This is a genomic window from Runella zeae DSM 19591 (genome assembly GCF_000423565.1).
GTDB classification, from domain to species: domain Bacteria; phylum Bacteroidota; class Bacteroidia; order Cytophagales; family Spirosomataceae; genus Runella; species Runella zeae.
The window spans coordinates 66,145-123,815 of the sequence record NZ_KE384045.1; the positions used below are offsets into that span (position 1 = coordinate 66,145).

Here is a 57,671-nt window from a genome sequence, read left to right on the forward strand (position 1 = left end):
GTCCAAATGAAGCAGACAGCGTAATAGGTATTGAGACATCTAAACTGTGTACAAGAATCTTTTAAACTAAATATTGTCCAAATGAAGCAGTGAGACACGCAGGCGGGGGTCTAAACCCCGCCTGCGATAGAGACCGCGTAATAGGTATTGAGACATGTCTTTAAGGTATTGCTTGAAGCCCTCTGGGTTAGTTCAAATGAAGCAGCGAGACACGCAGGCGGGGGTCAAAACCCCGCCTGCGTTAGGTGGGCCAATCTGTAAAAGGATCTCGAAAGTCGGATTGCGGATACTTTTTCTTGAGGATGTCTATGTGCTCTTGCCAAAACATTTGCACTTCTTGTTTATAATTGTAGCCAACGGTTCGGGTATTGCTGAAGGCAGGGTGTTTGAAAAACGTCAGTTCAAATATAGCACAAAAGCTGATAGAAGAACATCAGTTGATATACTTCCGTCAGCCCTCATTTTGGGAATACTACGTTAGCAACTGGTTTATTACTTTCACGTTAATCAAAGTCCTGATTTGTGGCAGTTTTTCAGTTATGACCTAAGTTTTGACAACAAAAATCATTTTGAGAAATGGTTTTTTATTTGAGTTGACCACTCTTCTATTGTTTCTGCATGTGTTTTATCGGCTTTGTCAAAAAAGAAATGCTGGTTAATTTCAAGCCCACAGTAGGTGAAAATTCCTTTGTCGGATGTTAAAGAGAGTGCCTTGTCCATTCCAATATTTTCATATTCCGATTTTGATTTGCCTTGCGTATTGATGATTGTGGTTTGTTTGTCGGTAAGCAGACCTTTCTGGATGCCTTGGTCATAACGGTAAGCAAATCCGTAGCTAAAAACTCGGTCAATATATCCTTTCATCATTGCCGGCATTCCTGTCCACCAAATGGGGTAAATGAAAGTAAGATGGTCTGCCCACGAAATGTAATCTTGCTCTTGTTTAACATCTTCTGCAACTTTCCCGATTCGTTGTCCTTGCATATCTTGGAGCGAAAGAATCGGATTGAAATTGAGTTGATACAAATCTCTAATTTCGATTTCTTGGTTTTTACTTTGCAGAATTTTCTCCACCGTCTGCATAAAGTGATGGTTTAAACTTCCCTCATTGGGATGGGCATAAATTATTAAATGTTTCATTGTCCTATTTTGTTTAATTTGATAGGACAAAAGTAGAATGGCAAAGTCTGCTAAAATTGTAAGAAAACGAAATGGGGTTTATTCAGCCTTTGCCATACAAATATCTTGTTGAAACTTCAGATACTTTGTCGGGCTAATGTGGAGGTAATGTTTGAAGTCGTGAATGAGTTGGCTTTGGTCATAATAACCACATTGGTTGACAATGCCAAACCAATCAATTTTGGTGGATGTTGAAGCAATGTCTTGAATGAGTGCGATGGCTTTCAAAAATCGTTGATAACGGTTGGCTTCCTTGGAAGTGTAGCCTAAAAGTTTCTTATGATTGAGTTGGATGTTTCTTTCCGTTTGGTTTTGTTGACTTGCAACCGATTTAATGGGGTTCAGATTTTCATCATCAAAGTTTGCTAGCCTTTCAGCAATGATACTTCTATCCCTTAAATAAGGTTGGCAAAAATCAAGAATAAAATTTACTCGATGGTGTATGTCTTCTATTTTATTGAGGGTTGTCCACAAAGCGGTAAAACAATTTTTATCTACTAAATTGTCAGGATTTATTGGGAAATGTTCGGCAATAGCCGCGTGACCAAAAAAACGGTAAAAACCATCGTCTTTAAAATTGGCAACTAAAATTTGAGCATTAGAGGGCAAAGAATAATCAAAAGCTTGCTTGACGGGGCCTAATACAAAGCATCTATCAATAGCTACTTCTGTGCTATTTTTAGAATTAAGAATGGCCTTTTCTCCAAAGTTAAAAATTAAGATTGTTTGATACGAAGGCAAAAATGTTTTGGAAATGATGGCGGAAGATTTATTATCAGCATAATAAAAATGAGAAAAAATATCTTCATAGTCTATCGGGACAGCTATTGTAAGACTTGTGTATTTATCCTCGTTTTTTGTCATTTTCTAAGTGGCAATATTTGTACAGTTGTGTGGATGAAGTTGCCGCACAACAGTGAAAATATTAATTGGTAAAACAATAAATTTCCTATTGAGAGGAATCATAAAAACTGTACCGAAATAAGCCATTGTTTAAATCGGTACAGTTGCATTTTGCACTCATAAAATCAATAAGCTATACCTATCGAATCAAGAATTTTGTGAGAATGCAATACAATTAACGAAGTTCAATATCTGTCGAAAGAAACCGCCCGTCAATAGCATACAATCCTGGAAACTTCACAATAGGCGTAAGTTCGCTACCATCGGGCCGACATCTGAATAATAGGTCATTTGCCCTAAATACGACGAAATTGACCTCAGCAAACGACCACACATCAATACTAAGGTTTGTCCTTCCTATATTAATTTCGTTGATTAAATAGTTTGAAATACGCTTGTAACTATTGGTGTTAAGATCATAAATATACGTCCCTTGGGTTGCGGTCGTGATTTCTTCGTTGGCGATTTTTGTTCCTGATTTAGCGTTGAAAATAATATGCGAATTGTCCGTCCATTTATACTGATTGTCGGTAAATGGAATAGGAATGACTTTTTCAGTCAAATTTTTAACATCCAACACTACCACGCCCGTTTCCTTGGTCCAATAGCTTCTATTGCCTCCAACCCATCCGGCATTGCCTAAGAGAAGCCGACTTGAGTCAGGCGAAAACTCTTTTAGGAGTCCATGAGAAGTATCGACAACGCCCGTAAAGCCATTGGGCATAAACAAAAAGCTTTTGGCGCTGGAGCTCATATATGGGGTAGGGATAGGTACCGATGGTTTTTTTGCTTCAAAATCTTTCACTGAAAATGCAGGCTGATCATTGTCAGTTAGCCCACCCTCCCCGTTATAGGTCGGAAATCCACACAATAACGCTTTTGTTTGGGTTCTGTTCAACCACATTGAATGAAATGACTTGGGACTGCTGGGAAGAAATAACTGTTTTTCCAACGACCACCAACCACTTTTGGAAGGATCATTTATATCAGTGGCATAAAACCAATCAGTGATATAAGTATTATTGTTAATCCAATCACCATCTATTTCTTTAAATTTTCCGGTAGTTAAATTAATCATCTTATCATCTTGGAAGGTTTGCTGTCCTACGATAGCGTTCTCTCCTTTCACAAACAAGATTTCTCCCGTCATGGCACCATTGAAGGTAAGTTGGGTCGGTGTTGAAAACTGCCCTTTTGTTATATCAAAATCAACCTTCCAGATATCATTATTAAAAATCAAATACCCTTTTGACCAATCCGTAGATAGTTTTACGGAGCTTCTGTCTAGGGCTGACCCTTTGCTAACCGTTGCCATTTCTATATCATACTTGAAAACACCCGTTGAATCGAATCCTAACAAATGATCTCGACTGCTGGGTATTCTATTAAACAACATTTTATGTTTTTTAGAATAATACGTTTCCCCTTTTCCGGGCCACCACGATACTTCTTTTCCCGTTCGTATGTCAAGAATGACACCATAGCCACTGAAATTACCTTCAGCGGGCGAGAGATAGTTTGTATTGGTAGACAAGGTATAATAAGGTTTAGTTTCGACGGCATCAGATGACCCTCTATGAACCAAGAGGTAGTATTTGTAGTCGCTAGGGAGCAATGCACCTTTCAATGTACTTTTGTTAGAAGTGGTAGTGGTTTTAACGGGTTTAGCGTTGGATTTGGTTTGTGAATAGGCAAAGTTTACAAAGGCAAGCAGTAAAAGCACTATAATGAGTCTTTCTTGTTTCATTGGTTGTAAAGATTAGTAATTGCCTAAATATCGGAATTAAAAGCTTTACATCATTTTGAAAACAAAATAACTTATCCAACCAATGATGAACTAGGTTGCAAGTTTCCCAAAAATTCAGACAATTATCATTTTCAAAAGTAGGCTTTGATTTATCTACAATGACTCCTGATACCACTTCTTACACCAAGCTGTATAATTTTTTTATGCTTCATTACGAGGCCATTTTCATGAATAACGGATAATGAGACAAAGAAAAATGACTTCTACCACCGCATGTAAGTGTTGTGTGTTGTCTGTTAATATTGATGTTGAACGATGAGGCAAAGGTAGAGTGGGGCTAGACCTAAAATCGTTCACTTACGTTAAGAATTGAAGTTTTAAAACTTAAACCCAAAATCAAGTCCTGGTTGAATAAAGTAGTTAGGCCATTTTTGTTCTACTGCTTTAAAAGAGGCTGGAACATTCGTTCTGAGAGGCCAATAACTAATTCCGATAGCTGGTTCAAAAAAGAAGCGGTCTTTAAAAAACTTAAACTGGTAACCTAAATAAAAGTCTAGATATAAGGTGTACCCATTTCCAATCTTTTTGTTATTGTTATCCATGTATTTTTCAAAAGCATTCAACGCATAAACGGCGGTATAAACTCCTTTCCACCAAAACCGCTGGTACCCTATTGTAGGTGCAAGTATGCGTGCATGTCCAGGATAGGTATCTTCCGTACCATCAAATATTTTTCCCCAAGGCGTACCTAATGGCCAGTCGTAAACGGATCTTTTAAATCTAATGGAAACAACATCTTTTGGTGTTATCCGGTATCCAACATTTAATTGTACGTACTCAGGGTTGTGATTTTTAGTAAAATTGCCCAACAAATACAACGTGCTGCCAATGAACCATCGCTTATAAGTACTGTCTTGTTTTGCATTTTGTGCTTTTACCTCTAAACCGCTTACCAGCAGTAGGGCAAGTCCAATCCATAAAAATTTCTTTTGCATATCAATTAGTTGTTAAATGATAATGCAAAGGTAGATTGGCGAGATACCCTGACTCCTTCACTTAAGTTAAGAAAAGAAACCCTATCCCTTATCTTTTTCTACAATTCTTGCCCTTAGCCTGCTCAAGGATTGGGGTTTGATACCTAAGTAGCTCGCTAGTTGATGCTGTGGTACACGTTGGATAAGGTCTGGTCGATTTTGGAGTAAGTTGAGGTACCGTTGTTCGGGGGAAGAAGTCTTAAATGCGTCAAAATCAATTCGTTGTTTCGCTAACAGCTCTTCGGACAGTATTCTACACATAGTGTCAAACTTTGGGAATTTACGGTTTACCTCTGCTTCCATGTCAGAATTTGAAACGAGAAGGATACAATCTTCTACACAGCTTACATAATAATCGGACGGCGTTTTGCTGATGACACAGGGAGGGGTCAGCGCCTCCATTTCTGTGTAGAAAGCAGTAGTTTTTTCTTCACCGTCTAGTATATAATATGTTCGGATACAGCCTTTTAAGGGGAAGTAGCTCTCTTTCGATTTTTGCCCTTCACTGAGTAAAATTGTTCCTTTCTTTACCGAGTGAAATAAATCCAAATTAAGGAGTGCGTTCTTTTCCTCTTCTGTCAGCGTAATGTATTTGGAGATGAAGTCAAATAGGATGGTTTTCATTGTTCTTTGTAAGTACGGCTCGGCTGTTGGTGATACGTGTCGCTACTGTTACAATAGTAAGCCTAACTTGGATAAAATCCAATAATCAGGTAAAAAGCATAAAAAAAATGCTCCTTTTAGAGCCCAAAATGGCCTTGAAATAAGAGGATGTTGGGCTTTGTCAGTTTCATAAGAACGGCGTCTTAGTAGGCCAAGACAAAAAAGAAGCAGGTTTTAATGTAGTTGTATTGCCGGCGATAACTCCATGATACAAGAAAAAGGGGGAAGGAGCAATGCTCAACGCTACTTGAGGTCACTCATTTCCTTTATGGCTTGATTTTTATCCATCGCAAAAGCTTAGTGACGATAGTAAATTATTTTAATGACAGTCCCAATTGAAATACGCATTTTCAAATTTTCTATTTTTTAAGTCATCTATATTTATGAAAATGTTTGCAACTCCACAGTCGCCAAACATTATTTCATCGTCAGTGTCAATTTGTAAAAGCAACACATCTTGTTTTGATTCTTTGTTATATGCTCTTGGATCCGACTGAGTAAAATAGGCATAACCACCAATTTTATGCCCAATGACATAAAATAAATTATCCATTTGCTCTTGCTGCTCCTTTGGAAGTGTTTCTTGAAAATCGAAGTAGTCTAAGCCGTCAAAATCTATTTGAAACCGAAAGTCTTCGCATCCGCCAAATTCGGTTTCTTTATTAAATATCAATGTGTGTTCGCAGTAAATTGGACTTTCTTTATAAAGTTTATCTGTTAAAAAACTAAAGTCACTCAATGGCTCTTCGTTATCCAATTCGTGAAAAATTATTTTGTAATCTTTCTTCTCCATATTATACCAATTAGTTGGATGTACAAAAAATTGTAAGATACCACTTTGAGGGTAGTCGTCAAGTTTAGGGATTTCTGAAAAGTTGATTTGAGCCAACATTATCATAGGTGTTCCGTCTGAGCAGGTTGGGTAAGAGTGGCTTTGGGGAATATAAGGTTGTCCTAGAAATTTGCTTTGCCTAAGATTTAACTTCTGTCCATTTTTGTTTGGATGAGCAAAAATTCTAACTGTTTCAAGTCTATATTTTTCAATCTGAGCTCTAAATTTTTCTAAAAATTCTGGTATCATTTGTAGCTTCTGTTTTTATTGTCGAACGTTTTGGCGCTTGACAAAGTTGGAGATTTGAATGTATTTCAAAGTTACGAATTTAGTTGAAAAGGGTTATATTTGTGATACAATAAATCTGCTTACTCCCCGCCTGTTTTACTACCCTGAGAGCTGTGGGGGTAAACTATTTGTTAGTAATAGCGGTAAAAATTAAATTTATGGAGGGCTTTGAAAAAGTGAAAATAAATGAAAAACAAATTGTTGATTAAAGTTTTTTGTGGGGTTTTGTTATTTTATGTAGTAATCTATGTTGTTAAGTCTCTCTTAGAATATGGTCAGCCGAATTTTGATGAAGAATTGGTTAGTGACTTGACTCGTGAGAGAAGACTTTATAGTGAAATTGGGAGTTATCAGGGATATGAGTTTACTTATTCTCGAAGCGATACTAAAAAAGATTCGCTAGTCTTTGTACTAAAAATAAATGGTTTAGAAGGGAGTGTCAAATATGATGGATTAGCTGTTAAAAAGAATAATAAATGGATTTTAAAAAAAATAATAAAACAAAATAAGTAAGAGTAGATTTAAAAACTTCCTAAAGGCTTAAATTATATAATGCCTTTTCCTAAGACATGACTTGAGGAAAGTGCTTTTGTTGCCCAAATATTAGTAAAATGAAATGGTTTTATTCCCAAATGCAAAGAAAGATTAACGGATTGAAGTGTGAAGAATTGAAATACAGCTGATAAAACTTGGAAAATAGGGGGTAGGGGCATGAGAAATCAGATAAATTAGGAAATTAATTATGCTCGTTTGGTAAGTTTACAGATACTACTTTAAATGACCATCTAAATTAAATTCTTGAAATGACTAATCAAAATGGAAAGAAAGATAACAAGGTAATAATTAGTTTTTGGTTTTTTTGTCTGATTGCAATTGTAACTCCTATTTTAGCTAATATTTTTTACAAATTTGAATTCACGCGATGGCAGAAAATAATTGCTCTTTATTCGCTTTTTGGGTTTATACCAACGATGATAATTTTCATAATATTCAACCAGACTATGAACCCAAAAGCTTTTGAAAGAAAGATTATAAATATAGTTGGAGTGTTATTTGCTGTGAGTTGGGCAGGATACCTATTGTATTCATTACTATCGGGAGAGTTTGTTTAACTCCCTTTAAGATATGAAAGTTAAAATCATTGTGTTTTGACAACGTATCCATTACTAATGCCCCCTTGGAGTCGCGCCCGACTCGGCGATTGTGTAAGAAAGGTGAGTTGATCGGTACAGATCTTGGGCTTGGAATTTGGTTGTTTAACTTATTGTTTCTTCAATCTGTTTCATATACTATTGTCCAATAGGGTTCAAAAATAATGTCTTTAAAGTTGAAACTATGTAAATTTTTACCTCTGTAAATCCCGTTGCTAAAGGTGTCTTGTATCCAATTACGAAATGTCCAGTTTTGGTCATTGTCTTTTTTTTCTTATATCTACCTCAGCGGTTAGGTTAGAGGGCTGATAGGTAAAACTAATACGCATAGAAAATGGAGTGTTTTTTTTCTACAAAAATCGCCAGAAAAGGCTAATTTCTGGCGACTTTTGTAGAAAATATTGGAAAAAGTAGTCCTAAAAACTCCAAGTAAAACTCAATTTAGCATTGAAAGGCGTGCTCGGGGTGAAGTGGATTTCTTCTACGGGAGAGGTTTCATTTTGCAGGCGACTTTCGGTTGCAAATTGGGTTTCTTTCCAACGAGTATTAAAAATGTTTTGAATGGAGAGGCTAGTCATAAAACGGTTTTTAGTATAACTGAGCAAACCATCACATACAAAGTATCCTTTGGCTATAATGCTGTAGTCTTCGTTGGCAGGACGGTCTCCTACATAGCGATAACGTAAACTTCCGCTAAAACCAGTTTCATTTTTCCAAGTTAAGCCCCCAATACTCGTGAAATGGACAGCCAAGGGGAGGTAGTTTTGTCCTTCGGCTTCTCCAACGGCACGAGGCTTGGCCCAGTTAGCATCCACATCCACAAAAAGCCGTTTCCCCACTTGATAACGTAGCGACACATCCACTCCTTTGCGTACAGACTTGCCTGAAGGCTCTACTACTCCCGCATCGCCTACATATACAAACTCCTGATCTAACCACAAATACCAATAAGCGGCGTTGAAGAGCAAACGCGGAATCGGTTTCCAGACTGTTCCGGCATCCAAGCCATAAGCCGCTGGCAATATTTCCAAACCGCTACGTTCGACCACCGCACGGGTATCGTTGGAGTGAAAGCCCTTACCAGCATTGAGGTAAAATTGTAAGGAGGAATTGTGAGTATAGTACAGATTCAACTTCGGTGACACAATCGATGCTTGGGACTTAGAAACGGTATTGTTCTGTAATTGGTCAGTGTATTGATTGCGAAAATAATCAAACCGTACTCCCACCGTGGCCGAAAGACGCGGACTGAGCTGGAGAGTCTCGTCTACATACACACCTACATTGGCTTCATTGACATTCCCAAGTTTGAAGGCTTCGAGTAGGAGCGAGCGATCTTTGGTATGAGAAAGTTCTGAATCGGAGGTGAGGTCGAGGCGATAATTGATACCCGCATTGAAAGTGGCTGACTTGGTGCCTAAACTATGGGTGATAGCGTAGTTGCTATTATAACCCCATAAGTTTCGGGCTTCACGTTGCCGAATTTGGTCGCCATTGAGAGGGTCTTCCAGAAAAAATGTAAAGTTGGAATAAAGGGTAAAATTATAATTAGAATAAAAAAGCTGGTTTTTCCATACGTGGTTTCGCTTGGTCAGGGTCACGAGTTCGGCATTGAAATTCGTGCGGCTAGTTTCCCCTCCTTCATTGGGGTCAATCGCCCCAAAGAAGCCGATAGTACCGTCGGCCACGGCGCGGTCGGGGATTTGGCCTGAAGCATCCCAGCGGCTCCAAAAAGTAGAGGCCGTTAGGGTCAAGTTGGTATTTTTGGAAAGGTGACTATGGAATTTGCCGAGCAAGTTGACCCGATTAAAATGCTGAGGGGCTTCAAAATAAGAATCAGAGTAGTTGTATTCGCCGGCTATGTAAGCATTATTGGTGGCGGTTTTGAGCAAGTTGGCTCCTGCTACTAAACGATAAGTGTTGAATTGTCCCACTTCTGCTTTGACGAAGTTTTGATCAAGTACGGTTTTGGTACGAAAATCAGCCCAACCTGCCGTAGCAAAATTGCCTTTGTCGGCATCATAAAGTCCTTTCTTAAAATCTACTTTTTCAATCAATTCGGGAATGATAAAATGCGCATCGGCATATCCCTGACCGTGGGCATGAGAAACCATGTTGATAGGCATCCCATCGACGGTAAGCCGAATGTCAGTACCGTGGTCAATATCAAAACCTCGCAAAAAGATTTGTTCGGCCTTTCCGCCGCCTGCGTGCTGACCAATCACTAGCCCAGGTATGATTCGTAGCACTTCTTGAGAATTGTTGATAGGGCGGGTTTTGATATCAAGGCTCGAAATCACCTGTTGATGTTGGGGGTTTACGGCAGAGACTTTCACCTCGCTGAGTTGGAGTGAAGTTTGGTCAAGGGCAAAATCAACATTAATGGTTTCATCTTCTTTAACAACGACGATTTGGCTTTGTGCCTTGTATCCCACAAAAGATACTTCTACTCGGTAAGTGTTGGGCAATAAATGCTGAATACTAAAGTAACCAGCAGCATCCGCGACGGCGCCTTTGTTGTGGTCGGCTATAAGGATGTGTGCCCCTACAATGGGCTGTTTGGTGGTTTTATCGACAACTCTCCCTACTACACTGCCAAGGTGAGCAAAAGCGGCATACATACTCAAATAAAGAAGAAGAAGTGTGGAAATAGATTTTTTCATGTGTTTGTGAATGAATAAAAGGAGTACTAAAATTTGTGCACAAAAGTACTACTTGTATGTTTGTTCGAAAGTAAATTGAATTTAGAAAATATTTTCTAAAAATTTAAAAATAAAATTTTCCGCGATAAGTTGACTCGCTGAAAATCTTACTTTGCTTGCTATTAGATGCTTAGATTCTTTCCAAATCTTAGGAGATTTGCGTGAGCTTTGTAGTGAGTATTAAAAAAAATGAGCAGTTTTGTTTCGTTTTTAGCATCATTAACCTAGGATACCTTTGAATTTCACCGACGAGATAATAGACGCATTGTCTATCGATTGCCTTATTTTCGGATTTAAGGACGCCCAGCTTTCCATTCTTTTAGTCAAACACGGAATCGGGCCCACGCTAGGCCAATGGGCCTTGCCAGGCAGTTGGATAAGGTACAACGAAAGTATCGACGAAGCTGCTGGGCGAATATTGTCGTCGCAGACTTCCGTGGAGAATATTTATCTAGAGCAGTTCAAAACCTTCGGCGAAGTGCGCAGATTTCCACCTCGACGCGTCATCACGATTGCCTATTATGCCTTGGTCAATATTGAAAAGTTTGAACTTCACCCTGGCCCTACCGAAGCCGATGTGTCGTGGTTCAATATCCAAGATATACCTACGATGCCTTTTGACCACAACAAAATTTTTCAAGATTGCCTTGATTTTCTAAAGCACAAAATCCAACATGAGCCGATTGGGTTTAATCTACTTCCGTCAAAATTTACGCTCTTGCAATTGTTAGAGCTGTATGAAGCGATTTTGGGGCAAAAACTCGATAAATCGAATTTTCGAAAGAAGTTTTTGAAAATGAATCTATTAGTGGATACAAACGAACGTCAACAGGATGTATCGCACCGTGCGGCTACTTTGTATAGGTTTGATGAAAACGTGTACAATAAACTGTTGGCGAAAGGGTTTACATTTGAGGTATAGTATCGCCCTTTCGCCCAAAGTCCGCCTTATAAGTAAGGTTCAATGGTCTGGATTTTGCCATCAGCATCGTATTCCAACTCCGTCATTTTGATGCTGCGTAGATGTGTAACGCCTTCCGAGAGGCTTGAATCGTGGTAAAAAAGAAACCATTTCCCATCTACTTCACAAATCGAATGATGCGTAGTCCAACCTATCACGGGTTGAAGAATGGGTCCCTGATACGTAAAAGGGCCATAAGGCGAATCGCCAATAGCATAACAAATGTAGTGCGTATCGCCTGTCGAATACGAAAAATAATACTTGCCATTGTAGCGATGCAACCAAGGAGCTTCAAAAAAACGCCGTTCGTTGTCGCCTGCCAACAACAAATTTCCTTTTTCATCCAAAATCTGTACATCTCGTGGACTTTCGGCAAGTGCTAGCATATCATCGGTCAACTTGGCTACTTTAGGGCAAAGAGCGGTTTCATTGGCAAGAGGCTCTTCATTTTCATGGTGATAGATGTTGTCGCGGTACTTTTGTAATTGGCCGCCCCAAATGCCTCCAAAGTATAAATAATAACTTCCGTCGGTGTCTTCAAACACTGCGGGGTCGATGCTATAGCTGCCTTTGATGGGGGATTCTTCTGCCACAAAAGGCCCGGTGGGAGAGTTGGCAATCGCCACACCAATCTGAAAAATTCCTTCGTGGTTTTTGGCTGGAAAATAAAGATAGTATTTACCTTCTTTGTGGGCGGCATCAGGTGCCCACATTTGTCGCTCAGCCCAAGGAACATCGTTTTTGTGGAGCGCCACACCGTGGTCAATTACTTCGCTGTCAGGCGATTCCATAGAAAAGACGTGATAGTCTTCCATCCCAAAATGATCTCCGTCATCATTAAACGGAACTCCTGCGTCAATATCGTGGGAAGGATAAATATAAATTTTTCCGTCAAAAACGTGGGCCGAAGGATCGGCGGTAAACAAATGTGTAACCAGTGGTTGAGAAATAGCTCGTTTGTTAAGCTCCTCAAAATCAATGTGTGACGTGCTTTCTTCTGGCATTTTTTTATTTTTTATTAATTGCTGTAATCAACTTTTGTCGGATGTGAGAAACTTCTATCACTTCGCCTAAACTTCTGTCACTTCACCTAAACTTGTGTCACTTCGCCTAAACTTCTGTCACTTCACCTAAACTTCTGTCACTTCGCCTAAACTTTTGTCACTTCACCTAAACTTCTGTCACTTCACCTAAACTTCTGTCACTTCACCTAAACTTTTGTCACTTCGACGAAGGAGAAGTCTAAAACCTACCGCTGACGTTTTTCTTTCAAATCGGTCTCAATACGTACTTCCATTGTTTTGTTTATTTCATACCAAAACAATAAAGCAGTACCTACCAAGAAAATCAATCCCGGATAAATACTGACGGCCATTTGAATGCCATTGACGGCCTCTAAGGTTTGTTGAGTTTGCTCCGCTATATACCCGTATTTAGACAATATCCCTGCTCCTAAAGCTCCGCCGATACTTAAACCTGCTTTTAACCCAAAGATCATAGCTGAAAATATAATAGCCGTAGCGCGACGGTTATTTTTCCATTCTGAATAATCGGCCACGTCGGCTATCATGGCCCAAAGCAACGGAATCGTTACACCATAAGTAAAGCCGTGGAGAATTTGGGTGAAAAATACCAAACCAATGCTGGTATTGGCATAAAAATTAAACATCAGCAAGCACAGCGCCGAAAGTGCCAAGAAAATTCCAAAAATGTTACGCTTCCCAAAACGGTCGGCTAGGGGTTTTGAAAACATGATTCCCACAATCATAAAAATAATCCCACCCGCATTAAAAACACTGTTGGCGGAGGTAGGGGCATCTTCAGGCCATTCAAATTTGCCTAGCCCTAAGCTTGTAATCGTGGTGTTTAAGCCCTGAATAAAATCATTGAAACCAATGGATTCTAGATAAGCCGCTTGGGCAGCAGGGTCGAGATAGTATTTGAAATAATAAATGTACATGCCGCCTTTGAGGGCTAAGGTGACAAACACCAAGATAGTTACGACCAGCATAATGACCCAAGGTCTGTTTTTAACAAGGTCTGTTAAATCTTGTTTGATGGAGTTTTTTTCTTCAACGGGGGGCACTATACGCTCTTTAGTAGTGAAAAAAGTAATCCAAAAACAAATCACCCCTACAATGGCAAAAAATAGCATTACCTTTTCAAACCCCACGGCCTTGTTGCCATGACCAAGCGACAACGCCAGAGGCAAAAGCAATGATTGAATGATAAATTGGGCAACCATCACAGCCACAAAACGATACGATGAGAGGCTATTACGTTCTTTCATGTCGCCCGTAATAACCCCGCTCAACGCCGAATAGGGCAAGTTGTTGGCCGAATACACAATGACGAGCAGCAGATAGGTGGTGAGGGCATACACAACTTTGCCTGTTTCCCCAAAATCTGGAGTAGAAAAAGCCAACAATGAAATCACGCCAAAAGGAACAGACGTCCAGATAATCCATGGCCGAAATTTTCCCCAGCGTGTATTGGTTCGGTCGGCGATGAGTCCCATCAAGACATTGAAAAATGCCCCTAACAAGCCCCCCACAAAAATAATGACACTTGCCGTACCAGCAGGGATTTTGTAAACGTCGGTGTAGAAATACGCTAAAAAGGTCATTAATGTCTGAAAAATCAGGTTGGCAGCTAAATCGCCTAAGCTATACCCAATTTTTTCGAGAACTGAGAGTCTCTGATTGCTGGAATTCATGAGAGTGGTTGATTTAATATGGATTAAAATAGTAGGGCTTCATGTCGAAGCCCTACAAAATTATCATAGGTTAATTTCAAATTTTATCTACTTGAATGTTGGTTAAACCCCTTTAACCCCAAAGTACACCCAATTAGGTAGATTTGAATAGGAAAGCAAACTTATGGTAATGTTTACTATAATACTAATGGTATTTTTTACAATATCGGTAAATGTTTTTTGTTTTTCAGGTTAAGTGTTTGTTTTTCAGTGTATTAGGTGTTTGCTTATTTTGAAGATTCTCCGTCAAATTTTTGTATTATGTTCAAAATCAATCTTTATAAAAAAATAAATTTCAACTTATTGTAAAAAATACCATAAGATATTGAAACTTTATTACTTTTGTTAGACTATTCACAAAAAATCTTTGTTTGATTATATTACTCGGTTTTACTATGGCTTTTCCAGTTCAAGACCATGTACTATGGAAATCATATCGAGAGGGCGATAAGCAAGCGCTTGGGATGATTGTTGAGCGACATTATCGCACACTACGCCGCTATGGTCTAAAATTTATGATTGATGAAGCAACGGTGGAGGATTGTATCCAAGATTTGTTTTTGCAGCTTTGGCAAAATCGCCTTCAAATCAACGATACTTTTTCGGTAAAACATTATTTATTAAAATCTTTGAGAAGCCATATCATTCAATATCTACGAGCCGAAAAACACTTTAGTCACCAAGAGACGGATTGGGACACTGCCTTGCCCGAAGAAGTAGACGCCGAAACGTTACTCATTCAGGAAGAAGTGGCATTGTTTCAAGTAAATGAACTAAAAAGACAACTTGATACTCTTCCCGCTCGTGAGCGAGAAGCCTTATATTTGAAATATTACGAAAACTTATCGGTATGTGAAATTGCTGAAATGATGAATGTAAATCGTCAATCAGTTTCTAATTTTTTACAAAAAGCCCTCAGCAAGCTGCGTAATCGTTGGCTAGTAGCACCTCTCTTTATGATAATTTGTACTTTTTTTTAAAAAAATTAGCTTTCACTAGGGTATCTAGGGTACGTATCTTCATACTATCAATAAAAATAGTAGAAAAGTACCAATGAGCCTTTCACCAAACCCTTTTTCTGTGGCTGAACTTCTTGAGGATGAAGCTTTCCAACGTTGGATGAAGGAAAGACAGCCCGACGATCGCCTCTTTTGGAAAGAGTGGCTCCAGGTTTATCCCGAAAAAAGAGAAATATACGAACAAGCCGTTGCTACATTTTTGGCGATTGAAGGCAAAGAAGATACTCTCTCGGCCCAAGATATTTCTCTAAAAAAAGAACAAATACTAGAACTGATTTCTGAAGAATCTTCCTCTTTTATAAAACCGCTTTTGAGCTGGACTTGGCTCCGTGGGGTGGCGGCTGTTATCATCATGAGTGTAGTGACGTGGTATTATTTTCGGGATTCAGATACTTCACAAATAGCCCCTTTGACGACCCGCACCGAAGAAAAAGCCCTCAAGAAAGAGGAATGGAGGCAGGTAAGTAATACAACCCAACAGCCTATGGTGGTTTTACTGCCTGACAACTCATCGGTGGTGTTGTCAGAAGGAAGCAGTTTACGGTTCCAGACAGCCGTAAATACCGCTAAACGGGAAGTGTTTTTGAAAGGAGAAGGTTTTTTTGAAGTAAGTAAAGACCCCCAGAAACCTTTTTTTGTTTATACCAATAGTCTCACTACCAAAGTATTGGGTACAAGTTTTCAAGTACGTTCGTTTGAGGGAGAGACAGTGGCTTCGGTAAAAGTAAAGTCAGGTAAAGTGGCGGTGATGCCTATAGCTTCGCCCAATAAGCCCACTTTACTTACTCAACACCAACAGTTAAGTATTGAAATCAAAACGAACAAAATAACCCAAGAAGAATCGCCAATAGTGCCAGAGAATCCTTCCGACGTTGTCAATCAGGAGTTTACGTATGAATATGCCCATGTATCTGACATTTTAGAGCAGCTGCAAGAATCTTATAATATGCCTATTCAATATGAGCGAGAAAAACTCTCCACTTGCACGTTTACAGGGCAATTAAACGACTTACCATTTCTTGAAAAAATCCGATTAATCTGCCTGACCATCGAATCTACTTACCAAATAATCGATAACAAAGTCGTCATCCAAAGTAAAGGATGTAATTAACCATTTTTTGTTTAAATCTTAACCAAACTAATAATAATGAAGTCTTAAAATCTATCTCTTTCCTTTTTCAAAAAAGAAAAGCGATAGTGCTACCAACACTATCGCTTGTACTACTTTGAAATGTGTAGGTATGACACATTTCGCCTAAAAGGCAGTAAACTGTTTTTGTCATTTCTTCCAAAAAACAACAAAACAAACAAATGTATGTATTACGATTTATTTAATCACAATGTTTGGATCAGGATTATGAAAATATCAAGCCTGCAATTCTTACTTGTGCTCCTATTTTTTAAAATAAGCTTCGCCCATGATGGCAAAGCGCAGGAGATTTTGAAGCGTCGAATTAGTTTTTCGGCTCAGAACCAAGATGCAGAAGTGGTTATCAAGAGAATTGAAAAATTGGCCAATGTACAATTTTTATTCAGTAGAGAAATTGTACAATCGAAGCGCAAAGTTACCTATCAAGCCAATAATGAAGAACTTTTTGGCGTATTGGAGCACATTTTGACCCCGCTCAATTTGACCTACGAAGTAGTAGGGCAACAAATTTTAATCAAACGGCAGCCTGCGCCCACCCCTTTTCTCCCCCAAAATTCGCCCCAAGAAGCAAGTCTCACTGAAATAAAGCAAATAGACATTGCGGGCCGTGTAACAAGCGATGATGGCCAAGGCTTACCAGGGGTAAATATTCAAGTAAAAGGCACCGTAAAAGGTACAAGTACAGATGCAAACGGTGACTATAAACTTACTCTTCCTGACGCTAATGGGGTTGTTCTTGTTTTTTCGTACGTAGGATATGTCACCAAAGAAGTGACAGTGGGTGCTCAAAAAATCATCAATGTTCGTCTGGAAGCCGACAACAAGACCCTCAATGAAGTAGTAGTGGTAGGCTACGGGACGCAACGCAAACGCGACATGACGGGCGCGGTAGTATCGGTCAATGAAGCTACGCTCAAAGAAGTACCTGCCCCCAACCTTTTGAACCAGCTCAAAGGACGGGCAGCGGGGGTATCTATTGTCAGCAATGGCTCTACACCCGGTAGCCAAGGAACTATTCGTATCCGTGGAAACCGCTCTATTACTACTGGAAACGGCGATGGCCTTGATGGGCCGCTTGTGGTAGTGGATGGTATCCCGTTTGGAGGGCTCAACGATATAAACCCCGACGATATTACTAGCCTCGAAATCTTAAAAGATGCCTCTGCTACCGCTATTTTTGGTTCGAGAGGAGCGGGTGGGGTGATTTTGATTACTACCAAAAGAGGAAAAACTGGCAAGCCTGTATTGACTTATGATGGGTATCATGGGGTGACTAGTATCATGGGTAAATACAATGTCATGAATGGTGAGCAATATGCCAAATTTAAAGACCTTTCAGCAGCATTGAATACCCAAGGAGCAGGTACAACGGCTTATCCACTCACGGAGGAAGAAAAGGCAAATCTTGCCGCAGGAGTCTCGACCGATTGGCAGGATTTATTGTATAAACCAGGCTTTAATACAAGTCATCAACTTGGCTTACAAGGTGGGGTAGAAAATACGCAATATGGCTTGGGAATAGGGTATTTTAACGAAACAGGTATTATGCCAAACCAGGATTTTCAACGTATGAATATCCGCGCTACCATCGACCAAAAAATCGGCAAACGAGTAAAAATAGGACTAAATACTATCAATACCCTTACGTACAGAAACGACCCAGCGGGTGGGGGAGTGCCGACAGAGTTGGTTCGTTTGTCTCCTTTGATCAAACCGTATAATGATGATGGTACAGTCAACTTGAACCCCAAAAAAGGTACGATTGAAGCGCAAGCTGTAAGTCCGTTGACATTGATTTCGCGCGGAAATGATATTCTTTCTAACGAACGCTCCATCCGTACCTTTAATAGTTTGTATGCCGAAGTAAATATTCTAGACGGACTCAAATACCGTTTCAATGCAGGCTTGAATTTTAGCCAAGTACATTTTAATGGATATGGGCCTCCAAACACTTTCGTGAACTCGGGCGTTGACCAAAGTGTATCTAACGCTGACATCAGAAATACGGAGTATTGGGACGTAAACATGCAGCATTTGCTGTATTATGATAAGGTTTTTGCTCAAAAGCATAAAATTGGGTTGACTGCTCTTTATGAAATCACCAAAAATCATAACATAGGTAGTAGCTTTAACGTAAAAGGCGTACCCGCTGATTATATCAAAACCTCCAACTTCTCTTTGGCTTCTGGTCAACCTACTGGTAGTGGTAGCTTTGGAGAAACGGGACTTTTGTCGTACATGGCGCGGGTAAATTATACTTTCAATGATAAATATAATTTGACGGCTACTTTCCGTCGCGATGGTTCTTCGACATTATCACCCGGAAATCAGTACTTCAATTACCCAGCTATTGGTTTGAGTTGGAATATTATTGATGAGCCATTTATGAAAGAAGTACCTGTTTTCTCTAATTTAAAATTGAGAGGTGGTTGGGGAATTTCGGGCAACCGCAACGTAGGAGCTTATGCTACGCTAGGTGCTCTTTCCACAGGGTATTACAACTTCGGTACTACCACGGCAGGACAGGTACTGGCCTATACCGTTACGAGTCTTCCAGCGAGTGATTTGGGCTGGCAATCCACTTCTCAATCCGACATTGGTTTAGAAATTGGGTTGTTTAACAATCGCATTACAGGTTCATTTGATGTTTATTACCAAAAAACAAAAGACATTTTGCTTTCGGTAAATTTGCCTCAAAGTAACGGTGCGGGTTCTACCTTAAAAAACTTAGGACGAACAGAAGGAAGAGGATTTGAGTCATCGTTGACTTTCGACATTTTCAGAAATAAAGGTGGTTTTAATTGGAGTGCTGACGTAACCTATTTCTTCAACCGTGAGAAAATTACCCAGCTCACTACTCCTACTGAGCTAGACAATAAAGGTAATTTTTGGTTCGTAGGGCATCCACTCACCGTTATTTATGATTACAACAAAATCGGTATTTGGCAGCAAGCAGATGTGGATAACGGCGCGTTGAAAAAACAAACATCGCCAGTGCAGATTCCGGGCGAAATACGAGTAGAAGACGTGGACAATAATGGCGTGATTGATGCCAATGACCGTAAAATCATCGGTAATTTTCAACCAAAATGGGAAGGGGGGCTTACCAACAGATTTACTTACAAAGGCTTTGACCTGTCTATCGTTACCTTCGCACGTATGGGGATGAAAGTTGTAGTTCCTTATTTGTCAGGTACATCAGGTGGGGGTTCGGGCTTTGGTTTCTTAAACCAAGGACGCTCCAACCAACTAGTAATGGATTATTGGACGCCTGACAATCCAACCAATGCCTTCCCAAGACCAGATGCAGGTGGTGGGGTAAGAAACTTTACTTCGACTACTTCGTACCAAGACGGCTCGTTTATTAAGATGAGAAGTATCAATTTAGGTTATACTGTCAATGGAAAATTACTCTCCAAATTGGGCGTTTCTTCGGCGCGTATTTACCTCAATGCTACCAATCCTTTTATTATTTATTCACCATTAGTGAAAGACAAATTGGCAGTTGACCCCGAAGGAAACGGCTATGGTAATACCATTCAAGGAGGTAATTTTAATCGTTTTGTGACCGTAAACCTCAACAACCCTCCAGTGCGTCAATATACCTTAGGTTTGAATCTTAAATTTTAATTCAAGATGAAAAAGATACATAGTTTACTCATTGTCTTTACTTTACTTTTCTGCCTAAGCTGCGGAAAAATACTGGAAGAGCATCCTCAATCACAAATTGTTCCTTCTTTTTTCAATAGCGCTTCGGGGGTATTGGGCGGTATTGCGGGTGTATATAACGAAATCCGTGGCCAGTGGGGTACCGAAGGGTTCTCCTCGGAAATGCAGGCTGGTACCGACGAATTTATCCAAGGTGCAAGTAGTGGCGGTGGTCCAGTACATACCTTCAACGGCCTCAATAGTACCAATTTCGGTTCGGCTTGGGCGGCGGCTTTTACTTCTATCAATACCATCAATGGAGTATTAAAATTTGGGCAAAACATTGATTTGCCCGAAGCCACCAAAAAACAATATTTAGCACAAGCTAAGTTTTTGAGAGCTTTTTGGTACTTCTATTTGGTACAAACCTGGGGAGACGTGCCTTTGCATACGGAGTTTATTACGTTGCCCTCGCAAAGTGCCAAAAGAGACCCTGCGGCTGAGGTTTATAAATTGATTATTCAAGATTTTACGGATGCCGCTGCCGATTTACCTGACAAGCCAACGGCTCCTTTTTTGGGTAAAGCTGCTACCAAGCCTGCCGCTTTGTTTTTCTTAGCAAAAGCCTATTTGACGCGCGGTTGGTTGACAAACTCCCAAGCCGATTTTGCCGAAGCGGCTAAAATTTCAAGTGAAATTATTGCCAATAAAGGAACGTATGGCTTAGACTTGTGGCAAGACTTTGGGGATGCGTTTGTACCTGCCAATGACTACGGTAAAGAAACGCTGTTTGTAAGTGACCACTCAAACGATGCCAAATATGGCTACTATCGATTGGGGCAGGGCGAAAGTGGTGGTTTTGCCAATAATCTTACTCCTTGGTTTACCAACTGGAACTATCCTAATAACAGTGGAATAAACTCTTTTGTAAATGCTTCTGGGGTTTTGGTCAACTCTGGAACGTCGGGGATGATTCGTGATTCCTATTATGGCCGTCCGTATCAGCGTCTTCGTCCCAACAGTGTCAAACAAACTTCTGGGGTAAATGCCGGTAAAAATTATTTTCTTGATCAAGCTTTTGTAAAGAGAGATATTGATTCTCGCTTTATGAATACCTTTTATACGGTGTATATCTCTAATACAGCTGTAACCAATACGGCTAATGCCGCCAACAATAAACGCGGTATCGGCTATACCATGCAAGTAGGTGTGGATACTGCCGTATTGATAACGGACTATGAAGTTGTAGGTGCTCCTCAATTTAATGGAACACGGCCTTTCAAAGGAATCATTGCTCCTCCAAGCTTGTGGAAAGCAGATTTGTACCCTGCTATCAAGAAACACATGGATCCAAGCCGTGGTAGCAACTTCAACGACCCTTCTACTCGTCCGGTAGTCATTACTCGTTTTTCAGAAGTGTATTTGGTAGGAGCCGAAGCCTATCTTCAATCAGGAAACAAAGCAAAAGCCGCTGAATTGCTGAATGTGGTTCGTCAAAGAGCTGCTTATCGAAAGACGAACACCGCAGCACAAAATGCCGCTGCTGCTGCTGCAATGACGATTACTGCCGACGAAGTAACCGTTGATTTTATCTTGGATGAAAGAAGCCGTGAATTTTTTGGCGAGTGGATGAGGTTCCAAGACTTAGTCAGAACCAAATCTCTAGTAAGACGTATCCAAGCTTGGAATAACGAAGCTGCTCCGTACGTCAAAGATTTTCATATGCTAAGACCGATTCCTCAGTCACAAATAGATCGTACTGTTGAGGGACCTGCTTTTACGCAAAACACTGGTTATTAAAATTGAAGTGTGCCAGTAGAAGATAAATCGCATGAACGGGATGTAAGTGGCATTTGTCACTTACATCTTTTGTGATTTTTTAATCAATATATTTGTATATTTTATGAAATAAATATAACTTTTTTATCTTTGTAGAGGCGTTTATAAGTACCTTTGGCTATGTAATATTTATCCAACAAAGACCAAATTTCATCATTTATCCTTTCTGAATACACAAAAACGGTAGTGATACCCTAACTGTTTTTTTTATCAGGGGAAATGTGTCATAACTACACATTCTGCCTTTTATTGTAAAAATTTAGTTTAAAAAAATAGCCAATTCTATCCTTATTAGGTCGTAAACTTATTATTAATGAAACAGTTATTTTCGTTTTGCTTTCTTTTTTTATCGTCTCTGGGTTTCTCTCAGGAAGCGACAAATCTCAAACTCTGGTACAACAAACCCTCGGGGACGGTTTGGGAAAATGCCTTGCCCATCGGTAACGGGCGCTTGGGGGGAATGGTCTATGGGAACGTTGGCCGCGAAACAATTCAATTGAATGAGCACACGGTTTGGTCAGGTAGCCCCAACCGCAATGATAATCTTGACGCGTGGGCTTCGCTGCCTGAAATCCGTCAGCTGATTTTTAACGGTAAACAAAAAGCGGCCGAACAGCTGGCCAACAAAACCATCATTACCAAAAAATCGCACGGGCAGATGTTTCAGCCCGTTGGCAATCTGCACCTTACCTTTGACGGACACGACAACTATACGAATTATTACCGCGAACTGGATATTGAACGCGCCGTATCCAAAACGACCTACACAGTCAACGGAGTGAAATATAAGCGTGAAGTGCTTGCCTCTTTGCCCGACCGCGTGATTGTGATACAATTGACGACCGATAAATCGGGAAGTCTGTCTTTTGCAGCTTCTTATGCCACACCTCATGCCCAAAAAGAAATCAAGACGGTTTCTTCAAATGAATTGACTTTATCAGGTATTACCTCCGATCATGAGGGCGTGAAAGGCATGGTGAAGTTCAAAAGTATTGCCCGTATCAAAACCCAAGGCGGAAGTATCACCGCCAATGATACCGCGTTGATTGTCAAAGGAGCAACCTCTGCTACTATTTACATTTCTATTGCTACTAATTTTAACAGTTATAAAGACCTCAGCGGCGATGAAAATGCACGGGCATTGGCCTATTTGAACAAAGCTTATGCCAAACAATATGCTACCATTTTACCCACTCATATCACTGCATACCAAAGGTTTTTTAATCGTGTAAAGCTAGACCTTGGAACAACCAATGCTGCACAACTCCCGACTGATGAACGGCTTAAAAATTTTCGTTCAGTCAATGACCCTCAGTTGGTTACGCTGTATTATCAATATGGCCGCTACTTGCTGATTTCGTCCTCACAACCATCGGGCAACGGTGAATCGGGGCAGCCCGCCAACTTGCAAGGTATCTGGAACCATAGAATGCGTCCACCGTGGGACAGCAAGTACACAATCAACATCAATGCCCAGATGAACTACTGGCCTGCTGAGAAAACCAACTTGTCGGAGCTGCATGAGCCGTTTTTGAAAATGGTAACGGAACTTTCCGAAACGGGTCAGCAAACGGCGCGCGAAATGTACCATACCCGTGGCTGGATGGCGCACCATAATACCGACATCTGGCGGGCAACGGGAGCTATCGACGGGGCGTTCTGGGGTATGTGGCTGGGCGGTGGCGGCTGGACAGCGCAGCATTTGTGGGAACACTATCTGTACAATGGAGACAAGGCATATTTGACAAAAATTTACCCCATTCTGAAAGGAGCGGCCCTTTTTTACGCTGATTTCCTGATTGAACACCCCAAGTACAAGTGGCTGGTAATCAACCCGGGAAGCTCCCCCGAAAATGCCCCAAAAGCCCACGATGGTTCGTCGCTGGACGCAGGCACGACGATGGACAACCAGATTGTGTTTGATGCCTTCAGTACGGTCATTCGGGCGTCGGAAATCCTGAAAAAAGATGCCGCTTTTGCCGATACCCTTAAACAATTGCGTGGGCGACTGGCACCGATGCATGTAGGTCAGTACGGTCAGTTGCAGGAATGGCTCGACGACGTGGACGACCCGAACGACCACCACCGCCACGTATCGCATCTGTACGGTTTGTTTCCGTCCAACCAGATTTCTGCTTACCGCACGCCCGAGTTGTTCAATGCTTCCCGCACAACGCTTATTCACCGTGGCGATGTCTCGACGGGCTGGAGCATGGGCTGGAAAGTAAACTGGTGGGCAAAGTTGCAGGACGGCAATCATGCCTACGCCCTCATTCAGAATCAGTTAACTCCGCTCGGCGTCACCAAAGACGGTGGAGGGACGTACAACAATCTGTTTGATGCTCATCCGCCGTTTCAGATTGACGGGAATTTTGGCTGCACGTCGGGCATTACCGAAATGTTCATGCAAAGTACTGACGGAGCAGTACACCTGCTGCCAGCCCTGCCTGATGTCTGGCCTGCGGGTAGCGTGGGCGGTTTGCGGGCTATCGGCGGATTTGAGGTACAGAACATGGAATGGAAAGACGGCAAACTCACCAAATTAACCATAAAATCGGCGCTAGGCGGCAACCTACGGGTGCGTACGCCAAACGCCCTCAAACTCACCAACGGGAGCGGGCTCAAACCTGCTGCTGGCGAGAATCCGAATATGTTCTATCTAACACAAAAAACACCCGCTCCTGTCCTTTCAGCGAAAGCCAGTTTGACCCCGCTTTCGTTGAAAGAAACAGTGTTGTATGATGTGCCGACGCAAGCAGGAAAAACATACGTTTTTGTGGCGCAATAAAAATGATTAACAGAATATCTTAACTATACTATGTTGAAAACCGCACTTATCACCTTTTGTATTGTTTGTTTGGTAACTTTTGGATTCGTGGCTCAGGCTCAGAAAGTTACCCTGAATAACCCCATTTTGACGGGTTTTTATCCCGACCCTAGTATCGTCAAAGTAGGGCCTGATTACTATACGGTTCATTCCACCTTTTCGTACTTTCCGGGCCTGCCTATCATGCACAGCCGCGATCTGAAAAACTGGAAGCAAATCGGCAATGTCATCAGCCGCCCGTCGCAAATGGACTTTATGGGCGAGCGAATGACGCGCGGGTTGTTTGCCCCTGCCATCAGCTATTACAAAGGCGTCTATTACGTCACTTGTACGGATATTGACCACGACGGCAACTTTGTCGTAACGGCGACCAATCCGGCGGGACCGTACAGCAACCCCGTGAAACTTCCGCAGGTCAGGGGTATCGACCCATCCATTTATTTTGACGAAGCTACCGATAAAGCCTATATCGTTTACAACAGCGATGCGCCTGATAATAAGCCGCTTTATCCGGGTCATCGCACCGTGCGAATGTATGAGTTTGATTACAAAAATTTAAAAACCATCGGAGAACAAAAGCAATTGATAAACGGTGGGGTGGACATTACCAAAAAACCAGTTTGGATTGAAGGCCCGCACATTTTAAAACGCAACGATTGGTATATTCTTTATTGTGCCGAGGGAGGAACGTCCGTCAATCACTCCCAAGTAGCCTTGCGTAGCAAAGATATTTGGGGACCGTATGTGCCGTTTGAAGGCAATCCTGTATTGACGCAACGCGGCTTACCTGCCAACCGTCCGAATCCGATTACGTCGGCGGGGCACGCGCAGTTTATCGAAGGCCCCGACGGAAACTGGTACTCAATCTTTCTCGCGGTTCGTCCCTACGAAGGTGATTTCTACAACACAGGCCGCGAAATGTTCATTGCCCCGCTCACGTGGGTGAACGATTGGCCGATGATTGAGCACGGCGAAAAAGCCATTGAATACAAATACGCTACCAACATAAAAGAGGTAAAACAAAAAGGTGCTTTGCCGCAAAACGGCAACTTTACCTACACCATGACCTTTGATAAAGGGCTGGATTTGTCGATGCTTTTCCTGAGAACGGTGGACAGCAGTTCGTTCAAAACGTCCAAAGCCAACGGCCTGACGTTCAAACTAAAACCCGAAACCATTTCGGAAGCAGGTAATCCGTCGTTTGTCGGCAAACGTCAGCAACACCTGACGAGTTCTGCCGAAACGGAGGTTGTTTTTTCCCCTAAAACCGACAAGGAAAAAGCAGGATTGGTTACGTTTCAGGACGAACGCCATTTTTACTTTTTAGCCAAATCAACAAGCAACGGCAAAGACGTCGTTCAGCTATTCAAGAGCAAAGACAAGACGGTTGAGTTAGTGACCGAACTACCCTTGGAGGCTCCAGCGGCCAAGGTGTTTTTCAAAATACAGTCAGAAGGCGCGCTTTACAGCTTTCACTACTCGACCGACGGGAAAAACTGGAAACTGGTAAAAGATCAGGTGGATGGTAAGTTCTTAAGTACGAAAGTGGCCAATAGTTTTATTGGCTGTGTGTATGGCTTGTATGCTACGTCGTCGGGTGAAAAATCAGACAACTCAGCCTCGTTTAAATTCCTGAAATACAGCGGCAATGATGCCGTATTGAAATAAAATTTTTCAACCTCACCCCACCCTCACGGTACGCCGTCGCGGCCTTTCTGGAGAGGGCTTTTAAATCCCCTTCTCCAGAAAGGACGGGACCGCCCGAGCGGAAGGGTTAGGGATGAGGTTGAATTACTTCTATCGCACAAACAAATACACTTTGAAACCTTTCCTTGTACATATTACCGCCCTTTTTCTATTCAGCGTTCCAGCGCTGGGGCAGATGCAACCGTTTACCCTTCAGGAGGTTAAGGTGACCAACGGTGCTTTCAAAAACGCGCAGGACGTTGACCTCAGGTACATTCTGTCACTGAACCCTGACAAACTGCTGGCCCCGTACCTCATCGACGCGGGTTTGCCCCTGAAAGCCGAACGCTACGGCAACTGGGAAAGCTCTGGGCTGGACGGCCACATCGGCGGGCATTACCTGTCGGCACTGGCTATGATGTATGCCTCGACGGGTAATGCCGAACTGAAAAAGCGGCTCGACTACATGATTGACCAACTGGCTAAGTGTCAGGCGAAAAACGGGAATGGGTACGTAGGCGGGATTCCGCAGGGAAAAGTATTTTGGGAACGGATTCACAAAGGCGATATCGACGGCAGTAGTTTTGGACTGAACAACACGTGGGTGCCGCTCTATAACATTCATAAGTTATTTGCAGGCTTGCGGGATGCCTACGAATTTGTAGGTAATCAGCAAGCCAAACAGGTATTGGTTGGTTTAGGGGATTGGTTCATCGAGCTTATACAGCCACTTTCCAATGAACAGATTCAACAAATTCTCCGCACCGAACACGGGGGAATGAACGAGGTTTTTGCCGACTTGTATATCTTGACAAAGGACAAAAAATACCTTGAAACGGCCCAACGCATTTCACACCGCGCAATTCTGAATCCATTATTGCAAAAACAGGATAAATTGACTGGTTTACACGCTAATACGCAGATTCCGAAGGTAATTGGTTTTGAGAAAATTGCGCAGTTGACGGGAAATACCGATTGGTCGGAAGCGGCGCGTTTTTTCTGGCAAAATGTAGCCCAAACCCGCAGTGTAGCTTTTGGTGGAAACAGCGTGCGTGAACATTTTAATCCGACAAGTGATTTCAGTTCGATGCTAAAATCGAATCAGGGACCCGAAACCTGCAATTCGTTTAACATGCTGCGACTGAGCAAAGCCCTGTTTCTGGATAAAAACGACCCGACTTATCTTGACTTTTACGAACGGGTTTTGTACAACCACATCCTGTCGAGTCAGCATCCACAAAAGGGTGGTTTTGTGTATTTTACGCCCATTCGTCCCAATCATTACCGCGTCTATTCGCAACCCGAAACCAGCATGTGGTGTTGCGTAGGTTCGGGCATCGAAAATCATACAAAATACGGCGAACTGATTTACAGCCATTCAGCCAATGATCTGTTTGTTAACCTGTTTATTCCTTCCACATTAGACTGGAAAGAAAAGAACATTCAACTAACCCAAACAACTGAGTTTCCGTACAAAAACCAGACAGAACTGGTGCTGAAAGTTGCTAAATCACAGACGTTTAGCTTGCAAATCCGTTCTCCGAAATGGGCCGATAAGGTAGAAGTTCTGGTCAACGGAAAAACGCCGCCCATCAGCGCGCAGCCTTCACATTACATCGGTATCCAGCGAAAATGGAAATCGGGTGATAAAGTGACGGTGCGTTTTACGACTTCCACGCATCTGGAATACCTGCCCGACCAGTCCAACTGGGCGGCGTTTGTGCATGGCCCGATTGTGCTCGCGGCCAAAACCTCTACCGCTGATTTAGTGGGCCTTTTTGCCGACGACAGTCGCATGGGGCACGAAACCAAAGGGAAACTGTACCCTATCGACAAAGCATATACGTTGATTGGTAATACCGATTCCTATCTTTCAAAGATAAAACCAGCTGGTAATCTGACCTTTACCCTCGATTCGCTAACGTTGCAACCGTTCTACGAAATCCACGATGCGCGTTACCAAATGTATTTTCAGACCTTTACGCAGGCCGATTATGACGCTCAAAAAGCGACCCAACGTCAGCAGGAAGTGGAGGCGCTTGCCCTCGAAGCCCGCACGGTTGACAAGGTGAATTGCGGCGAACAACAACCCGAAGTGGATCATGCGTACAAAGGTGAAAAAAGCGATTCGGGCTACGACGACGACGGCCGTTTCTGGCGCAATACCCGTTCGTACATTTTCTATCAATTACAGAACAAGAGCTTGGCGGCTAAAACGCTCGAAATCTCCTTTTCGGGAAATTTGAAAAAGGAGGATGTGGGTATTTTTATCAATGATCGGGCGGCGGAAGTGCTCGCAGTAAAAGACAAGGTAATTACAGTGAAAACCGATGATAAAGAGCTTGTTAAGCTAAAAATTACGTCTGAAAACGGTAGGCCGACGCCACGGTTTTTTCAGATACGATTGGTGAAATAGAGGTTGTTTTTTTGCGTCAGAGACGCATTACCTTCTAATGTCCTGAATCTGAATTTGGAACAAGCTATAAGTCACTCTGTGCAACCCAAATTGTGTCACATTAACACTGACTATTGTTATAAGCGTATGTTAAAATGTAATTTTTATAGTCTTTTTAAGGTAATTCTTGGGCTTTTGCTGACCACACAGGCATTTGCTCAGAAAGCCCGTAATCCCATTATCTATGCCGACGTGCCGGATTTGGCCATGATTCGGGTCGGGAATACCTACTACATGAGCAGCACCACCATGCACATGAGCCCGGGGCTGCCCATTATGAAATCGAGCGATTTGGTCAACTGGCAAATGGTTGGCTATGTGTATGACACGCTGGCGAATGTCCCTTCCCTGAACCTCACGGACGGTAAAGGGACGTACGGACGCGGCTCGTGGGCAAGTAGTTTGCGTTATCACAAAGGCACGTACTATGTCACAACTTTTGCCCAGACGACGGGTAAAACCTACCTCTGGTCCACGAAAAATATCGAAAAAGGGCCGTGGAAAATGGCTTCGTTTAAACCTTCCTACCACGACCATACGCTGTTTTTTGATGAAAACGATAAGGCGTATTTGATCTACGGCGCGGGAAAACTCAAGCTGGTTGAACTGAACGACGACCTTACGGGAGTTCGGAAAGGTACGACCGAAACGGTGGTGATTGAGAATGCAAGCCTGCCCGCAGGCAACAACATTATGCTGGGGGCGGAAGGGTCGCAGTTGTTTAAACACAACGGCAAATACTACCTCTTCAATATCTGCTGGCCACGGGGCGGGATGCGGACGGTGATTATCCACCGCGCCGATAAAATCACGGGGCCGTGGGAAGGGCGTGTCGGGTTGCAGGACTTGGGTGTGGCGCAGGGCGGCCTGATTGATACCCCCGACGGCCGTTGGTTTGCCTACCTCTTTCGCGATTTCGGCGGCGTCGGACGGATTCCGTATTGGGTGCCTGTGAAATGGGAAGACGGCTGGCCTGTGTTGGGCGAAAACGGCAAAGTCCCCGAAACGCTTGATTTGCCTGCCAATAAGTCATTGATTCCCACTATTGTTGCTTCCGACGACTTTACCCGCAAAAAAGGCGAAGCGGCCTTGCCGTTGGTTTGGCAATGGAACCACAACCCCGATAATGCTCTTTGGTCGGTGACCGAGCGTAAGGGTTTTCTTCGCTTGAAAACGGGACGGATTGATACGTCGTTTGTACTCGCCCGCAATACCCTGACGCAGCGTACTTTCGGCCCTGAGTCGGCGGGTTCGGCTGCGCTGGATGTCTCCAACATGAAGGAGGGTGATTTTGCGGGACTGGGTTTGTTACAAAAGAATTTTGGCTTGGTGGGGGTCAAAGTAGCCAATAGCAGCAAATCCATTGTCATGGTCAGTGCCAACACGGGCAAACCTATTGAAATCGAGCGCGTTCCGTTGGCCAAAACGACGGTGTATCTCAAGGCCGAGTGTGATTTTAGAAACCGCGCCGACATTGCCCATTTCTTTTACAGCCTCGACGGTAAAACGTGGGTCAAAATCGGGGAGCCGCTGAAAATGCCTTATACCATTCCGCATTTTATGGGCTATCGTTTTGGGCTGTTCAACTACGCCATCCAAACCACGGGCGGTTTTGCCGATTTTGATTATTTCCGAATGGAAGACAAAATTTCAGAGAAGTAATATAGTTGTAATCTTTTACGATAAAACCTGTTTAAATAACCCTTTGTCATCCCGACGAAGGAGGGATCTTTACCTGATTGCCCACTCGATAACATTAATAAAATGGCCTGCAACAGAAGATTCCTCGTGCCTCGGAATGACAAATAATCAACATAGTTTCTATGAAATACACCATTTGGCTTCTACTGTTCAGTGCTTTTTGGTCCAATGCGCAAAACAGCCCTTCCACTATCAGTAGTCCTGACGGAAAACTGGTCGTAAAGGTATCACTCGACAACGGGAAACCTGTGTATAGCCTTTCATTAAACGGAAAAACATTTCTGGAAAAATCACCGCTTGGCCTGAAAACAAACGTAGGTGATTTTACGGAGGGGCTGGCGCTGGTTGATGCAAAAACAACTACTCAGAAGATTGACAATACCTATGAGTTACCGAACATAAAGCAACGCAACGTGCATTATGTGGCCAATGAAGGGGGATTTGTCTTTTCAAAAAACAGCGCGGATGCCTTTCAGGTGACGTTCAGGGTGAGCAACAACGACGTGGCATTCCGCTACAAAGTGTATCCCCAGAAACGAGCCCTTTCCTGCGTTGTCAACGAAGAAGCATCGGGTTTTGCCTTTCCGAAAGGAACCACCACCTTTTTGTCGGCCCAAAGTAAAGCCATGGTCGGTTTTGCCCGCACCATGCCAAGCTACGAAATCCCATATACGGTGGACGACACCCTCGGCGAAAACGGCAGAGGCAACGGATATACCTTTCCGTGCCTTTTCAAGGTCAACTCCAGCGGTTGGGTGTTGATTTCTGAAACAGGGGTGGACAGTCGCTATTGCGGCAGCCGCCTGATGGGTCATTCAGAAGGTGTTTATACCATCGGCTTTCCGATGCCCGACGAAAATAACGGCAATGGAACCTCTGCGCCTGGTATTCCGCTTCCTGCCGAAACACCGTGGCGTACCATTACGGTAGGCGAAACGCTGGCTCCGATTATCGAAACAACCATCCCTTTCGACGTAGTAGAACCCCGTTATGCGGCGTCGCAACCTTACAAATATACCAAAGGCTCGTGGAGCTGGATCATCGGCATGGACGGTAAAACGGTGTATGACGAACAAAAACGATACATTGATTTCAGCGCCGCCATGGGCTATGAAACCATTCTGATTGATGCCCTTTGGGACACGCAAATCGGGCGGGATAAAATAGCCGAACTGGCAAAATACGGAGCAAGCAAAGGCGTAAGCCTGTATTTGTGGTACAACTCCAACGGTTACTGGAACGACGCTCCCCAAGGTCCGAGAGGCATCATGGACAATACTATTGCCCGCCGCAAAGAAATGGCGTGGATGAAAAGCATTGGTGTGAAAGGGATTAAAGTTGACTTTTTCGGCGGCGACAAGCAGGAGACGATGAAGTTGTACGAAGATATTCTGTACGATGCCAACGACTATGGCATCCTGTGCATCTTCCACGGCTGTACTTTGCCGCGCGGATGGGAACGTATGTACCCCAATTATGCCGCTAGTGAGGCCGTACTAGCCAGCGAAAATCTCGCCTTTTCGCAGCGGAGCTGTGATTATGAAGCGTTTAATGCCACGCTCCATCCGTTTATCCGCAACACCGTCGGCAGTATGGATTTTGGCGGGAGCGCCCTGAACAAGTTTTACAATGCCAACAACACTCCCAACCGTGGCTCAAAGCGGGTAACGTCTGATGTGTATGCACTGGCAACGGCGGTGTTGTTTCAAAGTGCTGTGCAGCATTTTGCGCTGGCTCCCAACAACTTAACCGATGCTCCCGAATGGGCCATCAATTTTATGAAAACCGTGCCGACAACGTGGGACGAGGTTCGCTTTATTGACGGCTATCCGGGTAAGTATGTGGTATTGGCGCGTCGTCATGGTAGCCATTGGTATATTACAGGGATAAATGCCCAAAAAGAAATCCTGAAGCTGAAAGTCAAACTACCCATGATAACAGCGGGTGCCGAGCTACGGCAATATACCGATGACGAGCAGCTGAACGGGAAGGTCAGCACGACGAAACTTTCGAAAAATCAGGAAGTTGACCTGATAATTCCGACAAATGGCGGTGTCTTGATTGTGAATTAATTGACTTGCATAATCCCTTAACCAGAAAACATGAAACATAGTATTTCAATCCTGTTTTTAGCGCTGCTGCTTTCCCTTCTGGGGTTTAGCGCCCACGCTCAAGACCCCAACTTCCACATTTACCTCTGCATTGGGCAGTCGAACATGGAAGGCCCTGCCCGCATTGAACCGCAGGACACCACCGTGGACAGTCGACTGCGTTTACTGGCCTCCGTCGATTGTCCTGAACTGGGGCGCAACAAAGGCAACTGGTATACAGCCAAGCCGCCGCTTTGTCGCTGCAATACCCGTCTTTCGCCCGCCGATTATTTCGGTAGAACATTGGTGGCAAACCTGCCGCAAAACGTCAAAGTAGGTTTGGTGCATGTGGCCGTGGCGGGGAGTAAAATTGAGATTTTTGATAAAAAAGACTATAAAATGTACCTCGATACCTCGGCCAAAGAAAGACCGTGGATGATTAATATGGCCAACCAATACGGCGGAAATCCGTACGAACGATTGGTCGAAATGGCGCGTTTGGCGCAAAAAGCGGGCGTTATCAAAGGGATTTTGTTGCATCAGGGCGAATCTAACACGGGCGATAAAGAATGGCCCATGAAGGTCAAAAAAATCTACGACGATTTACTGACTGACTTGCAGTTAGCGCCCAATTCTATTCCATTGCTGGCGGGCGAATTGGTCAATGCCGATCAGGGCGGCAAATGTGCCAGCATGAACCCCATCATCGCTACCTTGCCGCAGGTGATTCCGAAAGCTCTAGTGGTTTCGTCCAAAGGACTACCCGCCGTACCTGATAAATTACATTTCAGCAGCGAAGGGATTCGCATTTTTGGCAAACGCTACGCAGCAGCACTGTTAGCGTCACAAGGCAAAAAAATCGACATCGACGAAAGCAGCATTGCGCCACCCGCTCCCGTAAAAGTACAGGAGGGTTTGCTCCAAGGCAGTACTGAAAACGGTTTGTCGGTTTATAAAGGCATCCCTTTCGCCGCTCCGCCGGTAGGCAATTTGCGCTGGAAAGCACCCCAACCCGCCGCCAAGTGGGAAGGCATTAAACAAGCGACCCAATTTGCCCCAGCTCCTTATCAGGGAGGAAATCCGCCATCAGGCAAGAGCGAAGATTGTTTATACCTGAACATCTGGTCGCCTGCCAAATCGGCCAATGAAAACCTGCCCGTCATGGTATGGATTTATGGTGGCGGATTTAGCTTTGGCGCTACCTCAGAACCCGTGACTAATGGCGAAAAACTGGCCAAAAAAGGGGTTGTCCTCGTCAGTATCGCTTACCGTGTAAATCAAATGGGCTTTTTGGCGCATCCCGAACTAAGTGCCGAAACACCCCAAAAAACGTCAGGGAATTATGGCTTACTCGACATGATTGCGGGTTTGCAGTGGGTTCAGAAAAATATCAAAGCCTTTGGCGGAAACCCTGATAAAGTAACCATCTTCGGTGAGTCGGCAGGAGGAATTGCCGTGAGTATGTTGTGTGCATCGCCACTGGTCAAAGGTCTTTTTCACGGGGCAATTTCGCAAAGTGGCGGTTCGTTTGGTCCTCACCGTCTCACCACCTACCCCGGAGAAAACATGAAGCTGTTGGCCCTGGCCGAAAAACAGGGCGTTGAGTTTATGCAAAAGACGGGGGCAACATCGCTGGCGGGGCTACGCGCCATGCCTGCCGATAAACTCCCGTCGGGTTTTGGCAACCCCGGAGGCTGGCCAATTGTAGACGGGTATGTAATTCCAGATGACCAACATGTTTTGTACGAAAAAGGCAAATACAACCATGTGCCTGTCTTAATCGGCTACAACTCCGACGAAGGGGCAAGCTTTATGCCCCCAAAAACGCCAAAAGACTACATTGAAAACACGAATAAACGATATGGACCTTTTGCCGAAAAACTGATAAAAGCCTATCCCGTAGAAGAAAATAATGTCCCAAAAACGGCCCGGGATTTAGCACGGGATGCGGCTTTTGGTTGGCATACATGGGCGTGGGCCAATCTGCAATCCCAAACGTCCAAAGAAAAGGTGTATTACTATTACTTTGACCAGCACCCTGACCACCCTGTGGGTTCGGCCAAATTCGGCTATGGCTCACCGCACGGGCAAGACGTTGCCTTTGTGTTTGGAAACCTCAATCCTGCCGACCAAAACCGTACCCCAACGGACGGAGAACTGTCGGAAACGATCATGAATTACTGGACAAATTTTGCCAAAAACGGTAATCCCAACGGCGGAAATTTGCCGCAATGGGAATCATTTTCTGCCAAAAAACCTGCGGTCATGTATTTCCAGCAAAAGGCGTTTATGGGGCCTGTTCCGAGCGAAGATGCTATGAAAGTCCTGAACTCTTATTTTGAATGGCGTCGGACGCCCGAAGGTAAAGAATGGGCTAAGTAGAACATGAATAACTAATCCTTAACCGATGAAAATCCAACCGATTTACTTGCTTTTGTTTGCCATCCTGTGCGTCAGTAGTGCCATGGGGCAGCCCACGTCAAGACCCGTCATTGTTTCGCCCGAAGTGCATCCAGACAATTCGGTGACGTTTCGGTTTTATGCGCCTGCTGCCAAAGAAGTGAAGCTCAGTGCGCAGTTTGAAAAATCGCCTTTGGCCATGACCAAAGATGACAAAGGGGTATGGAGCGTTACTACTGTTCCCGTGAAGCCCGATATGTATCCTTACGCGTTCAATGTGGATGGTATTTCGGTGGCCGATCCAACCAATTCAGCACTTTTCCCCAATGAGGGTTTTCAGAATAGTGTGGTCGAAATTACGGGAAACACGCCGTTGGTACATACCCTGCAAAACGTTCCCCACGGCACGGTGTCGTACCGATATTACCGGTCGGCGGAATTAGGAACGCGTCCCGTGGTGGTTTATACGCCTGCTGGCTACGAATCAAACCCAAAGACTTCTTATCCGGTGCTTTATTTGTTGCACGGCACCACCGATACCGAAGAAACGTGGACAAAAGTAGGCCGTGCCAACGTCATTCTCGATAACCTGATTGCGCAGGGTAAGGCCAAACCCATGATTATTGTGATGCCCTACGGACGGGCTTACCCCGTCATCAGCAAGTCGTCGGGTAGTTTGCGAAACTGGGATAATTTGCAGGAGTTCAAAAAGGACTTTTTCGGCAATCTGATGCCGTTTATTGAGAAAAATTACCGCACCCTCAACGACAAAAACAACCGCGCTATTGCAGGTTTTTCGGGTGGGGGAGGAACCACGCTGTACTTTGGCTTGAACAACAGCGACCAATTTGCGTATGTCTGTGGCTTTGCCCCGGGTATGCTCAAAAATGAGTTTGACCGCAACAACGAAACAGCCTTTAAAAACATCGAACAGACCAACAAAAACCTCAAACTGTTCTGGATTGGTGTGGGTAAAGAAGACGGCCTTTATGCTGTCAATCAGGAATATATGCAGGTGCTTGACCAGAAGAAGATTAAGTATGAGAGCCTCTTCACCGACGGCGGGCATACGTGGATGAATGTAAAACACTATTTGAGTGTGATTGCGCCTAAGCTTTTTAAATAAATTCAACCTAAATCCTATACAGCTTGGCAAAATGAAAACATTCGAGATCAAAGAAAGTGAACTTAAAAATATCACGTTGTTTCTAACTGAAAAGCAAATATTATTACATCCAAAAATATCCCCAAATGGAACGCCTGATTTTACTAGATATTTGGGCAGAAAATTTGTCTTAATCTTAGATCGTAACATTTTAGTTAAAATATTACGGTTAGTTACTAATGGAGAACTGAAGGATGAAAATGATTTAAAAATTATAAGTAGTCTATTGCTATGGGCAGAATTTAATAATATAGCACTTAACTCGGCTCTTGCATTAATTGAATACTCAAACTTTCATCAGAGAAATACTGAATCAAGTGAAGAAAATAACTTATTTCTGGAAATTTTCAAGCAATATACACCTAAACACTGGCTTGACTTAGCAACTGGTAAAAGTACTTCTATTCCAAAAATAGAGTTAAAAGAGCAAAAATCATTTTCATTCTATATAGAAGATGACCATTTCAAAATGCATCTTTTAGAAATGCTTAAATTATCCCAACTGTACTTTGATCGTAATCAATCAATTGAAGATAAGTTTCATGATTTCTTTAAATGGGTAATTGAAAATATTTTGATTTGCAAGTATACAACTTATTTTGCTTGTATGCTATTAGGTAACAATTCTAAAATATTTAGAAATAAGGAGTTGAGTTATGAATCTATAATTAAAATATGTAAGAATGCAGCTTGTGATTTAACATATTTATCTTTTTGGAGTACTCAATACTACTATGAAGACAATGCTGATGAAATCTTTCTGTTTGTGACTATGGATAAGGAGCTACGGGAATTATTCTTCTTAACTCATAAAGAATCACTTGAAATATTTAAAAAATCTTTTGGTGAAAAAATTGGGGGTAAAATTATTAATTCATTGTCAAGTATTTACATAAAAAGAGATAAACCTGAAATTAATCAAGAGAAATTAGATAAAATGATTATTAGTGAAAAAGATAAATTAAGAATAATAATAGAAAGTAATGCTCAATCTAATAATATTCAAAATGACCACACTTTCTAACTTGTCTTACTGTAGATGTACTAACCTTTAACTTTATCAAATATGAAACTTAAAGCAATTATTCAATTATTGGGGCTTTTTGCCATACTGGCAATACCCGAAACTGTGAGAAGTCAGCCGCCGCGCGGCCCGTTTGTGATTTCCCCCAAAGTAAACCCTGACAAAACCGTCACGTTTTCGTACTTAGCACCAAACGCCAAAACGGTACTGTTGGGCGGTAGTCAGTTCGGACAAGCCGATGTGCCGCTGACCAAAAATGCCGAAGGGGTTTGGTCTGTTACGGTTGGCCCCGTCAAACCTGATATTTACCCGTACAGTTTTAAAGTAGATGGCGTGACCGTGATGGATCCTGCTAACGTCGCTTTCTTTCCCAACGAGCGTTTCAAGGCCAGTCTGGTCGAAATCCCGTCGGATGAACCTGCCATTTATGCACTCAAAAATGTACCGCACGGCTCCATTACGTACGAATATTACCCCTCGGTCGAAGGCTCAACGGGGACGGTTGTTGTCTATACCCCGGCGGGTTATACCAAAGAAACAGCCAAAAAATACCCGGTGTATTACCTCATCAGCGGCACGACCGATACCGAAGAAACCTTCTGGAAAGTGGGAAAAGTGAACTTGATGCTCGACAACATGATTGCGGCGGGCACGGCAAAGCCCATGATTGTGGTGATGCCTTACGGAAATCCGCTGGCGAAAATTGCTGAGCAAACCGGCAAAGACAAGCCCGCCGATGTCATGAGCCGCGACGGGGAAGATGCCCTGCGCCGAATGAAACTGTTTGAAACTGACCTTGTCTCTCACGTCATTCCGTATATCGAAAAGAACTACCGAACTATCAACAACCGCGATAACCGCGCCATTGGCGGCTTCTCGCGCGGGGGCGGACAGACATTGCGGACGGCGTTCAACAACGTCGATAAGTTTGCGTACGTGTGTAGCTACGCTTCTTACATTGCGCCCGCCGAAATGGACAAAAGCTTTACGAACATTATTTCCAATCCTGCCAAAACCAACAAAGATTTCAAGCTGCTTTGGTCAGGCATCGGAACCGATGATTTTCTGTACAAAGGCACGGTCGAGTTTGAAGAGTACCTGAAAACCAAAAAGATAAACTTCAAAAGTTACGTCACCGACGGCGGTCACACGTGGATGAACGTGAAAAAGTACCTCAACGAGACGTTGCCTGTTTTGTTCAAGTAAAGCATTTCTATCGAGATGAAAGCAATCCAATGGATTCGGATACTTGCTGGTTTTATACTGTTTGGGAGTGTTTCTGAAAGCATATTGGCCCAAAAAAGCTCAAAAATCAAGGTTTTGATTGTAGATGGTTTTAGTAACCACGATTGGAAACAAACCACCGCTGTGACCAAATGGATACTTGAGCAAAGTGGCAAATTTGCGGTGGATGTTGCTACCGTTCCTGCTGACAGTCTCAGCTTAGAAAGTTGGAACCCGGATTTTGAAAAATATGCGGTTATCATTCAAAATACCAACAACATCTGGAATCAGAAATTAAGGTGGTCAAAAAGTGCCGAATTAGGTTTAGAAAAATACGTAAAAAACGGCGGTGGACTGTACATACTTCATTCAGGAAATAATGCTTTTCCCCATTGGGAGGAGTACGACAAAATGATTGGAATGGGGTGGCGGCCTAAAAGTTTTGGGTATGCTTTAATGGTAGAGATTAATGAAAATATTAACAGAATTCCCCCTAATGAAGGCGCAGGTACGGGGCACGGAGATAGATTTAATGCCCTTATTACGGTGCTAAACAGACATCCTATCAATAAAGATTTTCCGAAACAATGGCAAACGGCCAATACGGAAGTATATCATTATCCTAGAGGTGTTGCCGAAAATATGACGGTACTGTCCTACGCCTATGATAGTACGGGTACTAAAAAAATGTGGCCTGTAGAATGGGTCGTTAGCTACGGAAAAGGGCGGGTGTATAACTCAAGTATGGGACACTTGTGGCGGGGAGAAAAATACCCTCCTGCGTACCGCTGTGTTGGTTTTCAAACAACGATGATAAGGGCTGCTGAGTGGTTGGCAACCAAAAAAGTCAGCTATCGAGTGCCAAGTGATTTTCCGAGTAAAGACACAGTCAGTCTAAAACCAGAAAGCGAATATCCAAGTAACTGAATTAGCCAAACCCAAAACCGATGAAACGTATAATCTCTTGTATTTCAGTAGTGTTTGTTGCTTGTTGTTCGCTTTTTGCGCAGCAACGCCCGCCAGCGATCAGTTCGCCCAACGTACATCCCGACAACAGCATCACGTTTACCTATTTTTCCAGAACGGCGCGTGAGGTAAAACTGTCGGGCGAATTTTTGAAAGAACCCGTTTCGCTCACCAAAGATACGTCGGGCATCTGGCGTGTGACAGTGCCGCCCGTCACGCCCGATATTTACCCGTACAGCTTTACTGTTGACGGAGTGGGCGTAGCCGATCCAAACAATACCCTGATTTTTGCCAATGAACGGTTCAAACGGAGTATTGTAGAAGTAAAAGGAGATAAGCCGCTGGTTCACAGCCTACAAAACGTACCTCATGGCAAGATAACTTACCACAATTATTTCTCTCAAACGCTGAATACGACCCGACAACTATTGGTATATACGCCCCCGAATTTTGACGCCAGCGGCAAAACCAAGTACCCTGTTTTGTACCTGATTCACGGCGGATCTGATACCGAAGAAACGTGGACCAAAGTAGGACGGGCTAACTTTATTGCCGATAACCTCATTGCACAGGGTAAGGCCAAACCCATGATTATTGTGATGCCGTACGGCAATGTTCGCCCCGCTCCAATGGCCGATTTTACCAAAGACATTGTCAACGACATCATTCCGTTTGTTCAGGCCAATTACCCAACTCAAACCGATAGCAAAGGCCGTGCCGTGGCAGGGTTTTCGGTGGGTGGCGGGCAAACGCTCAACATAGGTTTTACCAACACCGATAAGTTTGCCTACATCTGTTCGTACGCGCCCTATACCGCCACCGACGAGTTCAAAAAGAACTTCACCGACTGGACCCCCGACGCCGAAAAGATAAACAAACAACTGAAACTGTTCACGATCAGCGTGGGAACGGAAGATTTTCTGTACGAAAGTGTGAAACAAAACATCGCGATGTTTCAGGAAAAGAAAATTAAGATTGAGCCACTCATTGTGTCGGGAGGCCACACATGGATGAATTGTAAGTTGTTTTTAGCCAATTCATTACAGCAAATTTTTAAATAAAAACAAACCCTTATGATGATGAAAACCAGCTTTTTACAAATTCTTATGGCTTCGACGTTGTCCGTTGGATTGTGCCATGCCCAAATTGCCGAAGATTTTAAACCCTCTTCCCTCAACCAACCGGGTCAGGAATACCCAATGGTTAATTCGCAGGGCTATGCCCGTTTTAAGATTTTAGCGCCTGCGGCCGACAGCGTTCGGGTGAGCCTGGGTCTTGGTGGAAAAGGAGGCACTAAACTCGCCAAAGCTGAAGACGGTTCGTGGATGGGGACCACCGAAGGCCCGATGGACGAGGGCTTTCATTACTATAACGTCAAGATTGACGGCGGGAAATTCAACGACCCGGGCGCACTCAACTTTTACGGCTCGGTACGTTGGGAAAGTGGCATTGAGATTCCTGCCAAAGATCAGGATTTTTATGCCCTCAAAAACGTCCCCCACGGCAATGTACAGCAAGTCCTTTTCCCGTCGCCCAGCACAGGTACTTCGCGCAGAGCATTCGTTTATACGCCTCCGGGCTATGAAAAAGGGAAAGACAAATACCCTGTGTTGTATTTGCAGCACGGCTGGGGCGAAGACGAAACCGCGTGGATGAATCAGGGACGCGCCAATTTAATCATGGATAACCTGATTGCGGAAGGAAAAATCAAGCCGTTTATCATTGTCAACACCTACGGTATGACCAATGAAGTGAAGTTTGGTAAAATCCGTGAGTTTAAGATTGAACCCTTCCAGACGGTGTTAATCAACGAGTTGATTCCGTACGTAGATGCCAATTTTCGCACGATGGCCAACAAAGACAACCGCGCCATGGCAGGCTTGTCGATGGGCGGCATGGAAACCAAAACCATTACCCTCAACAACCCCGACGTGTTTGCGTATTATGGCCTGCTGAGTGGCGGTTTGTACGCCCCCGCCGACATCAAAGACAAATCGAAAGTGAAGCTTATCTTCCTGAGTTGTGGCAGCAAAGAACGCCCCGATGGCGTCAAAAAAGCGACCGAAGAACTCAAAGCCGCAGGGTTTAATGCCGTAAGCTACGTGTCAGAAGGCACTGCCCACGAGTTTCAGACGTGGCGTCGGAGTTTGTATCAATTAGCGCCGTTGTTGTTTAAAAAGTAAATAGTTTAATATCAGTAGATTAGTTAAAAAATCCTTAAACTCCAGCCTTTAGGCTGGGGCGTATTGAAAGCCAGATTCTTTGTTTAGGCTTTAGCCCTGACATTTGAGGGTAGCTCGAAAGCGTCAACGCTAAAGCCAAAAATGGTTTTTTACCCCAGCCTAAAGGATTGGGGTTTAAAGAGGCAATGACAAATAATGAGTGACGGATTTTCGATAAGATAATGAGTCTGGATATAATAACTTAAACCTCTTTAATATGAGATACATAGTTTTGTTTATCAGTTTTTTAGGCATTAGCCTCAGTACCTTAGCCCAACCCACCGACAAGGAAATGCCCAAAGGTTTTGGTCAGGTCAGAACGGGTATTGCTATGGGTAAATTGGATACCATAAAATACGAATCCAAAACGGTAGGCGTGACGCGTAAAGCGCTCATTTATACCCCGCCAAATTTTAACAAAAAGACCAAATATCCCGTCTTGTACCTGCTGCACGGCATTGGCGGAGACGAAAAAGAATGGCTCAAAGGCGGCAATCCGCAGGTGATTCTGGACAACCTGTACGCCGATGGTAAACTCGCGCCCATGATTGTGGTCATGCCCAATGGCCGCGCTATGAAAGACGACCGCGCCGTAGGTAATATCATGGCGCGAGATAAAGTCGAAGCCTTCGCGACTTTTGAAAAAGACCTGCTCAACGACCTGATTCCGTTTGTCGAAAAGAAATATCCTGTGCTCACCGACCGCGAAAACCGCGCTATTGCGGGCTTGTCGATGGGGGGCGGGCAATCGCTGAACTTTGGGTTGGGTAATCTGGACAAATTTGCCTGGGTGGGTGGGTTTTCTTCAGCTCCCAACACCAAAATCCCGCAGGAACTCGTGCCAAATCCAGAAGATGCCAAACAAAAACTGAAACTACTCTGGATTTCGTGCGGTGATGCCGACGGGCTGATTACGTTCAGCAAACGTACCCACGATTATTTATACCAAAATAGCGTGCCGCACATCTACTACCTCGAAGCGGGCGGTCATGATTTTAAGGTATGGAAAAACGGGTTGTTTATGTTTTCGCAGTTCCTGTTCAAACCAGTCGATACGGCGTCGTTTCCTTCGTATTCGGTACTGGGAACGCCTGCGTCCACCAACATTCGCAATGGTAAATACCCACAGATTCTGCCCGATAACCGCGTCGTTTTTCGCGTCAAAGCCCCTCAGGCGCAGAAGGTTCAGGTAGATTTGGGTAAAAAATACGACATGGTAAAAGATACGGCGGGCTTCTGGAACGTAACGACCGACGTCATTAGCCGTGGTTTTCATTATTACTCGCTCATCATTGACGGTGTGGCTCTGGCCGACCCTGCCAGCGAAACTTTTTACGGGATGGGACGCATGGCGAGTGGTATCGAAATTCCGTACGAAGGCAGTGGTTTTTATACCCTAAAAGACGTCCCTCACGGCGACATTCGGATTAAAAAATACTTTTCGAAAGCAACCAATTCATGGCGTGAAATGTACGTGTACGCGCCTCCGGGCTATGACAAATCGACGGACAAGTTTCCCGTTTTGTACCTCCTCCACGGCGGTGGGGAAGACCAGCGTGGCTGGGCTACACAGGGTCGCACGGACATCATTCTGGATAACCTGATTGCCGAAAACAAGGCAAAACCCATGCTTATTGTCATGGTCGATGGTAACTTTTACGGCAATGGCGGCGGCGTAGCAGGCTTTGGGATGCAGCAGTTAAACCAGTTTGAGAACGAGCTCAAAAACGCCGTCATCCCGTTTGTCGAAGCCAATTTCCGCACTTTGACCGATGCCAAAAACCGTGCTCTGGCAGGACTTTCAATGGGCGGTTTGCAAACCCTTCACGCAGGTGTCCGCAACTCCGACCTGTTTAACTATCTCGGAGTGTTCAGCTCGGGCTGGTGGGCCAACAACACCAAACTTTCGGACCCTCAGTACGAATTCATGCAAACCAACAAAGACAAAATCAACACCCAAATCAAACAATTCTGGATTTCGCAGGGCGGCAAAGAAGACATTGCCCACGCCAATTGCCAGATTATGATGAAGAAGTTTGATGACATGGGTATCAAGTACCAGTACAGCGAATACGCAGGCGGGCATACGTGGCCCGTGTGGCGGCATGATCTGTTCGGATTTTCTCAGTTGCTTTTTAAGTAAAATATGGTTTAAAGAATTTAGAGTAGAAGTTCCCTTCGGCTTCGCGCAGCAAACAATTTTCGGTTGTTGGTATCTGTGCGAAGTCGAAGCCAGATAGGCTAAATATTTCAAGAGTTAAATTATTTAGCCCAAAATCATAAATAGTGAAAGAGTTTTCAAAACATAATTAGAAGCGAAGATTGGATTGTTTTTAAAGAACCCCAACGATGAAAAGAATACAAAAATTATTATTTCCATTTTTGTCATTGAGCATTTTGCTCAGTGGACAAACACTTATATACCAAGCCACAGCCCAACCCCCTGGTCAGCAAAGAGCACCTCTGCCACCAATACCCATAAAAGGCGACACCACACATACATTAACAAGGCACTTTAAATTGGCTACCAACACTAAAATAGCTCCCTATACCAATGGTTTTATTCATAGGTGGTGGGTGTTAGAACCAATCAAGAAAGACATAGCAAGAAATAATATCTTCACAGACAATTACTTACGCAGTGAGTTTAAAAGCAATAATTTTTCGGAAAATTATTTAATGATACCAAAGACTGGTGAAATGGCAAAGGTTGAAAATCAGGCTCTCAACTGGTATGCGCTGGATAGTAAAACCTTTAATTTTAATTTGTTCAATTTTTCCTATGACATCAATAAACCGAAGTACGGATTACTTTTTTGGTTGATTACCGTCATTGAATGTTCAGAAGAAATACAAAATGTAAGAATGACTGCTGGATGTAATTCGGGAGGAATGTTTTGGCTCAATGGTCAAGAAGTACTCATGCTTTCGGGTGACAGAGATATGATAGTTGACAATGTGGCTTCACCCTTATTAACCCTAAAAAAGGGGAAAAATATTATTCGAGGAGCAGTAATTAATGGCCCAGGTATGGCCAATTTTTGCCTTCGTTTTATTGACGAAAGGGGCAAACCTGTCAAAAATATCAGTATCAGCAAAGATTAAAATCTAATCCAAATTTTAACAAAGAAATGAAATGTAAACTAATTGCTTTTTTATCAGTAATACTTGCAAATACTGTATTAGCCCAAGTGGGCAAACCTTTCATCCATGACCCTTCAACCATTGTAGAATGTGAAGGAAAATTCTACACCTTTGGAACAGGTGGCGGAGGGTTAATATCAGAAGATGGGTGGACGTGGTTTGGAGGCGGTGTTAGGCCAGGTGGGGGGGCTGCTCCTGATGCCATCAAAATTGGCAATCGCTATCTGGTGGTCTATGGGGCAACTGGCGGTAGTCCTTCGCACAAAGGTATTATATATACGATGTGGAATAAGACACTTGATCCCAAATCGCCCGACTTTAAGTATTCTGAACCCATCATAGTGGCTACTTCTGATGGTTATGAAGAAAACGATGCCATAGACCCTGGTATAATGTTAGACCCTACAACAGGCCGCCTCTGGTTAGCCTACGGTACTTATTATGGATTCACTCGAATTATAGAACTTGATCCAAAAACAGGAAAACTCAAAGAGGGAAATAAACCTGTAGATGTAGCCATAGTTTGTGAGGCTGCTGATTTGATATATCGAGATGGTTGGTATTATTTGCTTGCTACCCACGGGAGTTGTTGCGATGGTGCAAACTCAACGTATAATGTAGTAGTGGGCCGTTCTAAAAAAGTAACTGGGCCTTACTTTGATAATGTAGGTAGAAGCATGATGGAAGGTGGTGGCAAAATGGTGGTGGCTACACGTGGGCGACTCATAGGCCCTGGGCATTTTGGACGAATAATTCTTGAAAAAGGTGTTGAAAAAATGTCAATTCATTATGAGGCAGATTTAGATCAGGGCGGTCGCAGTGTATTGGGTATCCTTCCCATTGTCTGGAAAGATGGCTGGCCCGTAGCTGGTGAAAAGTTTAAAGAGGGAACTTTTGAAATAGAATCGGTTAGAAGAGGATATGGTTTAGAACTCGCCGTAGATTTTAGTAGAATGGCTGTTGCCCAGCGAGGCTTTAACCAAACCAATACCGAGCCTATTAAACCAGTACCTGCTCAGGAATTAGCTGATGTAATCAAAAATTGGCCAACAGGTAACATTAATGTACGCATAGGTGATTACATGCATCGCCCTCACCAACAATGGACCATTACCGATGCGCCTGACTCTACTGGTTATTTAGGGGGGCCATATTACAAAATTGTATTAGCAGGTACCGAACGAGCATTATCCGCAACGGCAGATGCTCAGGTAATAACTGTCCCTACCTTTACAGGGAGTCCAGAACAATTATGGCGAATAGACCAGCTAACTGATGGTACCTACAGAATAATGCCCAAGGTAGTGCCAAATTCGAGCAAAAAATTGGCATTGGTATCATCAGGAGATAGCACACCGATGCTTGCCGAATTTGACTTTGATAGTGATAATTCTAAATGGAATTTTAGGGCGCATTAATTGTACTTTATAGTGCTGATAAGCAAATTTATAACCGTTTTTTTAATAAATGTTTCACTCAACCCCCCAATTAATCCAATGAAAACCTTATTCTTTTCTCTGATTCTGTCGATTGCTAGCTTCGTCGCGATGGCACAAAACCCACTTGACGGCAACTGGAAAGGCAGCCGCGAAACGCCCAACGGCACGTTTGAAGTAAACTATACCTTCAAAGTAGAAGGCGACAAGTTAACAGGAACGTGGAAAACACAATTTGGCGAGGCCAAAATTGAAGAAGGCAAAGTAGAGGGCAAAAAAATCTCCTATTCCATTTCGTTCAACGACCGTAAAATGAGCTACACTGGCGAACTGGTTTCTGAAAAAGAACTGGTTGTAAAAAGCGAACGTGGCGAGATGAAGCTTGCCAAGCAGTAAAGAAAGGGTACCATTTAATTACCTGTTTTTCCGTGATTAAATGGTACCTCTTTATTCATAACTAACCTAATAATCCAATGATTTTTAAGAAAAATAGGAGGGCTGTAAGTACGGCCATTTTGATAATGGGAGCTATCTCTGGGTTTTCCCAATCTATTCCGTCCTTGAAAGATGCTTTTAAAAATGATTTTGGCATCGGGACAGCACTGAACAATAGCCAAATTGAGGAGCGCGACCCTGCCCTGACGCAATTCATTGTAAGTCAGTTTAACATGGCCACCCCCGAAAACGTCATGAAATCGGCCCTGATTCATCCCAAATGGGATACTTATGATTTTGTAGTGCCCGACAAATTGGTGGAATTTGGTAAGAAATATAACATCAAAATCAACGGCCACACCCTGATTTGGCACAGTCAGTTACCGTCGTTCATTCGGGGTATTCACAGCAAAGACTCTATTCAAACGTTTTTTAATGACCATATCAAAACCGTGGCAAGTCGCTACAAAGACAATATCTTTTCGTGGGATGTGGTCAATGAAGCATTAAATGAAGATGGTACTTTGCGCAAAACGGTTTTCCTTGATTATTTGGGCGAAGGATACATCGCCGAAGCCTTCCGTCTTACGCAGCAAGCCGCTCCTAATGTCGAATTGTATTACAATGATTACAACAACGAACAACCCGCCAAACGCGCGGGCTGCATCAATCTCATCAAGAAAATACAGGCTTCGGGTGCCCGTATCGACGGTGTGGGTATTCAGGGTCACTGGCATGTGGGTAAGGTGCCGTTTAAGGACATCGAAGAAAGTATTTTGCAGTATGCGGCGCTGGGCCTAAAAGTGATGTTTACCGAGCTTGATATTGAAGTGCTGCCGCGCAATTTTCAAGGTGCCGACGTCAATCAACGAATGGCGAGTAATCCTGCCATGAATCCTTATACAGCGGGCTTGCCTGATGACGTTCAACAGCAATTAGCGGCTGATTATGAAGCACTTTTTAAGTTATTTCTCAAACACAAAGACAAAGTAACCCGTGTGACATTTTGGGGAGTAAACGATGGAAACAGCTGGCTGAATGGCTGGCCTGTACGCGGCCGTACTAATTACCCGCTGCTCTTTGACCGTAACAATCAACCCAAACCCGCTTTTTATAAAGTGATTGGATTGAAAAAATAGGAGGAGACTTTGTGATTTTATTGATATTTTATTGGATTAATAAACAAATAAATTACTTTTGGAGTGAGCGTACGGCGCTCCTCTTTTTTAGTACAAAATGTGTCTTTTTGACACAAAGCTTTTGGAATGATTTTGTCAAACTAACTTATTGATTCAGTGAAAAAAAGATTGTTATCAGCGATGCTCGTTTGTGGAGCCTTGGCGGTGTCGGCTCAGACAAAAGTTACGTTAAATACTGATTTGGCTAAAACTCAAATCAGTAAGCATATCTATGGGCACTTTGCGGAGCATTTGGGAAAATGTATTTATGGAGGGATGTACGTGGGCGAAGGAAATACCAAGATACCCAATACCGCAGGTGTACGTAATGATGTAATTCAGGCACTTAGAGACCTGAAAGTTCCCAATTTACGCTGGCCCGGAGGCTGTTTTGCAGATGCCTATCAATGGAAAGATGGTATTGGTCCCAAGGCTAACCGCCCCAAAATGGTCAATATATGGTGGGGAGGCGTGACAGAAGATAATAGTTTTGGTACGCATGATTTTTTGGATATGTGCGAGCGGATAGGAGCAGAGCCTTACCTAGCAGGCAATGTAGGTAGTGGTACTGTGAAAGATTTGGCCGATTGGGTGACATATGTCAATCACCCTGCGGGTAGTCCTATGTCAGAATTGAGGAAAAAAAATGGCCGCGAAATGCCTTGGAATGTGAAATTGTGGGGTGTTGGCAATGAAGCTTGGGGCTGCGGAGGCAATATGACTGCTGAATACTACTCAAATATTTACCGTCAGTATGCTACGTTTATGTCGGACCATAAAGATGCCAAACTTTACAAAATAGCTTCGGGTGCGAGCGACGGCCAATATGACTGGACCGAAACATTGATGAAAAACATCCCTCACCACATGATGCAGGGAGTGGCATTGCACCATTATTCGGTGTTGAGTTGGGGAGATAAGGGCCCTTCGGTAAGTTTTAGCGAAGCTCAATATTTCAAGACCATGGATGAAGCTTGGAAAATGGATGAGTTTATCAAAGGGCATAGTACAATCATGGATAAATATGACCCCGCCAAAAAAGTAGCTTTGATTGTAGATGAGTGGGGTGGTTGGTACAATGTGGAAGAAGGAACCAATCCAGGGTTTTTGTATCAGCAAAATACCATGCGCGATGCCATGATAGCGGGTCTTACACTCAATATTTTCAACAATCATGCAGATAGAGTGAAAGGTGCCAATCTTGCCCAGATTGTGAATGTATTACAGGCGGTGATTTTGACCAATGAAGAAAAAATGCTGCTGACTCCTACGTATCATGTCATGAAAATGTACAACGTACACCAAGACGCAAAGTTGATTCCGATTGACATTGAAGCGCCTTCTTATGAGTTTAATGGCAAAAAACTAACCGCAGTGTCAGTGTCGGCCTCCAAAGACGCCCAAAATGCGGTCAATATTTCGTTAACCAATATTGATTATTCCAAAGCGCACGAGGTGACTATCAACTTACGAGGCGAAGACTTTTCAAAAGTATCGGGGCAAATTTTGGCTTCTTCCAAAATCAGCGACCACAATACATTTGACCAACCCAACAAAGTAAGTATCAAAGATTTTTCGGGCGCAAAACTCGAAAAAGGTGTGCTAAAACTGACTCTACCAGCCTATTCGGTGGTGGTATTGAAAGTGATAAAATGAGAAGAATAGGGCGCAATGTGCTTAATTAGAAGCATTTGATAAATATATCATGACTAAAAAGGCTGTGTATAGGTTGCACAGCCTTTTTAGCGTTATGAAATACAACAAACAAACCCATCAGGTAGTTTGCAATGACTTTGTTTTTGAGGGATGATTTTGCTTTTTGGAGGAAACCGAAACCCCAATAAAACAAACAAATAGACCTATCATGAGCCATACCATGTCGGTTGCAAATACGTAGTATTGTTTTTGAGAAAAGGAAACCCATACCCAATCTCCCGTCGTCAGGCCGTTGGTCAGGGGGATGCCCAACGAAAGTATGCCTCCTGTCAATAAATAAAAGCGAGTCATTTTACTTTCTGACTGACTTATGAGGCCCATTCCGAAAAGCGCCAGCCAAACGCCGAAGAAAGTAGTATTGACCCAAAAAACGTGTGTGGGACTTTGAGGAATGATGAGTTCGGCCATGAAAAGAACCGAAGTAGCCGGAAATAAGCTCAGACAAATAGCTAGATAAATCAAAGTTACCCTGTGATGAAAGCGCTGCTGTTGAAGGGTATAATTTTTATTCTTTCGTGCTTCTTTCCAAAGCAATACTCCACTAATAATGACAAAGCACGTTAGAAGTGCCATTAAGAAATAAATAACTTTGACCAATAGACCCCCAAAAGTAGCAAAATGTAGTTGGCCTATACCTCCAATTACTTGCTGTACATAATTTTTATTTTTGCCCGGAATCATCTCGTACAATTGTTTTCCGCTTGCGAGTCGGTACCCAACCGCACCATAAAGATCAAACTGATTGGGGGATTTGTGTTTAAAGTAAATATTAAGGGTGCCGTCGGCTTTTTGAAGATTTTTAAAACTAATATACCATACTGATAAGTCTGGGTAGGTCTCTTTGGCTTTTGTATATAGTTCCAACACGGCTTGAGTATTATCTCTCATGGGAGATTTTTCGGCATATTTAACATCAAGACCTGGTTGTACCAAGGCATATACTTTTTGGGTATCGCCATTATAAAATACCATTACGGCAGGTAAGAGAATCAGAATCAGGAGCATATAAAACGCTCCCGTGACGGCATACATCATTTGAAAAGGTAAACCTAGCAATCCCAAAACCGTATGCGAGTTAGTCCATATTTGTTTTAGGCTGTTTTTGAAGGATATTCCCCAAAATTTAGTCAATATATTGCGCCAATGAATAAGCAATCCAGTAAGGCTTGCAAACAAAAAAAACAAAGACACAAACCCGGCAATGTATCTTCCAAGCAAAGGGATTTGGTCCAAAAAATGAAGCCGATAAAGGGTCTCGCCTATAGTACTTATTTCTCCTTCTTGAACCTCAAAATTGGAGGGATGAATACGTGCTTCAAAATGCTGTTCGGCTTCTCCTTTTTTGTGTTGTAGGTGTCCAAATACGTTGACATGAGGAGCCTCTGACGAAGGCATTGTCAATCTCAAATCGTCGTTCCAGTCTATATTAGGAATCTTGTTGCCGAGTATTTCTAATGTTTTCTCAAGATTGATGTTTTCGGGGGCTTTTATCCGTGCCTTTGGATTTTCCCACTGATAAAACTCATCTCTAAAAAGAGTAAAAGCTCCCGCAAAAAAAATAATGTATAGCGCTACGCTAATTACTATTCCAGAGACTGTATGGGTATGAAATAGGATGTTGTAGGCACGCGTGCCTAGACCTTTAAGCTTCATATTATTTGGTAAGATAAGTTAGGAGAAGAAATAAAAGTGTAAGCCCCAGATATAGCCCCCATATTTTCCATCCATTGTGAGCTAAAAAGGTGATAATCATCACGATTCCCCACATCAAGAACAAACTGAAGGTGGAAGTAAGCATAATGATTTCTTTATAACCCGTGACCGAGGCAAGCATCAAATGAAAACTCGCTGAGACGAAATAGCCTCCCAAAATAGCCGCGGATACTTTCAATGCTTTTTGAGAGGAGGATGATAAGTACTCTTTTTTAGCGGGCATATCAAAATAGAGAGATGATGAAACAAACGTGAAATAATATAATAAGGACAGTTGAGATACGCCTCGGCAAATGAGCGACCAAGGGTACAATACTACAAGCGAAGGGAAGCATGACTGCTGAGATAAGGAGTCCGTTGGTAGCTCCCCATTGCCTATAATTTAATCCTACTACTATTACTAAAATAGCGCCACTCACCCAAGTAGGGAAAGCAGGAAAAGACGAACGTAGGTGAGTAGTAGAATATTTTGACTTAGTATAGTACAATAAAATACCAATAAAAGATAGATATAAAGCCGTCATGATAAAATTTTTTACAAATATTAATTTTATTTAGACAAAGTCCAAATAAATAAATAATTTTGACGCCAAATCAAAAAAGGTGCCATTATAGCCTAAAATGCCTTCTATATGAAATACTGTTTATTGTTTTGGATATGTCCTTTGCTAGTGATAGCACAACGTGCTACTCTAAAAGGAATAGTACAAAGTAGCCATGCAGAGCCTTTGCCTTTTGTGACGGTAACTTTGAAAAATACAAAATTTGTAACTACTTCAGATCAACAGGGAAATTATCAAATGAAGGATATTCCGTATGGTGAGTATGAAGTTGAGTTCAGTTTTGTAGGCTTTCAAAGTCAAACCAAAATGATTTCTATTAAGCAGCCAAACCTTACCGAAAACGCCAAATTGGTGGAGACGATTCATGAATTAAGTGAAGTAGTGGTAGCCGCTGAAAAACAATCCAGCCTCCAACAGCAAAAAGCCATTTCTATTAAAAGTATTGATATAAAGGAGGTCATCACTCAAAATAACCTCTTGACAGACGTGGCAGATCGAGTCTCAGGAGTGAGAATAAGGCGCTCTAGCAGCTTGGGCGAAAAGTCTGACATCTCTATCAATGGCATGAGAGGGAATGCCATAAGAGTATATATCGATGGGTTACCTATGGAGTTTTTGTATCCCAATTTTGATATATCCACCCTGCCCCTTAGCAATATCAAACGGGTGGATGTTTTTAAAGGCGTATTACCCGTGGATGTGGGGACTGATGCAATGGGAGGTGCTATCAACATCATCACTGAACAGAAAGCACATTCGCACCTACGTGCATCGTATAGTGTGGGGTCGTTTAATACACATTTGGCCGATGTAGAAGTCGGACTCGCCAATAAAAACAACTTCTTTTTCAATGCCAACGCGAGCTATAACTATTCGGATAATAGCTATACGATGAAGGCATTGGTTTTTGAAAAAAACCGTGTCGAAACCGTACGAAGATTTCATGATGCGTATGGAATGTGGTTTGGGGGATTGAGTTTTGGGGTGCATAGCAAAAAATGGGCTGATGAGGTTCGCTTTACTGCCAACTATTCTACCGGTTTTAAAGAACTACAAAATGGTGCTCGAATCACAACGACCGCAATCGGTGAAGCCAACTATACCGCAGAGAATTATTCTGCTTCTCTTAAATACAATAAATCTTTTTTGAAGGAGCGATTACAGCTTAGCAATATCACAAGTTATAGTTTTCAAACCCTTGATTACGTAGATACTACTGCCAATGAGTATAGTTGGAGTGGAAAAATCGTCGGTCGGTCTATTCCAGGAGAGTACGTCAGTAAGTCATATAACACTACTAATTATGACAACTGGATAAATCGTACCACGCTTACGTTTGCATTGACGCCCAAACACAAAATCCTTTTTTCTAATCTCTATGCCAGCCAACGGCTCACTGGCAAAAATTATTTGCTCGAAGAAAACGAGCGGGATTATCTGGAGATTCCCCAATACATGACCAAAAATATCGCAGGCTTACAATATGAGGCGATGGTAGGGCAAAATATAACATTTTCGGGCGCGCTCAAAAGATTTGACTATGTGGTGAATGGCGCAGAAAACAATACTTTTTTATTGGTAAAAAAACAGGATAGTTTTTCGAGTTGGAATGTGGGAATAAAGTACAATCTGTCCGACAATCTTTTTGTAAGAACATCCTATGAGCGCGGTTTTTTGATACCCTTGTTCCAGCAATTTGTGGGAAATGGTGCCGATATCGTTCGGAATACCGAATTGCGGCCTGAAAGTAGCGACAACTTAAATTTTGGAATTAGCTATGCCAATGCCCGTCTATCTAACGACCTCATACTAACCACAAATATCAATGGTTTTTGGCGCGAGCAGTATGATATTATTTTCTTAGGCAGTAGTATCACGAAGCGTTATGATAATGCGGATCAGGTAAATACCCTTGGAGTAGAAGGTGACTTGATTTTGAATTATAAAAAAGCATGGACTTGGAAAAGCAATCTTACGGCACTTCGCAAGCGATTTTCAAGCCTGAAAGATCCCCGTAATGCGTTTTTAGAAGGTACTACCTTTCCAAACAATCCCACTTTCTTTGGAAATATGGAGCTTGAGTGGCAGAAATCGAGCCTTTTTCGGAATACTGACCGCTTTAGGGCTTATGTTTTTTATCAATATGTAGCTCCCTTCAATCATATTTTAATTGGACAGGACGACACTTATCAAAATTCTCCCGATTCGTTTGTCCCTACCCAGCATAGGGTAGATGTGGGTGCTTCTTACAAATTTGCCAAGCAATCTCTTACCGCTGCTTTTAATGTAAACAATGTCTTCAATGCCCAGTTGTTCGACAATTTTTTGGTGCCAAGGGCGGGTATCAATTACAATCTAAAACTAATTTTTGAAATCAATAAATTCTAGCAATGAAAAAAAACATACTATTAAGTCTGGTGACAGTATCAATGTTATTGGCTTCTTGTGATAAAAAAGACATTGACAAAGACGAAGAATCACTTTATAAAGAGAGCGGCTACGTAGTAGCTTCGGTCAATGAATCAACTGGCGGCTATACTTACTATGCTGGTTTTTTTGAGACATTACCAGCAAATACTGTGGTAGATATGACGACAAAATCTACCTATAATTATTTCTATACTCGAACGACGTGGAAAAACTTCATGTTTGGTAGTAATCTTAAAGGCGAAAAAACGCTTACAAAAATAGCCGTAGGTAAGGATGGCAAGTTGACTGAAGTTGCCAGTATCCCATTGTTAGATTGGCTCAACAATGTTCAAATTATCAATGACAATTTAGGTATCTACACCATATGGGGAAGCGATGGAAAGGTGGTCCTCTTCAATCCGACGACGATGGAAAATTTAGGAGATATTGATATGTCAAAAGGTAAAAAATTCGCGGCCAATGAGCGTAATTATTACAGCACGATCATTTATCGTCCTCAGGATAATCGATTGTTTTTGACTCTGCTAACCGACAACAGCAAGACTTCTCAGTATTATGACGCTACCGATGTGTATGTGGAAGTGGTCAATATGACTACCAAACAGTGGGAAAAAACAATCTCTTTCCCAAATGCTACTTATCCCATAACACGCGGGAATGAGCATCCTATGATTGACGAAAATGGGAATATCTATATTTTTACCCAAGGCTCGTATGGATTGGATGGGCAGATGGGGCCACGGGCTGCAAAATACTCACGTCCTCAGATTCTTAAAATTCCAGCCAATAGTACCGACTTCGACCCTTCTTACAGTTTTAATCCCGTAGATGTAATTGGTCAGCAAAACTTGTTGGTGCAGCTTATGCTTGGCGCTATCTATGATGCTAATGGTATTGCTTATTCTTGCGTTTCTGCGCAGTCTGAATCTGCTCGTATTTTAGAATTGGTGACTAAATACGCTCAGGGAAAGATTACCGAAACAGAATTTTTGGAGTTGAGAAATTCTATTTTTTATTCTCCTAATCAGCGTTGGGTAAAACTTGATTTGAATGCTAAAACCGTCACTCCTATCACTGATATTCCGCTTACAGCGGGGTTTGGCTACCCTAATGCTTACAAATACGACGGTAAGTTCTATTTCCAATACAATACTCCAGATGACAAAACAACGGGCTATTATGAATATACACCCTCTACAGGCAAAGCAACTAAAGCCGTGAGTATTACGAATGGAGGTATTGCATCTGATTTTATTAAACTAAGTAAATAAATATACGTTTATGAAAAAATGGGTTAACGCTCTCTCCACAGTATTTATAGTGGGATTAGTGCTATCGCTGCCTACTCTGACGTGGGCGCATGGATATTGGCTAGAGGTCAAGGGGCCTGGAAAAGTAGGTGAACCTGCCCAAATTCAACTATTTTATGGTGAATACAGCGAACATGTACGAGAAAAAGGTGCTCGCTTGGATAAAATGTCTGAAATCAAGATTTCGGTAATTGATGCTCAGGGTACCAAAACGGAAGTGCAGATGCAACAGACTGATACGCATTGGCAAGGAAGCTTTGTTCCTAAAATAGAAGGTATTTATCAGATTTTGGGTATCAACGAAACGCGCGAAGTACAAGATTGGACGAAACACAATTTGGGTATAACGCGTCCTGTACAGTATTTACGGACTACTTATGTGGTTGGAAACGCTGCTAAAACGCCGCTACTGCCTCAAAATTATTTGGATGTGACGGCCCAAAAACTAGGCAATCAGATTTTGTTGGAAGTGTACAAGGATAAGCAAGCTTTTTCAAAAATGCAGCTGACGGTCATTAATCCTGATGGTTGGGAAAAAAATAGAATTACCAATGACAAAGGAAAGGTAGCCTTTATTCCTGCCGGAAAAGGACTCTATTTAGTAGAACTTGAATGGATGGACAAAACCCCTGGAACTTTCAAAGGAAAAGAATATGAGTCAGTGAGGCATCGGTGTGATATGACACTGGTTGTTGAATAGTGACCTTGTAAATGAGAAAACCACGGAGCTTCTGCCGTGGTTTTCTCATTTACAGACAAAATCATATTAAAAAAATAATCCCACCGTCCCAGTTACATTTACTTGGCTCACATTCAACTTGGCCGAAAAGTAATTGCTGGGATCGTTGAGTTGGTAAGGTACAAATGCATCCTTGGTTTGGAGATAAGTACCGGCTAAGTCTATATAAAAACGCTCGTTACGATAGCCTGCTCCTCCCGAAAATTGGAATTTTGAGCGATCCAATTTGCCTTCTACGTTATAATTTTGACTATAGGGATTAGGTAAAAAAGCTACCCCAGCTCGTACTCTAAAAAAATTGATACGGGCTTCTCCACCCACGCGTAGATTGACTACGTTGTTGAAAGAAGATTGAATTAATCGGCGATTGTTGGTTTTAAACTGATTATCGTCGCCAGTTCTCACGCTCATTCCTTTATAGCCTACGTATTCGGCACTTGCGGTTAGGAAGCCTTTTTTACCGAAGAAAAAAGTAGCGCCTCCATTGGCTCTTAGCGGGGTGCGCATGCTGTATTCAAAGTCAAAAGGTACGATATTGACGCGGGTAGTAGGAAGCTGATCGTAGGCTTGCTGGCCCTGTGAATTAGTAACGGGGTTGCCATTTGAGTCGTAGACTGGTACGCTGTTGTTGGTCACGTCTACCCCTAATTCTTCCTCATAAGTCATACGCATACTGCTCCAAGTGGGGCTATGAATAGAGGCACCAAGTTGGAGAAAAGGATTGGCACGATAAATAACTCCCGCTGACAAGAAAATCCCACTGCCATTGATATTAATATCTTCTCGATAATCAAGACTACGAAATGGGCCGCTATTGACAAACTGTTCTTGGTAATTGTGCCGACGTATGTAGCTATGACGCGAAAAACCACCAGAAATTCCTAGATAAAGTTTGTCGGCGTAGTTGCCAGCATAAGCAAATGTCCACTGAGAAGAGGCCCCTGAAGTTTCAACGTTGCCTGTCTGCTGAAACGAAGACCTCGAAAGCGGAATAGGCCTACGATAGGGGCCATTGGGTGAAAGGGCGTCTATCAGATATAAATTATAGAAAGCAGACTCAATCGAATACGGGCTTCCATTGTTGTAGTCATTTTCTAAAGTATTGACGGGAGTGGTGCCAGCCACCTCTACAATGTCGTCAATCATACTGCTACGGTTGTTGGTGCCGCCGTAGGTGACCATGTTGTTGAGGTTTACTTGCCGTGAGTAGTTAATACCAAAAGACGTACGCCGCCATTCACGATTGTAGCTTTGCGGGTTTCCGGCCAAAATCAGCGAAAACTGTGAAAGATTGGGATTGAGCTTTTGGTCTGTATTGCTACTACCAATGTAGGACGACTTATTAGAAATACTGTATAAAGTGGGACTAAGGCTGA

The 57,671-nt window shown here is 42.8% G+C and carries 40 protein-coding genes (1 of these 40 running past the window's edge); 27 read left to right on the forward strand and 13 right to left on the reverse strand.

Going from position 1 to position 57,671, the window contains the following annotated elements:
* Positions 1-564: 564 nt before the first annotated feature.
* From G563_RS0131030 to G563_RS0131055, 6 genes are all read right to left on the reverse strand, one after another.
* The gene (locus tag G563_RS0131030) at positions 565-1,140 is read right to left on the reverse strand and encodes an NAD(P)H-dependent oxidoreductase (RefSeq protein ID WP_028668759.1); all 576 of its coding nucleotides are present in this window, start codon (positions 1,138-1,140) and stop codon (positions 565-567) included.
* A 78-nt stretch (positions 1,141-1,218) separates the two neighbouring features.
* Positions 1,219-2,043: a helix-turn-helix domain-containing protein gene (locus tag G563_RS0131035; RefSeq protein WP_028668760.1), complete on the reverse strand. Its 825-nt coding sequence runs from the start codon at positions 2,041-2,043 to the stop codon at positions 1,219-1,221.
* 214 nt (positions 2,044-2,257) lie between these two features.
* Positions 2,258-3,829 carry a hypothetical protein gene (locus G563_RS0131040; protein ID WP_028668761.1) on the reverse strand — a complete coding sequence of 524 codons (1,572 nt, stop codon included), beginning with the start codon at positions 3,827-3,829 and terminating at the stop codon, positions 2,258-2,260.
* 377 nt (positions 3,830-4,206) lie between these two features.
* Entirely contained in the window at positions 4,207-4,824 is a 618-nt protein-coding gene (locus G563_RS0131045) for a hypothetical protein (RefSeq protein ID WP_028668762.1), read from the reverse strand.
* A gap of 81 nt (positions 4,825-4,905) precedes the next feature.
* Positions 4,906-5,487, reverse strand: a complete 582-nt coding sequence (locus G563_RS0131050) for a Crp/Fnr family transcriptional regulator (RefSeq protein WP_028668763.1) — start codon at positions 5,485-5,487, stop codon at positions 4,906-4,908.
* A 358-nt stretch (positions 5,488-5,845) separates the two neighbouring features.
* Positions 5,846-6,607 carry a YwqG family protein gene (locus G563_RS0131055; RefSeq protein WP_028668764.1) on the reverse strand — a complete coding sequence of 254 codons (762 nt, stop codon included), beginning with the start codon at positions 6,605-6,607 and terminating at the stop codon, positions 5,846-5,848.
* A 225-nt stretch (positions 6,608-6,832) separates the two neighbouring features.
* On the opposite strand from G563_RS0131055, the gene G563_RS0131060 reads away from it, so the two are divergent.
* Positions 6,833-7,159 carry a hypothetical protein gene (locus G563_RS0131060; RefSeq protein WP_028668765.1) on the forward strand — a complete coding sequence of 109 codons (327 nt, stop codon included), beginning with the start codon at positions 6,833-6,835 and terminating at the stop codon, positions 7,157-7,159.
* A 1,054-nt stretch (positions 7,160-8,213) separates the two neighbouring features.
* Here the strand turns inward: G563_RS0131060 and G563_RS0131070 are convergent.
* Entirely contained in the window at positions 8,214-10,460 is a 2,247-nt protein-coding gene (locus tag G563_RS0131070; protein ID WP_028668767.1) for a TonB-dependent receptor, read from the reverse strand.
* 274 nt (positions 10,461-10,734) lie between these two features.
* Between G563_RS0131070 and G563_RS0131075 the strand changes: the two genes are divergently transcribed.
* Positions 10,735-11,421 (forward strand): NUDIX hydrolase, encoded by a 687-nt coding sequence (locus tag G563_RS0131075; RefSeq protein ID WP_037328681.1) that lies wholly within the window; start codon positions 10,735-10,737, stop codon positions 11,419-11,421.
* A 26-nt stretch (positions 11,422-11,447) separates the two neighbouring features.
* Here the strand turns inward: G563_RS0131075 and G563_RS0131080 are convergent, their stop codons facing one another.
* Both G563_RS0131080 and G563_RS0131085 read right to left on the reverse strand, forming a co-directional pair.
* A complete protein-coding gene (locus tag G563_RS0131080; RefSeq protein WP_028668769.1) occupies positions 11,448-12,464 on the reverse strand; it encodes a glycoside hydrolase family 43 protein in 1,017 nt (338 codons plus the stop codon).
* Positions 12,465-12,709: 245 nt separating this feature from the next.
* A complete protein-coding gene (locus G563_RS0131085; protein WP_028668770.1) occupies positions 12,710-14,176 on the reverse strand; it encodes an MFS transporter in 1,467 nt (488 codons plus the stop codon).
* 410 nt (positions 14,177-14,586) lie between these two features.
* On the opposite strand from G563_RS0131085, the gene G563_RS0131090 reads away from it, so the two are divergent.
* The 22 genes from G563_RS0131090 (at position 14,587) to G563_RS0131195 (ending at position 49,480) form a co-directional block, all read left to right on the forward strand.
* Complete coding sequence (locus G563_RS0131090; RefSeq protein WP_310586574.1) at positions 14,587-15,195, forward strand: RNA polymerase sigma factor; 609 nt, start codon at positions 14,587-14,589, stop codon at positions 15,193-15,195.
* 100 nt (positions 15,196-15,295) lie between these two features.
* Positions 15,296-16,345: a FecR family protein gene (locus tag G563_RS0131095; protein WP_229598592.1), complete on the forward strand. Its 1,050-nt coding sequence runs from the start codon at positions 15,296-15,298 to the stop codon at positions 16,343-16,345.
* A 246-nt stretch (positions 16,346-16,591) separates the two neighbouring features.
* Complete coding sequence (locus G563_RS0131100; RefSeq protein WP_037328684.1) at positions 16,592-20,014, forward strand: TonB-dependent receptor; 3,423 nt, start codon at positions 16,592-16,594, stop codon at positions 20,012-20,014.
* A gap of 6 nt (positions 20,015-20,020) precedes the next feature.
* Positions 20,021-21,832 carry a RagB/SusD family nutrient uptake outer membrane protein gene (locus G563_RS0131105; protein ID WP_028668774.1) on the forward strand — a complete coding sequence of 604 codons (1,812 nt, stop codon included), beginning with the start codon at positions 20,021-20,023 and terminating at the stop codon, positions 21,830-21,832.
* 352 nt (positions 21,833-22,184) lie between these two features.
* Positions 22,185-24,659, forward strand: coding sequence for a glycoside hydrolase family 95 protein (locus G563_RS0131110; RefSeq protein WP_028668775.1), 2,475 nt, complete (start codon positions 22,185-22,187; stop codon positions 24,657-24,659).
* A gap of 30 nt (positions 24,660-24,689) precedes the next feature.
* Complete coding sequence (locus G563_RS0131115; RefSeq protein WP_028668776.1) at positions 24,690-26,366, forward strand: glycoside hydrolase family 43 protein; 1,677 nt, start codon at positions 24,690-24,692, stop codon at positions 26,364-26,366.
* A 151-nt stretch (positions 26,367-26,517) separates the two neighbouring features.
* Complete coding sequence (locus tag G563_RS0131120) at positions 26,518-28,800, forward strand: glycoside hydrolase family 127 protein (protein ID WP_028668777.1); 2,283 nt, start codon at positions 26,518-26,520, stop codon at positions 28,798-28,800.
* 126 nt (positions 28,801-28,926) lie between these two features.
* A complete protein-coding gene (locus G563_RS0131125; protein WP_028668778.1) occupies positions 28,927-30,501 on the forward strand; it encodes a glycoside hydrolase family 43 protein in 1,575 nt (524 codons plus the stop codon).
* Between the two features lie 161 nt (positions 30,502-30,662).
* Positions 30,663-32,612, forward strand: coding sequence for a glycoside hydrolase family 97 protein (locus G563_RS0131130; RefSeq protein ID WP_028668779.1), 1,950 nt, complete (start codon positions 30,663-30,665; stop codon positions 32,610-32,612).
* A gap of 30 nt (positions 32,613-32,642) precedes the next feature.
* Positions 32,643-35,012, forward strand: coding sequence for a carboxylesterase family protein (locus tag G563_RS39170; protein ID WP_084651024.1), 2,370 nt, complete (start codon positions 32,643-32,645; stop codon positions 35,010-35,012).
* 25 nt (positions 35,013-35,037) lie between these two features.
* A complete protein-coding gene (locus G563_RS0131140; protein WP_028668781.1) occupies positions 35,038-36,156 on the forward strand; it encodes an esterase in 1,119 nt (372 codons plus the stop codon).
* 31 nt (positions 36,157-36,187) lie between these two features.
* Positions 36,188-37,219, forward strand: coding sequence for a hypothetical protein (locus G563_RS0131145; protein ID WP_157585745.1), 1,032 nt, complete (start codon positions 36,188-36,190; stop codon positions 37,217-37,219).
* Positions 37,220-37,261: 42 nt separating this feature from the next.
* Entirely contained in the window at positions 37,262-38,425 is a 1,164-nt protein-coding gene (locus G563_RS0131150; RefSeq protein ID WP_028668783.1) for an esterase, read from the forward strand.
* Between the two features lie 15 nt (positions 38,426-38,440).
* On the forward strand, positions 38,441-39,370 hold the full coding sequence (locus G563_RS36380) for a ThuA domain-containing protein (RefSeq protein ID WP_051211324.1): 930 nt from the start codon (positions 38,441-38,443) through the stop codon (positions 39,368-39,370).
* A 20-nt stretch (positions 39,371-39,390) separates the two neighbouring features.
* Positions 39,391-40,470 carry an esterase gene (locus G563_RS0131160; RefSeq protein ID WP_028668784.1) on the forward strand — a complete coding sequence of 360 codons (1,080 nt, stop codon included), beginning with the start codon at positions 39,391-39,393 and terminating at the stop codon, positions 40,468-40,470.
* 45 nt (positions 40,471-40,515) lie between these two features.
* On the forward strand, positions 40,516-41,592 hold the full coding sequence (locus G563_RS0131165) for an alpha/beta hydrolase-fold protein (protein WP_229598595.1): 1,077 nt from the start codon (positions 40,516-40,518) through the stop codon (positions 41,590-41,592).
* A gap of 256 nt (positions 41,593-41,848) precedes the next feature.
* Positions 41,849-43,774, forward strand: coding sequence for an alpha/beta hydrolase-fold protein (locus tag G563_RS0131170; RefSeq protein WP_028668786.1), 1,926 nt, complete (start codon positions 41,849-41,851; stop codon positions 43,772-43,774).
* A 206-nt stretch (positions 43,775-43,980) separates the two neighbouring features.
* The gene (locus G563_RS0131175; RefSeq protein WP_028668787.1) at positions 43,981-44,736 is read left to right on the forward strand and encodes a hypothetical protein; all 756 of its coding nucleotides are present in this window, start codon (positions 43,981-43,983) and stop codon (positions 44,734-44,736) included.
* A 26-nt stretch (positions 44,737-44,762) separates the two neighbouring features.
* Positions 44,763-46,193 (forward strand): family 43 glycosylhydrolase, encoded by a 1,431-nt coding sequence (locus G563_RS0131180; protein WP_028668788.1) that lies wholly within the window; start codon positions 44,763-44,765, stop codon positions 46,191-46,193.
* A 78-nt stretch (positions 46,194-46,271) separates the two neighbouring features.
* Positions 46,272-46,607, forward strand: coding sequence for a hypothetical protein (locus G563_RS0131185; protein WP_028668789.1), 336 nt, complete (start codon positions 46,272-46,274; stop codon positions 46,605-46,607).
* A gap of 77 nt (positions 46,608-46,684) precedes the next feature.
* Complete coding sequence (locus tag G563_RS0131190; RefSeq protein ID WP_028668790.1) at positions 46,685-47,785, forward strand: endo-1,4-beta-xylanase; 1,101 nt, start codon at positions 46,685-46,687, stop codon at positions 47,783-47,785.
* Between the two features lie 180 nt (positions 47,786-47,965).
* Positions 47,966-49,480 (forward strand): alpha-N-arabinofuranosidase, encoded by a 1,515-nt coding sequence (locus G563_RS0131195; RefSeq protein WP_157585758.1) that lies wholly within the window; start codon positions 47,966-47,968, stop codon positions 49,478-49,480.
* A gap of 117 nt (positions 49,481-49,597) precedes the next feature.
* On the opposite strand, the gene G563_RS0131200 is transcribed toward G563_RS0131195, so the two are convergent.
* The 3 genes from G563_RS0131200 to G563_RS38305 are packed head-to-tail and all read right to left on the reverse strand — an operon-like array spanning position 49,598 to position 51,777.
* Complete coding sequence (locus G563_RS0131200) at positions 49,598-51,193, reverse strand: PepSY-associated TM helix domain-containing protein (protein ID WP_028668792.1); 1,596 nt, start codon at positions 51,191-51,193, stop codon at positions 49,598-49,600.
* Position 51,194: 1 nt separating this feature from the next.
* Positions 51,195-51,476: a hypothetical protein gene (locus G563_RS0131205; RefSeq protein ID WP_028668793.1), complete on the reverse strand. Its 282-nt coding sequence runs from the start codon at positions 51,474-51,476 to the stop codon at positions 51,195-51,197.
* 1 nt (position 51,477) lies between these two features.
* A complete protein-coding gene (locus G563_RS38305) occupies positions 51,478-51,777 on the reverse strand; it encodes a hypothetical protein (protein WP_157585748.1) in 300 nt (99 codons plus the stop codon).
* Between the two features lie 108 nt (positions 51,778-51,885).
* On the opposite strand from G563_RS38305, the gene G563_RS0131210 reads away from it, so the two are divergent.
* The 3 genes from G563_RS0131210 to G563_RS0131220 are packed head-to-tail and all read left to right on the forward strand — an operon-like array spanning position 51,886 to position 56,256.
* Positions 51,886-54,204 carry a TonB-dependent receptor gene (locus G563_RS0131210; RefSeq protein ID WP_037328688.1) on the forward strand — a complete coding sequence of 773 codons (2,319 nt, stop codon included), beginning with the start codon at positions 51,886-51,888 and terminating at the stop codon, positions 54,202-54,204.
* Between the two features lie 2 nt (positions 54,205-54,206).
* A complete protein-coding gene (locus G563_RS0131215) occupies positions 54,207-55,517 on the forward strand; it encodes a DUF4374 domain-containing protein (protein WP_028668795.1) in 1,311 nt (436 codons plus the stop codon).
* Positions 55,518-55,527: 10 nt separating this feature from the next.
* A complete protein-coding gene (locus G563_RS0131220; RefSeq protein ID WP_051211325.1) occupies positions 55,528-56,256 on the forward strand; it encodes a hypothetical protein in 729 nt (242 codons plus the stop codon).
* Positions 56,257-56,322: 66 nt separating this feature from the next.
* Here G563_RS0131220 and G563_RS0131225 read toward each other — a convergent pair whose 3' ends face one another.
* Positions 56,323-57,671 carry the 3' portion of an OmpP1/FadL family transporter gene (locus tag G563_RS0131225; RefSeq protein WP_028668797.1) on the reverse strand. It continues 229 nt past the right edge of the window, so the window shows 1,349 of its 1,578 coding nt (coding positions 230-1,578); its start codon lies beyond the right edge, outside the window — the gene reads right to left on this strand; the stop codon is at positions 56,323-56,325.

Excerpts from the sequence above, each read along its gene's own strand:
- G563_RS0131030 (WP_028668759.1), bottom strand. The coding sequence starts at position 1,140 with ATGAAACATTTAATAATTTATGCCCATCCCAATGAGGGAAGTTTAAAC.
- G563_RS0131035 (WP_028668760.1), bottom strand. The coding sequence starts at position 2,043 with ATGACAAAAAACGAGGATAAATACACAAGTCTTACAATAGCTGTCCCG.
- G563_RS0131040 (WP_028668761.1), bottom strand. The coding sequence starts at position 3,829 with ATGAAACAAGAAAGACTCATTATAGTGCTTTTACTGCTTGCCTTTGTA.
- G563_RS0131045 (WP_028668762.1), bottom strand. The coding sequence starts at position 4,824 with ATGCAAAAGAAATTTTTATGGATTGGACTTGCCCTACTGCTGGTAAGC.
- G563_RS0131050 (WP_028668763.1), bottom strand. The coding sequence starts at position 5,487 with ATGAAAACCATCCTATTTGACTTCATCTCCAAATACATTACGCTGACA.
- G563_RS0131055 (WP_028668764.1), bottom strand. The coding sequence starts at position 6,607 with ATGATACCAGAATTTTTAGAAAAATTTAGAGCTCAGATTGAAAAATAT.
- G563_RS0131060 (WP_028668765.1), top strand. The coding sequence starts at position 6,833 with ATGAAAAACAAATTGTTGATTAAAGTTTTTTGTGGGGTTTTGTTATTT.
- G563_RS0131070 (WP_028668767.1), bottom strand. The coding sequence starts at position 10,460 with ATGAAAAAATCTATTTCCACACTTCTTCTTCTTTATTTGAGTATGTAT.
- G563_RS0131080 (WP_028668769.1), bottom strand. The coding sequence starts at position 12,464 with ATGCCAGAAGAAAGCACGTCACACATTGATTTTGAGGAGCTTAACAAA.
- G563_RS0131085 (WP_028668770.1), bottom strand. The coding sequence starts at position 14,176 with ATGAATTCCAGCAATCAGAGACTCTCAGTTCTCGAAAAAATTGGGTAT.
- G563_RS0131100 (WP_037328684.1), top strand. The coding sequence starts at position 16,592 with ATGAAAATATCAAGCCTGCAATTCTTACTTGTGCTCCTATTTTTTAAA.
- G563_RS0131105 (WP_028668774.1), top strand. The coding sequence starts at position 20,021 with ATGAAAAAGATACATAGTTTACTCATTGTCTTTACTTTACTTTTCTGC.
- G563_RS0131110 (WP_028668775.1), top strand. The coding sequence starts at position 22,185 with ATGAAACAGTTATTTTCGTTTTGCTTTCTTTTTTTATCGTCTCTGGGT.
- G563_RS0131115 (WP_028668776.1), top strand. The coding sequence starts at position 24,690 with ATGTTGAAAACCGCACTTATCACCTTTTGTATTGTTTGTTTGGTAACT.
- G563_RS0131125 (WP_028668778.1), top strand. The coding sequence starts at position 28,927 with ATGTTAAAATGTAATTTTTATAGTCTTTTTAAGGTAATTCTTGGGCTT.
- G563_RS0131130 (WP_028668779.1), top strand. The coding sequence starts at position 30,663 with ATGAAATACACCATTTGGCTTCTACTGTTCAGTGCTTTTTGGTCCAAT.
- G563_RS39170 (WP_084651024.1), top strand. The coding sequence starts at position 32,643 with ATGAAACATAGTATTTCAATCCTGTTTTTAGCGCTGCTGCTTTCCCTT.
- G563_RS0131140 (WP_028668781.1), top strand. The coding sequence starts at position 35,038 with ATGAAAATCCAACCGATTTACTTGCTTTTGTTTGCCATCCTGTGCGTC.
- G563_RS0131145 (WP_157585745.1), top strand. The coding sequence starts at position 36,188 with ATGAAAACATTCGAGATCAAAGAAAGTGAACTTAAAAATATCACGTTG.
- G563_RS0131150 (WP_028668783.1), top strand. The coding sequence starts at position 37,262 with ATGAAACTTAAAGCAATTATTCAATTATTGGGGCTTTTTGCCATACTG.
- G563_RS36380 (WP_051211324.1), top strand. The coding sequence starts at position 38,441 with ATGAAAGCAATCCAATGGATTCGGATACTTGCTGGTTTTATACTGTTT.
- G563_RS0131160 (WP_028668784.1), top strand. The coding sequence starts at position 39,391 with ATGAAACGTATAATCTCTTGTATTTCAGTAGTGTTTGTTGCTTGTTGT.
- G563_RS0131165 (WP_229598595.1), top strand. The coding sequence starts at position 40,516 with ATGGCTTCGACGTTGTCCGTTGGATTGTGCCATGCCCAAATTGCCGAA.
- G563_RS0131170 (WP_028668786.1), top strand. The coding sequence starts at position 41,849 with ATGAGATACATAGTTTTGTTTATCAGTTTTTTAGGCATTAGCCTCAGT.
- G563_RS0131175 (WP_028668787.1), top strand. The coding sequence starts at position 43,981 with ATGAAAAGAATACAAAAATTATTATTTCCATTTTTGTCATTGAGCATT.
- G563_RS0131180 (WP_028668788.1), top strand. The coding sequence starts at position 44,763 with ATGAAATGTAAACTAATTGCTTTTTTATCAGTAATACTTGCAAATACT.
- G563_RS0131185 (WP_028668789.1), top strand. The coding sequence starts at position 46,272 with ATGAAAACCTTATTCTTTTCTCTGATTCTGTCGATTGCTAGCTTCGTC.
- G563_RS0131190 (WP_028668790.1), top strand. The coding sequence starts at position 46,685 with ATGATTTTTAAGAAAAATAGGAGGGCTGTAAGTACGGCCATTTTGATA.
- G563_RS0131195 (WP_157585758.1), top strand. The coding sequence starts at position 47,966 with ATGCTCGTTTGTGGAGCCTTGGCGGTGTCGGCTCAGACAAAAGTTACG.
- G563_RS0131200 (WP_028668792.1), bottom strand. The coding sequence starts at position 51,193 with ATGAAGCTTAAAGGTCTAGGCACGCGTGCCTACAACATCCTATTTCAT.
- G563_RS0131205 (WP_028668793.1), bottom strand. The coding sequence starts at position 51,476 with ATGCCCGCTAAAAAAGAGTACTTATCATCCTCCTCTCAAAAAGCATTG.
- G563_RS38305 (WP_157585748.1), bottom strand. The coding sequence starts at position 51,777 with ATGACGGCTTTATATCTATCTTTTATTGGTATTTTATTGTACTATACT.
- G563_RS0131210 (WP_037328688.1), top strand. The coding sequence starts at position 51,886 with ATGAAATACTGTTTATTGTTTTGGATATGTCCTTTGCTAGTGATAGCA.
- G563_RS0131215 (WP_028668795.1), top strand. The coding sequence starts at position 54,207 with ATGAAAAAAAACATACTATTAAGTCTGGTGACAGTATCAATGTTATTG.
- G563_RS0131220 (WP_051211325.1), top strand. The coding sequence starts at position 55,528 with ATGAAAAAATGGGTTAACGCTCTCTCCACAGTATTTATAGTGGGATTA.